The sequence below is a fragment of the Aurantiacibacter gilvus genome (assembly GCF_038289935.1).
In the GTDB taxonomy this organism is placed as follows: domain Bacteria; phylum Pseudomonadota; class Alphaproteobacteria; order Sphingomonadales; family Sphingomonadaceae; genus Alteraurantiacibacter; species Alteraurantiacibacter gilvus.
Map to the genome: position 1 here is coordinate 1624845 of NZ_JBBYHV010000001.1, position 54928 is coordinate 1679772.

At 64.6% G+C, this 54928-nt stretch carries 57 protein-coding genes (2 of these 57 only partly in view); 32 read left to right on the top strand and 25 right to left on the bottom strand.

What is annotated here, in order from left to right; all coding sequences use genetic code 11:
- The 13 genes from alaS to dapA form a co-directional block, all read right to left on the bottom strand.
- Window positions 1-2342, bottom strand: partial view of an alanine--tRNA ligase gene (gene alaS / locus AAEO60_RS08015; RefSeq protein ID WP_341673128.1) — the 5' portion only. Its footprint begins 319 nt before the window's first position; 2342 of the gene's 2661 nt are visible here — the first part of the coding sequence; it begins with the start codon at window positions 2340-2342; its stop codon lies beyond the left edge, outside the window.
- Between the two features lie 50 nt (window positions 2343-2392).
- Window positions 2393-3220 carry a class I SAM-dependent methyltransferase gene (locus AAEO60_RS08020; RefSeq protein ID WP_341673129.1) on the bottom strand — a complete coding sequence of 276 codons (828 nt, stop codon included), beginning with the start codon at window positions 3218-3220 and terminating at the stop codon, window positions 2393-2395.
- A 179-nt stretch (window positions 3221-3399) separates the two neighbouring features.
- Complete coding sequence (recA, locus tag AAEO60_RS08025) at window positions 3400-4467, bottom strand: recombinase RecA (protein WP_341673130.1); 1068 nt, start codon at window positions 4465-4467, stop codon at window positions 3400-3402.
- A 156-nt stretch (window positions 4468-4623) separates the two neighbouring features.
- Window positions 4624-6234 carry a DUF4139 domain-containing protein gene (locus AAEO60_RS08030; RefSeq protein WP_341673131.1) on the bottom strand — a complete coding sequence of 537 codons (1611 nt, stop codon included), beginning with the start codon at window positions 6232-6234 and terminating at the stop codon, window positions 4624-4626.
- Window positions 6235-6244: 10 nt separating this feature from the next.
- Window positions 6245-7720: a DUF4139 domain-containing protein gene (locus AAEO60_RS08035; protein WP_341673132.1), complete on the bottom strand. Its 1476-nt coding sequence runs from the start codon at window positions 7718-7720 to the stop codon at window positions 6245-6247.
- A 94-nt stretch (window positions 7721-7814) separates the two neighbouring features.
- Window positions 7815-10283 (bottom strand): response regulator, encoded by a 2469-nt coding sequence (locus tag AAEO60_RS08040; RefSeq protein WP_341673133.1) that lies wholly within the window; start codon window positions 10281-10283, stop codon window positions 7815-7817.
- A gap of 65 nt (window positions 10284-10348) precedes the next feature.
- On the bottom strand, window positions 10349-10870 hold the full coding sequence (locus AAEO60_RS08045) for a DUF2062 domain-containing protein (protein ID WP_341673134.1): 522 nt from the start codon (window positions 10868-10870) through the stop codon (window positions 10349-10351).
- A 158-nt stretch (window positions 10871-11028) separates the two neighbouring features.
- On the bottom strand, window positions 11029-11511 hold the full coding sequence (gene smpB, locus AAEO60_RS08050; protein WP_341673135.1) for an SsrA-binding protein SmpB: 483 nt from the start codon (window positions 11509-11511) through the stop codon (window positions 11029-11031).
- A gap of 57 nt (window positions 11512-11568) precedes the next feature.
- A complete protein-coding gene (locus AAEO60_RS08055; protein WP_341673136.1) occupies window positions 11569-11988 on the bottom strand; it encodes a plastocyanin/azurin family copper-binding protein in 420 nt (139 codons plus the stop codon).
- Between the two features lie 40 nt (window positions 11989-12028).
- Window positions 12029-12217 carry a hypothetical protein gene (locus AAEO60_RS08060; RefSeq protein WP_341673137.1) on the bottom strand — a complete coding sequence of 63 codons (189 nt, stop codon included), beginning with the start codon at window positions 12215-12217 and terminating at the stop codon, window positions 12029-12031.
- A 155-nt stretch (window positions 12218-12372) separates the two neighbouring features.
- Window positions 12373-13677, bottom strand: a complete 1305-nt coding sequence (locus AAEO60_RS08065; RefSeq protein WP_341673138.1) for a hypothetical protein — start codon at window positions 13675-13677, stop codon at window positions 12373-12375.
- Window positions 13678-13680: 3 nt separating this feature from the next.
- Window positions 13681-14151: a DUF805 domain-containing protein gene (locus tag AAEO60_RS08070; protein WP_341673139.1), complete on the bottom strand. Its 471-nt coding sequence runs from the start codon at window positions 14149-14151 to the stop codon at window positions 13681-13683.
- The gene (gene dapA, locus AAEO60_RS08075; protein ID WP_341673559.1) at window positions 14151-15029 is read right to left on the bottom strand and encodes a 4-hydroxy-tetrahydrodipicolinate synthase; all 879 of its coding nucleotides are present in this window, start codon (window positions 15027-15029) and stop codon (window positions 14151-14153) included. The genes AAEO60_RS08070 and dapA overlap by 1 nt, the downstream gene beginning before the upstream one ends.
- Before the next feature lie 113 nt (window positions 15030-15142).
- Here dapA and AAEO60_RS08080 point away from each other — a divergent pair, with 113 nt between their 5' ends.
- From AAEO60_RS08080 to AAEO60_RS08115, 8 genes are all read left to right on the top strand, one after another.
- Window positions 15143-17065 carry a lytic transglycosylase domain-containing protein gene (locus tag AAEO60_RS08080; RefSeq protein ID WP_341673140.1) on the top strand — a complete coding sequence of 641 codons (1923 nt, stop codon included), beginning with the start codon at window positions 15143-15145 and terminating at the stop codon, window positions 17063-17065.
- A 27-nt stretch (window positions 17066-17092) separates the two neighbouring features.
- Window positions 17093-17524 (top strand): hypothetical protein, encoded by a 432-nt coding sequence (locus tag AAEO60_RS08085; protein ID WP_341673141.1) that lies wholly within the window; start codon window positions 17093-17095, stop codon window positions 17522-17524.
- A 63-nt stretch (window positions 17525-17587) separates the two neighbouring features.
- Window positions 17588-18361, top strand: coding sequence for a class I SAM-dependent methyltransferase (locus tag AAEO60_RS08090; protein WP_341673142.1), 774 nt, complete (start codon window positions 17588-17590; stop codon window positions 18359-18361).
- Between the two features lie 45 nt (window positions 18362-18406).
- Window positions 18407-18895, top strand: a complete 489-nt coding sequence (gene greB, locus AAEO60_RS08095) for a transcription elongation factor GreB (protein WP_341673143.1) — start codon at window positions 18407-18409, stop codon at window positions 18893-18895.
- Complete coding sequence (locus tag AAEO60_RS08100) at window positions 18895-19077, top strand: DUF4169 family protein (RefSeq protein ID WP_341673144.1); 183 nt, start codon at window positions 18895-18897, stop codon at window positions 19075-19077. Before greB ends, AAEO60_RS08100 begins: the two co-directional genes overlap by 1 nt.
- The gene (locus AAEO60_RS08105; RefSeq protein WP_341673145.1) at window positions 19077-19280 is read left to right on the top strand and encodes a hypothetical protein; all 204 of its coding nucleotides are present in this window, start codon (window positions 19077-19079) and stop codon (window positions 19278-19280) included. Before AAEO60_RS08100 ends, AAEO60_RS08105 begins: the two co-directional genes overlap by 1 nt.
- A 71-nt stretch (window positions 19281-19351) precedes the next feature.
- Window positions 19352-19882, top strand: coding sequence for an RNA polymerase sigma factor (locus AAEO60_RS08110; protein ID WP_341673146.1), 531 nt, complete (start codon window positions 19352-19354; stop codon window positions 19880-19882).
- Entirely contained in the window at window positions 19879-20463 is a 585-nt protein-coding gene (locus tag AAEO60_RS08115; protein ID WP_341673147.1) for a hypothetical protein, read from the top strand. The genes AAEO60_RS08110 and AAEO60_RS08115 overlap by 4 nt, the downstream gene beginning before the upstream one ends.
- Before the next feature lie 72 nt (window positions 20464-20535).
- Here the strand turns inward: AAEO60_RS08115 and AAEO60_RS08120 are convergent, their stop codons facing one another.
- Window positions 20536-22251 carry a flotillin family protein gene (locus AAEO60_RS08120; protein WP_341673560.1) on the bottom strand — a complete coding sequence of 572 codons (1716 nt, stop codon included), beginning with the start codon at window positions 22249-22251 and terminating at the stop codon, window positions 20536-20538.
- 101 nt (window positions 22252-22352) lie between these two features.
- A complete protein-coding gene (locus AAEO60_RS08125) occupies window positions 22353-23015 on the bottom strand; it encodes a YqiJ family protein (protein WP_341673148.1) in 663 nt (220 codons plus the stop codon).
- Window positions 23016-23211: 196 nt separating this feature from the next.
- Here AAEO60_RS08125 and AAEO60_RS08130 point away from each other — a divergent pair, with 196 nt between their 5' ends.
- From AAEO60_RS08130 to AAEO60_RS08140, 3 genes are all read left to right on the top strand, one after another.
- The gene (locus tag AAEO60_RS08130) at window positions 23212-23706 is read left to right on the top strand and encodes a hypothetical protein (protein ID WP_341673149.1); all 495 of its coding nucleotides are present in this window, start codon (window positions 23212-23214) and stop codon (window positions 23704-23706) included.
- On the top strand, window positions 23703-24098 hold the full coding sequence (locus AAEO60_RS08135; protein ID WP_341673150.1) for a VOC family protein: 396 nt from the start codon (window positions 23703-23705) through the stop codon (window positions 24096-24098). The genes AAEO60_RS08130 and AAEO60_RS08135 overlap by 4 nt, the downstream gene beginning before the upstream one ends.
- Window positions 24099-24285: 187 nt before the next feature.
- Window positions 24286-25020 carry a 2OG-Fe(II) oxygenase gene (locus AAEO60_RS08140; RefSeq protein ID WP_341673151.1) on the top strand — a complete coding sequence of 245 codons (735 nt, stop codon included), beginning with the start codon at window positions 24286-24288 and terminating at the stop codon, window positions 25018-25020.
- A 56-nt stretch (window positions 25021-25076) separates the two neighbouring features.
- Here AAEO60_RS08140 and AAEO60_RS08145 read toward each other — a convergent pair whose 3' ends face one another.
- Window positions 25077-25742, bottom strand: coding sequence for an outer membrane protein (locus AAEO60_RS08145; RefSeq protein WP_341673152.1), 666 nt, complete (start codon window positions 25740-25742; stop codon window positions 25077-25079).
- A gap of 342 nt (window positions 25743-26084) precedes the next feature.
- Here AAEO60_RS08145 and rlmN point away from each other — a divergent pair, with 342 nt between their 5' ends.
- Window positions 26085-27326 carry a dual-specificity RNA methyltransferase RlmN gene (gene rlmN / locus AAEO60_RS08150; protein ID WP_341673153.1) on the top strand — a complete coding sequence of 414 codons (1242 nt, stop codon included), beginning with the start codon at window positions 26085-26087 and terminating at the stop codon, window positions 27324-27326.
- On the opposite strand, the gene AAEO60_RS08155 is transcribed toward rlmN, so the two are convergent.
- A complete protein-coding gene (locus AAEO60_RS08155; RefSeq protein ID WP_341673154.1) occupies window positions 27314-28546 on the bottom strand; it encodes a DUF418 domain-containing protein in 1233 nt (410 codons plus the stop codon). The genes rlmN and AAEO60_RS08155 overlap by 13 nt on opposite strands.
- Window positions 28547-28620: 74 nt before the next feature.
- Between AAEO60_RS08155 and AAEO60_RS08160 the strand changes: the two genes are divergently transcribed.
- The 3 genes from AAEO60_RS08160 (at window position 28621) to AAEO60_RS08170 (ending at window position 30473) form a co-directional block, all read left to right on the top strand.
- A complete protein-coding gene (locus AAEO60_RS08160) occupies window positions 28621-29214 on the top strand; it encodes a class I SAM-dependent DNA methyltransferase (protein WP_341673155.1) in 594 nt (197 codons plus the stop codon).
- Window positions 29211-29858, top strand: a complete 648-nt coding sequence (locus AAEO60_RS08165) for an MOSC domain-containing protein (RefSeq protein ID WP_341673156.1) — start codon at window positions 29211-29213, stop codon at window positions 29856-29858. Before AAEO60_RS08160 ends, AAEO60_RS08165 begins: the two co-directional genes overlap by 4 nt.
- Window positions 29859-30005: 147 nt before the next feature.
- Window positions 30006-30473 carry a glycine zipper 2TM domain-containing protein gene (locus AAEO60_RS08170; protein ID WP_341673157.1) on the top strand — a complete coding sequence of 156 codons (468 nt, stop codon included), beginning with the start codon at window positions 30006-30008 and terminating at the stop codon, window positions 30471-30473.
- Window positions 30474-30538: 65 nt separating this feature from the next.
- Here AAEO60_RS08170 and AAEO60_RS08175 read toward each other — a convergent pair whose 3' ends face one another.
- On the bottom strand, window positions 30539-31768 hold the full coding sequence (locus AAEO60_RS08175) for an APC family permease (RefSeq protein ID WP_341673158.1): 1230 nt from the start codon (window positions 31766-31768) through the stop codon (window positions 30539-30541).
- Window positions 31769-32130: 362 nt separating this feature from the next.
- Here AAEO60_RS08175 and AAEO60_RS08180 point away from each other — a divergent pair, with 362 nt between their 5' ends.
- From AAEO60_RS08180 to AAEO60_RS08190, 3 genes are all read left to right on the top strand, one after another.
- Window positions 32131-34203 carry an NAD(+) synthase gene (locus AAEO60_RS08180; RefSeq protein ID WP_341673561.1) on the top strand — a complete coding sequence of 691 codons (2073 nt, stop codon included), beginning with the start codon at window positions 32131-32133 and terminating at the stop codon, window positions 34201-34203.
- A 112-nt stretch (window positions 34204-34315) separates the two neighbouring features.
- Window positions 34316-34924 carry a hypothetical protein gene (locus AAEO60_RS08185; protein WP_341673159.1) on the top strand — a complete coding sequence of 203 codons (609 nt, stop codon included), beginning with the start codon at window positions 34316-34318 and terminating at the stop codon, window positions 34922-34924.
- 62 nt (window positions 34925-34986) lie between these two features.
- Window positions 34987-35628, top strand: a complete 642-nt coding sequence (locus AAEO60_RS08190; RefSeq protein ID WP_341673160.1) for a COG3904 family protein — start codon at window positions 34987-34989, stop codon at window positions 35626-35628.
- Window positions 35629-35630: 2 nt separating this feature from the next.
- On the opposite strand, the gene AAEO60_RS08195 is transcribed toward AAEO60_RS08190, so the two are convergent.
- Entirely contained in the window at window positions 35631-36869 is a 1239-nt protein-coding gene (locus tag AAEO60_RS08195; protein WP_341673161.1) for a PQQ-dependent sugar dehydrogenase, read from the bottom strand.
- Window positions 36870-36967: 98 nt separating this feature from the next.
- On the opposite strand from AAEO60_RS08195, the gene AAEO60_RS08200 reads away from it, so the two are divergent.
- Genes AAEO60_RS08200 through AAEO60_RS08210 form a run of 3 tightly spaced genes read left to right on the top strand, consistent with a single transcriptional unit; the run spans window position 36968 to window position 39190 of the window.
- Window positions 36968-37726 (top strand): SDR family oxidoreductase, encoded by a 759-nt coding sequence (locus AAEO60_RS08200; RefSeq protein WP_341673162.1) that lies wholly within the window; start codon window positions 36968-36970, stop codon window positions 37724-37726.
- Window positions 37726-38436, top strand: a complete 711-nt coding sequence (locus AAEO60_RS08205; RefSeq protein ID WP_341673163.1) for a cytochrome b/b6 domain-containing protein — start codon at window positions 37726-37728, stop codon at window positions 38434-38436. Before AAEO60_RS08200 ends, AAEO60_RS08205 begins: the two co-directional genes overlap by 1 nt.
- The gene (locus AAEO60_RS08210; RefSeq protein WP_341673164.1) at window positions 38423-39190 is read left to right on the top strand and encodes a molybdopterin-dependent oxidoreductase; all 768 of its coding nucleotides are present in this window, start codon (window positions 38423-38425) and stop codon (window positions 39188-39190) included. The genes AAEO60_RS08205 and AAEO60_RS08210 overlap by 14 nt, the downstream gene beginning before the upstream one ends.
- A gap of 21 nt (window positions 39191-39211) precedes the next feature.
- On the opposite strand, the gene AAEO60_RS08215 is transcribed toward AAEO60_RS08210, so the two are convergent.
- Window positions 39212-39364, bottom strand: coding sequence for a hypothetical protein (locus AAEO60_RS08215; protein WP_341673165.1), 153 nt, complete (start codon window positions 39362-39364; stop codon window positions 39212-39214).
- 107 nt (window positions 39365-39471) lie between these two features.
- On the opposite strand from AAEO60_RS08215, the gene AAEO60_RS08220 reads away from it, so the two are divergent.
- Genes AAEO60_RS08220 through AAEO60_RS08230 form a run of 3 tightly spaced genes read left to right on the top strand, consistent with a single transcriptional unit; the run spans window position 39472 to window position 43277 of the window.
- Window positions 39472-40779 (top strand): class I SAM-dependent methyltransferase, encoded by a 1308-nt coding sequence (locus AAEO60_RS08220; RefSeq protein WP_341673166.1) that lies wholly within the window; start codon window positions 39472-39474, stop codon window positions 40777-40779.
- Window positions 40780-40785: 6 nt separating this feature from the next.
- Window positions 40786-42033, top strand: coding sequence for a class I SAM-dependent methyltransferase (locus AAEO60_RS08225; RefSeq protein WP_341673167.1), 1248 nt, complete (start codon window positions 40786-40788; stop codon window positions 42031-42033).
- Between the two features lie 20 nt (window positions 42034-42053).
- Window positions 42054-43277, top strand: coding sequence for a PQQ-dependent sugar dehydrogenase (locus AAEO60_RS08230; protein ID WP_341673168.1), 1224 nt, complete (start codon window positions 42054-42056; stop codon window positions 43275-43277).
- A gap of 15 nt (window positions 43278-43292) precedes the next feature.
- Here the strand turns inward: AAEO60_RS08230 and lptB are convergent, their stop codons facing one another.
- Window positions 43293-44069: an LPS export ABC transporter ATP-binding protein gene (lptB, locus tag AAEO60_RS08235; RefSeq protein ID WP_341673169.1), complete on the bottom strand. Its 777-nt coding sequence runs from the start codon at window positions 44067-44069 to the stop codon at window positions 43293-43295.
- A gap of 80 nt (window positions 44070-44149) precedes the next feature.
- On the opposite strand from lptB, the gene AAEO60_RS08240 reads away from it, so the two are divergent.
- The 6 genes from AAEO60_RS08240 to AAEO60_RS08265 all read left to right on the top strand — a co-directional run bounded on the left by AAEO60_RS08240 (window position 44150) and on the right by AAEO60_RS08265 (window position 49468).
- Window positions 44150-45511, top strand: a complete 1362-nt coding sequence (locus tag AAEO60_RS08240) for an MATE family efflux transporter (protein WP_341673170.1) — start codon at window positions 44150-44152, stop codon at window positions 45509-45511.
- 6 nt (window positions 45512-45517) lie between these two features.
- Window positions 45518-46066: a hypothetical protein gene (locus tag AAEO60_RS08245; RefSeq protein WP_341673171.1), complete on the top strand. Its 549-nt coding sequence runs from the start codon at window positions 45518-45520 to the stop codon at window positions 46064-46066.
- A gap of 78 nt (window positions 46067-46144) precedes the next feature.
- On the top strand, window positions 46145-47359 hold the full coding sequence (locus AAEO60_RS08250) for an argininosuccinate synthase (RefSeq protein WP_341673172.1): 1215 nt from the start codon (window positions 46145-46147) through the stop codon (window positions 47357-47359).
- 801 nt (window positions 47360-48160) lie between these two features.
- Window positions 48161-48754 carry a septal ring lytic transglycosylase RlpA family protein gene (locus AAEO60_RS08255; RefSeq protein ID WP_341673173.1) on the top strand — a complete coding sequence of 198 codons (594 nt, stop codon included), beginning with the start codon at window positions 48161-48163 and terminating at the stop codon, window positions 48752-48754.
- Between the two features lie 119 nt (window positions 48755-48873).
- On the top strand, window positions 48874-49107 hold the full coding sequence (locus AAEO60_RS08260; protein ID WP_341673174.1) for a hypothetical protein: 234 nt from the start codon (window positions 48874-48876) through the stop codon (window positions 49105-49107).
- A 79-nt stretch (window positions 49108-49186) separates the two neighbouring features.
- Complete coding sequence (locus AAEO60_RS08265) at window positions 49187-49468, top strand: hypothetical protein (RefSeq protein WP_341673175.1); 282 nt, start codon at window positions 49187-49189, stop codon at window positions 49466-49468.
- Window positions 49469-49476: 8 nt separating this feature from the next.
- Here the strand turns inward: AAEO60_RS08265 and AAEO60_RS08270 are convergent, their stop codons facing one another.
- The 4 genes from AAEO60_RS08270 to AAEO60_RS08285 form a co-directional block, all read right to left on the bottom strand.
- A complete protein-coding gene (locus AAEO60_RS08270) occupies window positions 49477-50133 on the bottom strand; it encodes a putative 2OG-Fe(II) oxygenase (protein WP_341673176.1) in 657 nt (218 codons plus the stop codon).
- Window positions 50134-50239: 106 nt separating this feature from the next.
- Entirely contained in the window at window positions 50240-51037 is a 798-nt protein-coding gene (locus AAEO60_RS08275) for a sulfotransferase (RefSeq protein WP_341673177.1), read from the bottom strand.
- 61 nt (window positions 51038-51098) lie between these two features.
- The gene (locus AAEO60_RS08280; protein ID WP_341673178.1) at window positions 51099-51542 is read right to left on the bottom strand and encodes a CHRD domain-containing protein; all 444 of its coding nucleotides are present in this window, start codon (window positions 51540-51542) and stop codon (window positions 51099-51101) included.
- Window positions 51543-51621: 79 nt separating this feature from the next.
- The gene (locus AAEO60_RS08285) at window positions 51622-52647 is read right to left on the bottom strand and encodes a hypothetical protein (RefSeq protein WP_341673179.1); all 1026 of its coding nucleotides are present in this window, start codon (window positions 52645-52647) and stop codon (window positions 51622-51624) included.
- 133 nt (window positions 52648-52780) lie between these two features.
- Here AAEO60_RS08285 and AAEO60_RS08290 point away from each other — a divergent pair, with 133 nt between their 5' ends.
- The gene (locus AAEO60_RS08290; RefSeq protein WP_341673180.1) at window positions 52781-53446 is read left to right on the top strand and encodes a hypothetical protein; all 666 of its coding nucleotides are present in this window, start codon (window positions 52781-52783) and stop codon (window positions 53444-53446) included.
- Window positions 53439-54928, top strand: partial view of an anti-phage dCTP deaminase gene (locus AAEO60_RS08295; protein ID WP_341673181.1) — the 5' portion only. It continues 67 nt past the right edge of the window; 1490 of the gene's 1557 nt are visible here — the first part of the coding sequence; its start codon is at window positions 53439-53441; its stop codon lies beyond the right edge, outside the window. The genes AAEO60_RS08290 and AAEO60_RS08295 overlap by 8 nt, the downstream gene beginning before the upstream one ends.

Below are 54928 nucleotides of genomic sequence, written 5' to 3' on the forward strand. Positions count from 1 at the left end.
TTGACACCTGCCACCTCTTCGTCGGCCTGCGGCGCAGCGCCGCCACCGCCTCCGAGGGCCAGCGCCTTCTTCGCCTCGGCCAGCTCCCGCTCCAGTGCCTTGCGCTCATCGACCAGCGCCGCGACGCGCGCTTCGACTTCGTCTGGCACGGTCTTGAGCGTGGCAGCAACGGACTTGAGCGCTTCCTCGCGGCCCACCACCCATTCGCGGGCAGCTTCGCCGGTCAGGGCTTCGATACGGCGCACGCCGGACGAGACCGCGCTTTCACTGACAATGCGGAACAGTCCGATGTCGCCGGTCGCCTTGACATGGGTGCCGCCGCACAGCTCGACCGAGTAGTTGCGACCGCCCTCGCCCTTGCGGCCCATCGACAACACGCGCACTTCCTCGCCGTACTTCTCCCCGAACAGCGCCAGGGCACCAGCCTCGACCGCGTCGTCGGGGCTCATAAGGCGCGTGACCGCCGGTTCGTTGGCGCGAATCTCGGCATTCACCTCGGCTTCAACCGCCGCGATTTCGTCAGCCGTCAGCGGCTTGGGATGCGAGAAGTCGAAGCGGAAGCGATCCTCTGCCACCAGCGACCCCTTCTGCGTCACATGCTCGCCCAACTTGCCGCGCAGGGCGGCATGCACGAGGTGCGTGGCAGAGTGGTTGGCCCGGATGCGATCGCGACGCTCGGCGTCGACCGCGAGGTGGACGGTATCGCCGACCGTGATCGTACCGGCCTCGACCTTGCCAGTGTGCGCGTGCAGGCGGCCAAGCGGCTTGGAGGTTTCGCTGACGGTGATTTCGAGGCCCGCGTCGGTACTGATCGACCCGGCGTCGCCAGTCTGACCTCCGCTCTCGCCGTAGAACGGCGTCTGGTTCGTCAGCACGGTCACGTCCTGCCCCGCTGCGGCGGATTGGACTTCCTCGCCATCGACGACCAGCGCCACCACGCGGCCCTCGCCCTCGGTGGACGAATAGCCGGTAAATTCGGTCGCACCCTCGCGCTCGGCGATGTCGAACCAGATTTCGCTGTCCGCCGAAGCGCCAGAGCCCTTCCAGGCAGCGCGCGCAGCAGCCTTCTGCTGCGCCATGGCGGCGTCGAAGCCGTCCTTGTCGACACCGATACCGCGGCCGCGCAGCGCATCTTCGGTAAGGTCGTAAGGGAAGCCGTAGGTGTCATAGAGCTTGAAGGCAGTCTCGCCGGGCAGGCTGTCACCTTCGTTGAGCGATCCGGTTTCCTCGTCGAGCAGCCGCAGGCCCTTTTCCAAGGTCTGGCGGAACCGCGTTTCCTCGCGTTCGAGCACTTCGGTAATCAGCGGCTGGGCACGCCCCAGGTCCGGGTAAGCCTGGCCCATCTCGGTCACCAGCGTCGGCACCAGGCGGTGCATCAGCGGCTGGTCGGCACCCAGCAGGTGCGCATGGCGCATCGCGCGGCGCATGATCCGGCGCAGGACGTAGCCCCGGCCTTCGTTCGACGGCAGCACGCCGTCCGCGATCAGGAAGCTGGTCGAGCGCAGGTGGTCGGCGATGACGCGGTGGCTCGCCAGCGCGTCACCTTCGGCCTTGGCAGAGGCAAGTTCCTCGCTGGCTGCGATGATCGTGCGAAAGGTGTCGGTGTCGAAGACGTTGTGCACGCCCTGCATCACGGTGGAGATACGCTCCAGCCCCATGCCGGTGTCGATCGACGGGCGCGGCAGATCGCCGACGATCTCGTCAGCTGCCTGCACGTGCTGCATGAAAACGAGGTTCCAGATCTCAACGAAACGGTCACCATCCTCGTCCGGCGAACCGGGAGGGCCACCGGCGATCTCGGGGCCATGGTCCCAGAAGATTTCCGAGCACGGACCGCAAGGGCCGTCCGAGCCCATGGCCCAGAAGTTGTCCTTGGTGGCGATGCGGATGATCCGGTCTTCGGGCAGGCCGGCGATCTTCTTCCACAGGTCGAAGGCCTCGTCATCGGTGTGATAGACCGTAACCAACAGTCGATCCTTGTCGAGGCCGAGTTCGCCCGTCACCAGGTTCCAGGCCTGCTCGATCGCGCGTTCCTTGAAATAGTCGCCAAAGCTGAAGTTGCCGAGCATTTCGAAGAAGGTCAGATGGCGCGCGGTATAGCCGACATTGTCGAGATCGTTGTGCTTGCCGCCGGCGCGCACGCACTTCTGGCTGCTCACCGCGCGCGGGGCCGGAGCCGTCTCGACACCGGTGAAGACGTTCTTGAAGGGCACCATGCCCGCGTTGACGAACATCAGCGTCGGATCGTTGTACGGCACCAGCGGCGCAGAAGGCACCACGAGGTGATCGTTGGCCGCGAAGAAATCGAGGAAGGCGCGGCGGATATCGTTGGTCGAAGTCATGGCAGGCGAATTAGGGTGCCTTGGCCTATCCGGCAAGCCGCCTTGCGCGGCTATGCCACCTTGGTGGCAGAAACGATCCAGGCCGCCGCCGGCAGCGAGACTATTCCTTCGCGGCAATTGCGTGATGCAAGCTCGCGAATCCGGTCAAAGAAGCGCCCGCGCGCGGCCTCGTCCATTTCCGCTGCCGCACGGGCTGCCGGCCCGATAACGGAGAAGTAGTTGCGCGCTTCCTCGATCGGATCGTCACCCGCACCCGCGACCATCGGAAAATCGAACTTCTCGAAACTGATGTTCTCCCAGCCACCGGCGCGAAGGATAGGAATGACCCGGTCCCGGTCGGCGAAGGCAAACGGTCCGGGAGCATCGGGGTCCGCAGGAGGTGGGGCGGCAGGCAGCAGGCGCATTATCTCGGTGAAGAAGGGGTTTTCCTGCACTGCCCGGAAACACGAGAACAACAGGCTGGCTGGCGAACCTGCTTGCCTGGCGAGGTTGGCGAATGCCGCCGAAGGATCATCAAAGAACATCACGCCATGCCGCGATACGAGCAAGTCCGCAGACTTGTCGTCGCTTTCTGTCCATTCCGAGGCGTCTGCCAGTTCAAAGGTCAGGTTGGCGAGGTGTGCACCGCGCTCCCGTGCAACTTCGACCAGCTGCGGCGAAACATCGACGCCGGTGACGGTGATGCCCGGACGCCCGCGGGCGAGCGCCAGTGAGAGTTCGCCAGCGCCGCAGCCGACATCAAGGACCTTGCGGAAGGTAAAGTCACGGGTGCGCTGGAGCAGGCGTTCGGTCAGGTACGAAAAGCTGCGGTCCGTCCGGCGCCATTCGGCGGCCCAGGTTTCTCCGCTCTTGCCCTGCCATTCGCTTTTGTCGACCATGCCCCGTTCTCCTTGCGCGGCGCTTATCGCGCATAGGTGCGCTAGACAATTGGTCAAATGCGAAGAAGCCGGCGGTAGTGGCCGATTCTAGGCCACTGTCGCCGGCTCCGGTTTCGCAAGGTGTTACAGGTGTGACAGTGTCCTGGAGGGAATTGTCACGCCCCACACCTTCTTGAGGATCAGTCTTCCGGGTCCGCGTCCGGGCCGGTCATCATCTCCTCGGCGACTTCGTCGGTTTTGCCGCGAATTGCAGCCTCCAACTTGTCGCAAACTTCGGGGTTTTCCTTGAGGAAGGTCTTGGCGTTCTCTCGGCCCTGGCCGATGCGCACAGAGTCGTAGCTGAACCACGAGCCGCTCTTCTCGACCACGCCGGCCTTCACGCCGAGATCGAGAATCTCGCCGATCTTGGAAATGCCCTCGCCGTACATGATGTCGAACTCGACCTGCTTGAACGGCGGGGCGACCTTGTTCTTCACCACCTTGACGCGGGTGGAATTGCCGACGACTTCATCGCGGTCCTTGATCTGGCCGGTGCGGCGGATGTCGAGGCGGACCGAAGCGTAGAACTTGAGCGCGTTGCCGCCCGTGGTCGTTTCGGGATTGCCGTACATCACGCCGATCTTCATGCGCAGCTGGTTGATGAAGATCACCATGCACTTCGAGCGGTTGATCGAGCCGGTCAGCTTGCGCAGCGACTGCGACATGAGGCGCGCCTGCAGGCCGACGTGGCTGTCGCCCATCTCGCCTTCGATCTCGGCGCGCGGCACCAGCGCGGCGACCGAGTCGACCACCAGCACGTCAATCGCGTTCGAGCGTACCAGCGTATCGGTGATCTCGAGCGCCTGCTCACCCGTATCGGGCTGCGAAATGATCAGCTCGTCGATATCGACGCCCAGCTTCTTGGCATAGACCGGATCGAGCGCGTGTTCGGCGTCGATAAAGGCAACCGTACCGCCGGCCTTCTGTGCCTCTGCCAGCACGTGCAGCGCCAGCGTGGTCTTGCCCGAGCTTTCCGGCCCGTAGACCTCGATCACGCGGCCCTTCGGCAGGCCGCCGATGCCCAGCGCGATATCGAGGCCGAGCGAGCCGGTGGAGATCGATTCCACATTCATCGTTTCCTTCGAGCCCAGCTTCATGGCCGAGCCCTTGCCGAATGCGCGATCAATCTGCGCGAGAGCTGCATCGAGCGCCTTCTGACGGTCCACGTTGGATTCCTTTTCAACCAATTTCAGATTTGCACCTGCCATGACATGGCCTCCGTCAGTTCGCTAGGGTTGGCTTCAACTCTTCAACGACTGCGGTTGTACTCACTTTGTTCCGTGAGAACAAGAGTGGAACAAAGTTTTTCCGTGAAATGGCAGATTTCTGCGGGTCAGCGCAGCTTAACTGGCTGTTCCAAAGAGCTATTCGCTGGCCGGACGAATCCGCCAGCTAAGTTCACGAGTGCCGTTCCCCGGCACTTCGACCTCGACGATTCGCTGGCCGTCCTTCAGCCGCTCACGCACGCCGCGCAGGCGCCACTGGGCGGGATTACCGAGGTTTAGCCGCACGATGACCGGGACAGGATTGGCATTGGTGAGCTCCGCCGTCATTTCCCGCCAGCGTTCACCGGGCGTATCGTCCAGTCGATTGCCTTCGTAACGGCAGCTCAAGGATACCTGCCTGCTTTCGCCAAGCTCCAGTTCGACATCCTGGCCATCGGCATAGTCGCGCAGGTTCTCCTCCGCGATGAGCAGCTCGCCAGCAGGGCTGCGCTCGAAGACCGAAATGGTCCCCGAAGGCAAGGCGACACCAAGCCCGTGGTCTTCGTCGTTGACCGTTTCAAGGCGCATGCGCGCGGGATGGAAGCCGGTATCGCTGGTCCAGGGCGTGCAGTCCCCCTGGTACATCAGCACGCCTTCGACACCTTCTTCGCGCAGGAAAGCCACCTGCTTCAGGCCTTGCGCGTTGACGTCCACCGGCACGGGCACGCGGTAGAGCTTGAGATCACCCAGCTGCTCCTCGCCTGCCATTACAGCCATGGGAGAGTTCATCTCCATGTCGGCCATGCCCGCACGGGCAGCGGTTACGACGATCCGTTCTTCGTTCGCATAGCCCGGAGCCGGTGGCGGCGGCGGTGGAGGCGGCACATTGCGCGGCACCGGCGATCCGCGCGCGGTGCTGCCAATGGGATAGCAGGTGAGCCGCAAGGGCCGCGCTTCGGGCGGGTCGGACAGGCCTTCGAAATCGCTCTCGATATTGAGCGTGCCCGCCACGGCCAACAGCTCGGCATTCTCGAAGCTCTGGCCGTTGTCGTTGAGGATCGTCAGCCAGCTGGTGAGGTCGAAGCGCACATCGTCGCTGTCGCGCCCTTCGTGCAGGGTGGCGACATAGCTCGCCTCCCAGTCGAAGCCCCAGGCAAGATAGGTGAGCGTGACAGTATAGGTGCCGCCGCTCTCGTCGCGGGTGTCGATGGAGAACACCGGCTCGGACGAGAGGCCGTCAGGGATCGAATCGAAACTTAGCCCCTCGGGCAAGCCCGAACAGCGTACCGCCTCGTATCCGGCCGCGGTCTGCAGCACGAGCCCGCCGTCGGCGCGGGTGCGGACAATGGCGCTTTCGCTGGTCGCTTCGCCACTGGCGGGATTGGTGCGGGTGATGCGCACGCGGTTGCCCAGCGAACCGTCCACCAATGCGGCGGGGCTGAGCAGGTCGGCATTGCGGTTCTTCTCGATTGTCCCGCCGGGCAGGCCGGTGACGATGGCAGAGACCGCCACCATGCCTTCGGCCACGCCCTCAAAGCGAATGCGCGATTCCCCTGGCGGCAGGGTAACGCTGCGCGTCTCGCTGATCATGGCAAAACCCTGCGGCCAATCCGGATTGAGCCGCTGCCACTCGCGGCGAGAGGGATCGCGGTAGACCGTCACCGCCAGGTCGCTGGGCTCGGAAGCCTCGACCACGGCGCGGTCCTGCGCGGCGGCGGGGGCTGCCATGGCCAGCAGGGGCAGAGCGAGGAGGAAGGCCGGACGGGCCATTGTCCGCCCCTTAGAACCGCGTCTCGTAAGTCACGCGCACCACGCGCTCGCCATTGGCAGGCACGGTCACGCGGTAGAGGCGGTTGTCGGCATTCAGCTGTTCGCCTTCGACGTCTTCCGAGATCACGCGGAAGTCGCGGCCCCACCAGTAGCGGTCGAGGCCGGACTGGGTGAGCTCGACCACCACGGCTTCCGGCTTCGCATTGGTGAAGGTGTAGCGCATGGTGGTGCGGTAGTAGTCGACCGCGCGGTCCACCTCGACTTCGCGGACGACCTGCCCATCCTCGATCACGCGGTAGCGCGCGCTGCGTTCGTATTCGGCCGCCGTGATGCGTTCGCGGTTCTCGACTTCGGCCTGCATGTAGACGTCGAAGGCGTCGCCGGTGCGCAGGGACAGGGTGGAGCCCATCGGCGTGTGGCCGATGCCGTTCTCGCCGATGAACTGCGGATTGCCCTGCTGGTCGCGCTGGTAGAAGCGCACAGTGCCAGCGGGCAGCGCATCACCCAGCCCGCCTTCCCTGCTGGAACTGAAGCTGATCGCGGTCGAGGCCGCACGGAAGTCGCTGTCCGATGCCAGCCAGCCCGCGCCGATCGAATAGACCCGCCGGGCAGGTACGCCCTGCACGTCGAGGAAACTCACCTGCTTGGTCTGGGCATTGGCAATCGTGGTGCGTTCATCCAGCGGGTAGAGATAGAAATCGCCCAGCCGTTCACGGTCTGCCGTCTCTGTACCGGGACGGACCAGGTCACCGCGCGGCGGAGAATAGCCACCACGCGAAGGGTTGCCTGCCACCAGCAGCGTGTCCGCCGCGTGGAAGGTGGTGCCGGTGGTGTTGGTCAGCGTGACCCAGCCCTGCATGTCCACCGTGCCGCGCGCCTCGTCGAACAGCGCGACGTAGTCGGCATTCCAGCCCAGGCCGGGCGTGAGGTAACGGATCGAGGCCGGACGCATGCCGCCACGCGCGCTGTTTAGCGTGACCGACAGGGTCGGGCGCGCGCGCAGGTTGGGCGGCACCTCGTCGAAGACCACGCGCACGGGCAGGCCGTCATCGCGCAGCACCTCGATGCGGTCGCCGATGCGCACCACCACGCCGCCCACGGTCGAAAGCACTTCGGCCCGCTCGCGCGTTTCCACACCGGTGGCGGGATTGGTGCGGATCAGGGTGACGGTCTGGCCGACGGCCTTTTCCATCAGCTTCTGCGGGGTCAGCAGGTCGAAGTCGAAGTTCTGTTCGACGATGGCCGTGTCGGCGGCGTTGAAGCTGAGCGTCTGCGGGCGGATCTGCGCCGAGACATCGGGAAACTCGATACGCGTGGTGCCGCGCGGGATGTCGAGCTGGCGAATGTCCTGCACCAGCGACTGGCCGTTCTGGTAGATCGTCACCGAGACGTCGCCCTGGGCCGTTTCGTCGGTTTCCTGCGCGGAAGCGGGCAGGGCCAGCGCGCTGGCGGCAAGCAGTACGGTGGCGGTCTTGCGGAACGTCATGGTGGCAGTCCTTCCCCAGTGGAACGCAGGATATAAGGTATCGCGGGCTTTATCGGCCCTGAACGCCATATGTCCGGCACTTGCGGCCGGCATGCTATCCGCGCTTGCGGGTTCCCGCCAGCACTTCGGCAACCTTGTCAGCGATTTGCCGCACGCTGAAAGGCTTGGCGATGAAATGCATGGCCTCGATATCGATCTCGTCGCGCAGCTGGCCCTCGGCGTAGCCCGACATGAACAGCACCGGCAGCTGCGGGGCGAGCTTGCGGATCTCGCGGGCCATGGCGGGGCCGTCCATCGTGGGCATGACCACGTCGCTGACGACGAGGTCGAATTCGTGCTTGCCCGACTTGACGATATCCAGCCCCTCGTCGCCGTCGCTGGCGGTGACCACGGTATAGCCTTGCCGCGCCAGCGCGCGTTCCGCGACCGCGCGGACCATGTCCTCGTCCTCGACCAGCAGGATCGTGCCTCCGCCCGACCATTCGCGCGCGCGCTCCTCGATAACGGCCTTGGCCTGCTCTTCCTCGGTTACTTCGTGCACCGGCAGGTAGATGGTGAAGCGTGCGCCTTTCACCTTGCCGTCGGGTGATTTGGCATTGCTGGCAAAGATGAAACCACCCGACTGCTTGATAATGCCGTAGACCGTGGAGAGGCCCAGGCCGGTACCCTTGCCTTGCTCCTTGGTGGTGAAGAACGGCTCGAATATCTTGGTCAGCACCTCTGGCGGGATGCCTCCGCCGGTGTCCTCGGCCAGCAGCACGGTATAGTCGCCCGCCGGGATGATCTCGCTGCCCATGCGGCGAATGTCCTTGGCCTCCACCCGGCGGGTGACGAACATCAGGGTGCCAGAGGCGCCCTCTCCGCCGCCATGCGACTGGATCGCGTCGCGGGCGTTGACGGCGAGGTTGATGATCACCTGCTCCAGCTGGCGCGGGTCAGCGCGCACGGGGCCGAGGTTGCGGTCATGCCGCACGGTCAGGTTGATCTTGGCGCCCAGCAGCCGCTTGAGCAGGTGGCTGACCTCGCTGAGCACGTCGGGCAATTGCAACACTTCGGGCTGCAAGGTCTGCTGGCGGCTGAAGGCGAGCAATTGCCGCGTCAGGCTGGCCGCGCGGTTGGAGTTGGCCTTGATCTGCTGGATATCGTCGTAGTCGCTGTCACCGGGCGTGTGGCGCAGCAGCATGAGGTCGCAATAGCCGATGATCGCGGTGAGCACGTTGTTGAAATCGTGCGCCACACCGCCCGCCAGCTGGCCCACGGCCTGCATCTTGGTCGCCTGTGCCACCTGCCGCTTGAGCCGTGCTTCTTCGGTCGTGTCGGCAAGGCTCAGCAGCACCGCCGCCTCGCCCAGTCCGCGCACCCCGGCAAGGCCCATGCTCACCGGCTCGTCCGGATCGCCGCGCAGCCGCACGGCAATGTCGCCGCTGCTCGCAGGACCTTGCCCGTAACGCCGCACGGCGTCGGACATGGCGGTCTTGTCGCGCGGGACGACGAGATCGGAGGGGAACGGCGGCAGGTCCGGCGTCGCGATCCCGGCAGCCCGGCGGAAAGCGGGATTGGCAAACAGGAACTTGCCGTCGCGGTTGGTGGTGGCGAGGCCGAGCGGCAGCCGTTCGATCAAGCTTTCAAGCTGCGCGGCCTGCCCCTTGCTCTCGCCGCTCCAGCCGCCAAGGCCGATCCCGCTATCGATCAGCAGCATCAGCGAGGGCGCTTCGGCAGCAGCCTTGCCGGGCACTGCCTCGCTCGCCGCCGCATCCGGATCGGCCAGCGGCACCTGCACCAGCGTCTGCGGGCTGCCCTTGCGGCCTTCGCGCGCGAAATAGATCCGTTCGCGGTCGTCGGAGCGCAACAGGCCGACGAATTCCTGTCCGGCCAGGCTGGCCCGTTCATCGCCCAGGGCGCGCCGGGCCAGTGCCGGGTTGGCCGCCTTGACCATGCCATCGGGCGAAACCAGTGCCACCGCAATCCCCGCCGCGCCGAGCACGCGCCCGAACAGGCCGGTGATATGGGCGCCGACACCCACCAGCGGATTGCTGCGGGTAACCGGGGCGAAGCGCCAGACGAGGTATTCGTCACCCTGCCCTGCCCGCACCGCCTCGGCCGTCCACGAGCCGTCCTCGTCCGCAATGGTGACCGCCTCGTCGCCCTTGCCATCACGCCAGGCGGCACGGGCCAGTCGCGTCAGTTTCTCGGCGCTGGTGCCGTCGACCGGCAAGCGCGGCGGACCGTTGCTGGACCCGAACCACAGCTCGAAAGCGGCATTCGCGCAGACCAGCCGGTTGGCCCGGTCAGTAATGGCCACGGCAAGGTCCGCCCGCTCGATGGCGGTAACGGTGACGGACCAGTCGGGCATGTCCTGCACCACGGTCTGCTCCGTCCGCGCGCGCGCGCGACCGGCGGTAAAGGCAACGAAGCCGAACACGGTCAGCCCGCCGGCATAGGCCAGCGTCACGGTGGAATTGGCGGTGGCGTACTGGATCAGCGCGATGGAGGCGAGCACGGCCGCTGCCACGGCGATGACATCCACCAGTCGGCGCGATTCCTGTACCTGACGAAAACTCATTCGCGGTGCATTAGCAGCAGCTTGCCGCGCGCCCTAGCTGGTATGTCGGGGAAACCCCAAAAAGATCACTCGGCAGGATGCAGCGTCTTGCCCTTGGCCGGGCGGCGCACCCACTTGCGGGCGACCACGAAGCGCCAAGCAAACCCGGCCAGCAGGTAACCCAGCGCCGCACCGACAACAGCCAGCACGACAAAGCCGAAGGCGGTAACGCCAGCCAGCTCTGCCCATTGCGCCAGTCCCTGCATCCAGCCGCTGCGCACGGACTCGCTGGCAGCGCCGGTGGTAGCGGCGTCGATCTTCAGCGTGACGTGGCCAACCTTGTTGGCGATCACCGCCCAGAAGGCGATGGTGAAGGGGTTGGTCACCAGCGTGGTGACGGCTGCCAGCGGCAGGTTGGCGCGCGACGGCAGGGCCAGCACGACGGCGAGCAAGGTCTGCCCCAGCGGGATGATGAAAGCGGCGAAAATGCCCAAGGCAATTCCACGCGGAACGCTGCGCCGGGTGAAGCGCCAGAGTTCCGAGCGCCTGATGGTGCCAGAAACAGGCGAGAGCCAGCGGTTCTCCGCCATCTCGTCACGCTTGGGCATCCGCGGAATCCGCGCCCAAAGCCATTCTGTTACCTTGTTGAACATGGGCAGGCCCATACACCTTTCGTCGCCGTATCACAGATAGGATTAGACGATGCGTTGACAACCGACGCTTAACGGCAACAGCAAAAATACCCTGCGGCGAACTTTTTTGCGGATCAGCTCTTTTCCCGCATGAGACGGGCCTTGTCGCGCTTCCAGTCGCGGTCCTTGATGGTCGCGCGCTTGTCGTGCGCCTGCTTGCCCTTGGCCAGCGCCAGTTCCACCTTCGCCCGCCCGCGACCGTTGAAGTAGATCGACAGCGGTACCAGGGTCATGCCCTTGCGCTCCACCGCCCCGACGAACTTGGCGATCTCGCGGCTGTGCAGCAGCAACTTGCGCGGCCGCTTGGGTTCGTGGTTGTGGCGGTTGCCGTGGCTGAACTCGGGAATCGTGGCATTGATCAGCCAGACCTGCCCGTCGCGCACTTCGGCATAGCTCTCGGCAATCGAGCCCTCGCCCGCACGCAGCGCTTTTACCTCGGTCCCCTGCAGGGCCAGCCCTGCCTCGAACGTTTCCTCGATAAAATAGTTGTGCCGCGCCTTGCGGTTCTCGGCGACGACCTTCTGCTTGTCGAACGTGGCGTGTTTGGGGCGAGCCATAAGGTGGCGGCATGTAGGCGCTTCGGGCCGCAGTGCAAACCCCTGCGCCTGTACCCATTAGCGAACGACGATCGAACCCGACATACCCAGCACCGAGTGACCGAGATGGGTGCAGTCGACATCGTAGCCACCTGCGGCGGGGATCAGGCGCAGTTCGACGTTGGTACCGCCGTGAACCTCGACATAGCCGCCCGCGATCCGCGCCGCGTCCTCCGCCGCGACCTGTGCGTCACCGAAGAAGGCCGGAGCTGAGAAATTGTGCCCGCCCTCCGCGTCGTTGATGAGCACCAGCACCACCGGGCGTCCTGCAGCGAGGCTGATCGAGCGCGGCTCGAAGCTGAAGTTGTCGAGATGCACCTCGACCCGCTGGGCAGTGGCGAAATCGGTGCTGGCAGGAGCGACCTGCGGGGTGATCGCATAGGTGGTGGCGCAAGATGCCAGCAGCAAGGCGAGCGGCACGGCGAGGAAACGGGCCATGGAATGGCACCTCCGATAAAGAGTTTTGCCCCCGGGCGGCCTAATAGACCTGCGCCGAGGAAGGCGAAAGCAATTCCTGCAAGGCGGTACACGCCGCCTGGTCGGGCAGGACGGCCCGCGGAATTTCGATCTCGCGGCCAAGCTCTCTGGCCCGCTGCGACCAAGAGAGGATCTCTCCATCGACATCCTGGAACTCGGTCGGAGACGGGCCGATTTCGAGGAGGATCACGTTCGTAACGCCGAAAGCGGTGGCTGGAATGTCAGGGGCGGCCTAGGCTTCGAGCACCTCCCGCAGGTACCGGCAATCGGAGCGCGCGAGTCGGAGGCTGACGAAACGTGGCGGATCGGCGTCCCCGAGCCATCGTCTGGCAGCCGCCACCAAGGTCACCGCAGATCCTCCGGTAGCGTCGGGGAATTCAGGATCGCGGTGAAACGGTCCCAGCGGGCGTCCATGTCGGCACCCGCCGCCTCGACATGCGCGGCCACTAGGTCCTCACCCATCCCGTAATTGATAACGTAGCTTCGATAGGTGTCGAAGAAGCGCAGCGACTGTTCGGCGCGTTCGCGGTTGAGCAGGCGGTAGCGCATCGACAAGTCGATGGTTTCCTCACGCGACATGTCGCCATCGAGGTAACCTGCGGCGATGGTGTAGTAAGCGGGCTGCAGCTCGCCGAGCAGCGCGTTCAGCGCCACGTAGTCGGCCAATTCGCCGGTATCGATGCCCGCCATGGGCGCGAGCACGTCGCGTTCGAACACCATCTTCTCGTCGCCCGGGAAGACCATGGTCTTGGCGTAGCGCGCCGAACCCTCCGAGATAATCGCGCGCGGCGAATAGAGCGGCAGCAGCGAGTTCTCGATCCAGCCGCGACCGCGCGTCAGGTCGCGCTCGATCAGCGTCGAATAGACGTGGTGACCGGGATAGGCCTCGTGGCACCCCACATCCACCGCGCGGTCGAGCCGCGTGGGCAGGTCGGTGTTGATCTCGATCACCGAGCGATAATTGCCCTGGTAATAGTTGAATCCGCCCCACGGCTTGTCGGTGACGAGCGACAGCACGAAGCTCTCGCTGGCGGGCAGGTCGACGTGTTCCAGCGTGCGGCGGCGGCATTCGGCAACGGCGGTGTCGATCACTTCGCGCAGGCGGTCTTCGGGAATGATGAAGCGGTCCTGGAAGGCGTTGATCCGCTGGTAGAGCGGGCCGTCGCCGGCATCGCCCGGCACCACGGCCTCGATCCGTTCGAGCACGGCGTCGAGCGTCGAGAGGTCGACCAGCTCGGGACGCACGCCGAACAGGCCCTCGGCCTCGTCCTGGAAGGGAATGTCCTCGCCGCGCAGCACCCGCAGGCGGACCTTGGCCGAATTGAGCATGGCGCGCAGGTAGCGCACGCGGGCGGCATCGGGCGTTCCCGGCGCGGGGTTGACCAGCCGCAGCGTGCCTTCCAGCGCGACGACGCGGGCCTGCAGCATCGGTAGCGTGGTTTGCGCGTCGTTGGCGGCGGCCTGCTCGGCCAGTTCGGGCGGCCCGTAATAGGCGTCGACATAGCCGGGGTCTTTCTCGCCAATGGCCAGCTGCAAGGCGAGATACTGCCGCGCGATCACGTCGAGCGACGGCGGGGAGACGCCGGGCATGGTGGTGCAGGATGCCAAAGCCGTGAGGCTGGCGAAGGCGAGAATGGTCTTGCGGAACATGGGCTATCCTTGAGCGGTGGCGGTCTGCGCCTGATCGGCCAGCCTCGGGTTCGGGCCAAAACGGTTCGCGCCCGGCGTGGGCGGGATCAGCACGATCGCCCAAAGTGCGATGATGATAAAGAAGACGATGACGGTTTCGACCAGGTCGGGAAAGGTGCCCTTCGGGACGAACAGGAAAGGCAGGATCGGCAAGGCCCGCCAGCCGCTGCAATCGAAATCGTGCAGGCGGCGTACGATCCAGCTCACCAGCGGGATCGAGAGCAGCAGCTTGGCGACATCTCCGTTCCCCATGGTCCGATAGTCAATATCGCCCAGCGGCGTAAGTTCGTTGAGCAGCGCGGCCAGGAGGGGCAGCATGAAAATGCCGTAGAGCCCACCGTAGGTCCGCGGTGACCGCCCCCGGAAGTCGAAAATATGCAGGAACACGTCCCGGAAGATCTCGACGATCCAGAGGGGGCGGTTCCGATAGGCCATCACGCGATCCCGGCAATCTCCATCGCCGCGTCGACCTGCGCCTTGGCGGCATCGGAGCACGGCACGATCGGCAGCCGCACTTCGTCGGAGAACCAGTCGAACAGCTTGTTCAGTGCGTACTTGGCCGGAGCCGGCGAGGCGTCGGCGAACATGGCCCGGTGCAGCGGGTAGAGCCGCTCGTTCAGCTCGCGCGCGGTGGCGTAGTCGCCCGCCGCAGCCGCCGCGTGGAAGTCGGCGCAGAGCTTGGGCGCGACATTGGCGGTCACCGAGATGCAGCCCACCTGCCCAAGCGCATAGCCCGCCAGTACAAGCGGATCGTCACCCGACAGCTGGCACAGGTCCGGCGCGCCCATGCGCTGCGTTACAACGCGCGTCAGGTCGCCGCTGGCATCCTTCAACGCCACGATCTTGTCCGGGAAACGGCGGTGCAGTTCGATCACCGTCTCGGGCAGGATATCGGTCACCGTGCGACCGGGCACGTTGTAGAGCACGATGGGCAGGTCCGCCCGCTCGGCAAGGTAGCTGAAATGCGCCAGCAACCCGGCTTGCGAGGGGCGGTTGTAGTAGGGCGCGACCAGCAGCAGGGCATCGGCCCCTGCCGCCTGCGCTTCCTTGATGTGCCACAGCGCGGTCTGCGTATCGTTGCTGCCCGCACCGGCGATCACCGGCACGCGGCCAGCGGCTTCCTCGGCGCAGACGGCGATCACCTTGTGGTGCTCGTCATTGTCCAGCGTGGCACTTTCGCCGGTCGTGCCGCAGGGCACCAGCGCGTTGGTGCCGTTGTCGATCTGCCAGCTGATAAAGCGGCGATAGGCCGATTCGTCGAAGTCGCCGTCGCGCATGGGTGTCGCGAGTGCGGGTATCGAGCCTGAAAACATCACAATTACTCCCGAATTCGGTTTGGCTGCCAAAGGTTTGGGGATAGCCTTGCCCGTTTGGAGGGATTATCCATTCAGGGCCTGATAAGGATACCCGTGTGAAGATGTCCAGCATGGTTCGACTGCCCCTGATCGCTCTCGCCGCGGCTTTGCCCGCTTCTTCCATGGTTTCCGCACAGGATGCGGGCGAATGGGATCGCAACCGCGCGCAGCTGGTGGCGCAGCAGCCGGGGCCGATGGCGGACGAGATTTCCCGCTGGGAACGCCTCTATGCGGACCGGCAGGCCGCGCTGCCATTCACCGAATATGCCCGATTCCTGCTCGCCAATCCCGGCTTCCCCGACGAGGAAACCCTGCGCGCGCGCGCCGAACAGCGGCTGCGCAGCGAGTTCACCGACCCGCAACTGCTGCTGGATTTCTTCGCTGACCACGATCCGGTCACCAACTATGCCAAGGCGCACTACGCGCTGGCCATGGCCGGGCAGGACCGCGCCGTAGCCGAACGCTGGGCGCTGGAGGCCTGGCGCGGCGGTGAGATGAGCCCGACCGCCGAAGCCACGCTCTCCGCCATGTTCGGCAACCACTTCACCCAGGCTGACCAGGACCGGCGCATGGACGCCCTGCTGTGGCAGCGCGATGCAGAGGCCGCCGCACGGCAGCTGGACCGCGTTTCGCCCAACAGCCGCCGGATCTTCGCCGCGCGCCTTGCCATATTGCAAGGCGGCGATGGCGCGACCGATGCTCCGGGCGCGACGGCAGACCCGGGCTATCTTTACAACCGCAGCCGCGAGCTGCGGCAGGAAGGCCGCACGTTCCAGGCGGTCCGCATGATTGTCGACGGGCCGGAACTGTCCTCCCTCCCCTTCGACCAGACTGCCTGGATCGGCGAACTGCTGACGCTCGCCCGCAATGCCAGCCGCGCCGATTCGGTACGCATCGCAGCCCGCGCGATCGAGGCCTTCCCCGAAGGCTACGACATCTCCACCGGCGAATACCGGCTGCGTGACGACTACACCTCGCTGATGTGGCTGGGCGGCACCAATGCCCTGTGGCACCAGGGCGATGCCGCTGCCGCCGCGCCGCTGTTCTACCAGTACGGCGCCGCCGCGCGCTCGTCGCAGACCCGGTCCAAGGGCTTCTTCTGGGCGGGCGAGGCCTATCGCCGCGCGGGCAATACCGCACAGGCTGAACGCCATTACGACATGGCTGCCGCCTATGCCGACAGGTTCTACGGCCTGCTGGCGCTGGACCGGCTTGGACGCGAGATCCCTGCGCTCGACGGCGCACCCTCGGCCCAGCCGACGCCCGAACAGCGCGCAGCCTTCAACGCCCAGCCGATCACCCGCGCCGTGACCGAAGTGGCGCGCGATGCCCCGTGGTCGACCGGCATCCGCTTCTACCGCGCCATTGCCGACCAGGCCGAGACCGCTGCCGACCACGTGCTGGTGGCAGACCTCGCCCGCGAGATCGGCCGCCGCGACCTGGCCGTGAACCTTGCCGATGCCGCCATGGCGGACGGCCATTCCGGCTTCACCCAGATTGGCTATCCCACGCTGCAAACACCCCCAGGCACCAACTGGACGATGATCCACGCGCTGGCGCGGCAGGAAAGCCAGTTTGCCGAGAACGCCATCAGCCACGCTGGCGCGCGCGGCCTGATGCAATTCATGCCCGCCACCGCGCGCGAGGAATCGCGCCGCGCAAACATGTCCTACTCGGCGCAGCGGCTGATCGACGATCCGACCTATTCGATGCAGCTCGGCTCCAACCACATCGAGCGGCTGATCGCCTATTATGACGGCAGCTACCCGCTTGCCATCGCCGCCTACAACGCCGGCCCCGGCAACGTGAACCGCTGGCTGCGCGAGAACGGTGACCCGCGGCAGACCGGCGACTGGCTGCGCTGGATCGAGGAAATCGGTTTCTTCGAGACCAAGAACTACGTCCAGCGCGTGATCGAGAACGCCGTGGTCTACGAGAGGCTCTATCCGGAAAGGGCAGGCCGCAGCCGCGATGTCGAGGATTTCCTGCGATAGGAGGCTGACCTGCGCACAATCGGCCTGGTGATTGCGCTGACCGCTGTCAATCCGATCTGCGCTGCGGCGCAGGACATTGATCCTATCGAGCTACCGTCGGAGGCCGAGGTTCGTGCTTACCTTGAAGCAAAGGCAAGCGAATGGGAGCCGATATATCAACCTGAACTTGGCTTGCAGGGCCAGACCGGCCAACTGATCCTGATCGATAATATTCATTGCTATCAGTGGCTTGACTTGGTGGAATGCAGTGCATCAATGGGTTATCGTTTCGACAACGAACGCGTCGTGTTGAGGGAGCGTCAATTTACCTTCCGCCGCAATGAGGTCGGCGAATTGCAGTCGGTCATCGTCTTGGTTCACGAGCGGAGACGCGCCGTAAGGGACCTGACACCCGTCGTCACCATTCCCGAGGCAACTGTTCCGCCGGACTTCGGATTGCAACTGCCCGACGAACGGTGAAGCGCCCATCAAGCGCTCGACCGCTAACCGCGAATTAACCATTCCTGTTCACATCCGGGTGCCATGAAAGCACTCGGCACCGCCTATCGCTATGGCACCCACGCCCTGCGCGCCGTTACCGGCCGCAGCGACCCCATGCTGCCGCCGCCGCACCTGCACACCATCGGCACCGGCAACTTCCGCGCGATCGGCGAGGAATTCCTCGGCCATTTCCGCGATGCGGGGCTGAAGCCGGAACACCGCGTGCTGGACGTTGGTGCAGGCACGGGCCGCATGGCCCTGCCGCTGACGGACTTCCTGACAACGGGCAGCTATGACGGGCTGGAAATCATCAAGCCCAGCGTCGACTGGTGCAACCAGGCCTATGCCCCGTGGCCCAATTTCCGCTTCCACCACGCCGACGTCTTCAACCTGCGCTACAACGAGGGCGGATCGTCCAGGGCGGCGGAGTACCGCTTCCCTTTCGACGACGACACCTTCGACTTCGCCTTCCTCACTTCGGTCTTCACCCACATGCAGGCCGCCGAGGTGGACCGCTATTTCAGTGAACTCGCCCGCGTGCTGAAGCCCGGCGGGATCGCCTTCATCACCGCCTTCGTGCTGGACGAGGAGGCCAAGGCCGCCATCGCCGCCGGGCGGGCGCGTTACGGGTTCAAGGTGGTGCTGGAAGACTGTTTTGCCGACGATGCCAAGGTGCCCGAAAAGGCCACGGCCTATGCGCCCGACGTCTACGCCCGCCTTGCCGCACCATTGGCGCAGACCGGGATCCATCCTGGCACCTGGCGCGGCAGCGAGGGCAAGTCGTTCCAGGACATTACCCTGTTCACCGCCAGCTGAGCGGCACCCCTTCCCAGTGTCGCCGCCGCGCGGTATCGCGCCGGAATGTCCGACAACACCAGTCCCATCACGCCCGCAGGGCTGACCGCGCTCAAGGCGCGCTACGACCACCTGCTGGGCACCGAACGCCCGGAGATCGTCGAGATCGTCAGCTGGGCGGCGGGCAATGGCGACCGCAGCGAGAACGGCGACTACCTCTACGGCCGCAAGCGCATGCGCGAAATCGACCGCGAGCTGGCCTACCTCGCCAAGGTGATGAAGCACGCCAAGGTGGTCGATCCCGCGCAGCAGCCGGACAAGAGCCGCGTGTTCTTCGGCGCGACCGTCACCATTGCTGACGAGGACGACGAGGAGCGCGTGGTTACCGTGGTCGGCGACAAGGAACAGGACGCCAGCGCAGGCCGGATTGGCTGGTCCAGCCCCATCGCGCGGGCCTTGCGCGGGGCTCAGGTGGGCGACCTGCGCACCGTGCGGCTGCCTGCGGGCGAGAAGGAATGGGAAGTGATGAGCATTTCCTATCCGGAGCCGAACTGATGGCCGAAGTGGTCAACCTGCGCATGGCGCGCAAACGCCGCAGCCGTGCCGACAAGGCCAAGGCCGCATCCGCCGCGCGCGCCAGGCACGGTACAGGCAAGGCAGAGAAGCTTTCGCACGAGGTGGACGAAGCGCGCGCCCGAAGCATTGTCGACGGCGCCCGGCTGGAGAAGGACGACTGATGCGCACGACCTACGACAGCGCCACCGTGCGGCTCTATTTCCTCGATCGCGACAGCGAAGGCGGGGCGGCAGAAACCCTGCTCTACGGCCCCTTGCACGACGCCCTGGCGCTCGCCGCGCAGCAGCCCGAAGACGTGCAGGCGGGCCTGTTCATCGCGACCGACAACGACGTGGTCGCCTACCTCGACCTGATCGGCGAATAAAAATTTCGGCCAATCTGTAAGACTTCCGGCCATGGGCCGACTACCCTCACATGGCACGAGGGAATCACAGCTTGGAACCGACCGCACTTTCGCAGGACGAGGCCTATAGCGCGGCCGCCGAACAGTTCGGCGGTGCGATCGAACGCCTTGCCCGCGGATACGAGGCGGACCCCGACCTTGCCCGCGACCTGGTCCAGGATATCCACGCCGCGCTGTGGCGCAGCTTCGAATATTTCGAAGGCCAGTGCTCGGTGCGCTCGTGGGTCTACCGGATCGGGCACAATGTCGCCGTCAGTCACATCCAGGCCAGCCGCCGGGCGAAGCCGCCAGCGCTGGTCGGGTTGGAGGCGATTGCCGAACTTCCCTCCGCCGACAACCAGGCCGCTGAGACGGAGGAAGCGCAATTGCGCAACCGCCTGCTGGCCATGATCCACCGCCTCAAACCCGCCGACCGGCAGGTGATGCTGCTTTACCTCGAGGAACTGACCGCCGAGGAAATCGGCGAGGTAACCGGCCTTTCCGCCGGAGCCGTCGCCACCCGCATTCATCGCCTGAAAGCCCTTCTCGCAGAGGCCATACATCCCGAAGGAAGAAACCAATGAACCCCGAAGAATTCGCCCGTGGCAGTTGGCAGGACAGCGGTTCGGCCGCCGCCCTGCCCCCGCTCGAGGACCTGCGCGCCCGTGCCGACCGCTTCCGCCGCAGGATCGTGCGTCGCAACTGGATCGAATATGCCGCGGGCATCGTGGTCGTCGTGCTGTTCGCCGCCGTCGCCCTGTTCGTGCCGCTGCCTGCCTTGCGGATCGGTGCTGCGCTGGTGATCGGCGGCACCTGCGTGGTCCTGTGGCAGCTACGCCGGCGCGGCAGCCCGTTGTCGCCGATGGAGCATGGCGGACAGCTGTCGGTGCTCGACTACCAGCGGCGCGAACTGGTCCGCCAGCGCGATGCGCTCGACAGTATCTTCACCTGGTACCTGCTGCCGCTCGTACCCGGTATGCTGGTGATCCTGGCCTCGCCCCTGCTGTCGCTGCCGCTGGCGCAGTGGGAGTGGCCGCCGGTCGATGCCCAGATGGCCATGGCCTTCCCTGTATTCGTCTTTGTCTTGATCTACCTGCTCAACAAGCGCGCCGCGCGGCAGTTGCAGCAGCAGATCGACGAGATCGACGCCCTGCGCGCAGCCTGACCCGGGAAGCAGGCAAGACAAAAGGGGCGCAGCGTGGTGCTGCGCCCCTTCGTGTTTCTGCCGGAGGCGGGACTACTCGGCGGCTTCCGCCGAGTCCTCCTTGCCAGCGTCCTTGCCCGCATCCTTGTCGAACAGCGAGGGCGTACCCTCTTCGTCCGTCAGGTCAGGCATGACGTCCGAGGTCGCCTGGGCCGCGCCCTCGACCAGCTTCCCGAGCGAGGACCCGTCGAGGCCGAGCTCCTTCATCAGCCCGTCGAGCACCGGCGCCTGGGCGCGGTAAGCGAGGGCTGCGGCCACGGCATCGTTGGCAAGGTTGCCCGAGCCACCGCCAGCGCCGCCCGTCGAACCGGCCGGGCCGGTCTTCTGGGTGAGGCCGTCGACCTGCACGATCTTGATCGAGTCGATCGCTTCCATCGGCTTGGCGCTTTCGCGGATCACGTCCGGCAGGACCTTGAGCAGGGCCAGCTTGGTCTGCAGGCTGATCTGGTCCATCGACAGGATGTTCGCAGCCTCGTTGACGGCGCGCTGGCCGGCAGCTTCGACTTCGAACTTCACGCGGTCGGCTTCGGCGCGCAGCTTGGTGGCGTCGGCTTCACCCTCGGCTTCGCGGCGAGCGGCTTCTGCACGGTTGGTCGCGGCATCGCGGTCTGCCTCGGCATCGACACGGATCTTGATCGCGTCACGTTCGGCCTGCTTGGCCGCTTCGATCAGCTCGATCTTCTTCTGACGCTCGGCGATCTCGCTCTCGCGGCTGGTGACCACGCGTTCCTCTGCCTCGACCGCCTTGGCACGGGCCTCATCGGCTTCGGCCTTGGCCTGGCTTTCCTCGCGGCTCTTGTTCTGCACCGCGATCTGCTGCTCCTGGCGGGCAATTTCGAGCGCGCGCACCTGGTCGATGCGGGCCTCTTCCACCAGCCTGTCGGCCTCGATCTGCTGCGCATCGACCAGCTTCTTGGCCTCGATCCGCGCCGCATCGGCCTCGCGCTGGCGCTCGGCCTGCTGGCTGGCGATTTCGGACATCTGCGCAGCGCGCCGCACTTCGACTTCGCGTTCCTGCTCCAGCCGCGCATATTCCTGGTCACGCTTGATCTGGAAGCTCTTCTGGTCGGCCTCGAGGTTCTTCGTCTCCATCTGCACACGCGTGTCCTGCTCGATATCGTTGCGCAGCTTCTTGCGCGCCTCGATCTGCTCGGTCAGCTTCGTGAGACCTTCGGCGTCGAAGGCGTTGTTGGCGTTGAAGTGCTCGATGCTCGTCTGGTCGAGTCCGGTCAGCGAGACCGATTCCAGTTCCAGGCCGTTCATGGCGAGGTCGTTCGACGACACCTGCTGCACCTTCTGGACGAAGTCGGCACGCTGCTCGTGCAGCTCGTTCATGGTCATGCCCGCCGCGACAGAGCGCAGCGCGTCGACGAACTTGCCTTCGACAAGGTCCTTCAGCATTTCCGGCTGCATGGTGCGGTGGCCCAGCGTCTGCGCGGCCATGCCGATTGCCTCGGAATCCGGCTTAACGCGAACATAGAACTCCGCTTTCACGTCGATCCGCAGCCGGTCGAGCGTGATCAACGCTTCGGCGTCGCGGCGGATAACCGAGAGCACCAGCGTGTTCATGTTGACCGGCATGGTCTCGTGGAACACCGGCAGCACCAGCGCGCCGCCGTTCATCACGACCTTCTCGCCGCCCACACCGGTACGTACGAAGGCGGTTTCCTTCGAGGCGCGGTGATACAGCTTGGTCAGGAAGATGAGGAAGGCGAGGAAGGCGATGATCGCGCCGCCTCCCAGCACCATGGGGGTTGAGGTAATGGTTTCCAACATAACGTCTCTCTCTTTCGTAATTTGCGGGGCGCCCGACTGGCCTCAGCCAGGCGCCGGGATCGGTTGAGCCCAGATCAATTCAGCGGGGCGAGCTTGCGCTCTGCCAGCGGCACGCCAAAGAAGGTCTGGCCTTCACGGCGCACCAGCAGCACCTCGTCACCTTCGTGGAATTCGCTTCCGGCCTCGTGCGGCTCGACCATGACGTGATGCGTCTGGCCATGCCGGTCACGGACCCTGGCGCGGGCGGGATAGCCCTGGCGGGCCTGCCCGGTGGTGATCGCTGCACGCCTGCCGACAAGGCTGTCGATCCCGACCGCGCTGGTCTCGTCCTGCGGCATGATCCGCCCCAGCGGCCTGACCAGGGTGGCCGTAACCGGCAGCGTCACCCCGAAGGTGGCCACTGCCGCCAACAGCGCATCCAGCGGCGCGCCGAGCAGGTTGCCTGCCAGGGACTGGATACCCACCCCGATGCTGGCGAACAGGAACAGGAAGGTCATCAACCAGATCAGGAATGGCACGCGGCCAAGCCCGAGCAGGGTCGTGATCCCGCCCATGATCGAAGCACTGCCGTCAAAGTCGGCCCCAGAACCATTTGGGGAATCAAGATCGGCATCAATGTCGAGATCGGCGTCGAGATCGAACAAGTCGCCCACTCCGATGATTTGTATCAAGGCGAGTAGCAGCATCGCCCCGAAGGCGATCGCAAAGGGCAAATTGTAATCGGCTAACAGGCTCATCGCAGCAATCGCCGCTAGGGGAAATCCGGGCGGCGCCTTCCATGTTGAGGCGCGACCTTCGCGCCCTTCAGGCCAGGTTACCCGGTGCCTCTTCCCGCCCGATCCATTTGCCATAAACCGCGCTATTTGACCAGAAAAACCGGACTCGGCGCGTACGATTTTGACCCGCAGCCGCCATCGACTATGGGTGGCACATATGCGCCGCACCCTGCCCACATTGCTGCCCCTGATCCTGCTGCTGCTTGCCGCGCCCCTGGCCGCGCGTGACAGCCTTGGCGTTTTCGGCATGTGGGGCGCCTTCCGCGACCCCGAGGTGCCGCGCTGCTATGCCATTGCCGCTGCCGACAGCAGCCGCAACCGGCGCGATTTCGAACCCTATGCCAGCGTCGGCACCTGGCCCGAACGGCGCGTGCGCGGGCAAGTGCACTTCCGCCTCAGCCGCGAGCTTTCCTCCACCCCGCGCGTGCGCCTGTCCATCGGCGGCCAGCGGTTCGACCTGACCGGCGGCGGCAACGATGCCTGGGCGGCCAATGCGGGCGCGGATGCCACAATCGTCGCAGCGATGCGCGGCGGCAGATCGATGAGCGTGAGCGCCACCGACAACCGCGGCAACCGCTTTACCGATCGCTATACGCTGTCAGGCGCGGCCACGGCGCTGGATGCCGCCGCCGTGGGCTGTGCCGGGCGATGAGCCAGCGCCCCGCGATCACCGCGCTCAGCTTCGTGCTTGCTGTGCCGGACGCGATGACCACGGCGCGCTGGTGGATCGAGGTCATGAAGTTCGATCACCTGCGCGACCTGGGCGGCTGGGTCTTCGTCATGCGCGGGCGCTGCACGATCATGCTGGGGTCCTGTCCCGACGCCATTCCCGTGTCCGAGCTGGGGGAGCACCAGTACTTCGGCTATGTCGAGTTCGACGATATCGACGCCTACTGGGCCGAGATCGATCGCGCCAAGGTAGACGTCCTGAAGGAACCGCGCGACGAGGAATGGGGCATGCGCGAATTCGCCGTGCGCACGCCGGACGGCCACCGGGTGATGTTCGGGCAGGACCTCGATAACCCCGTCCCGCTGCAAAGCTGAGCCTGCCGGCTCAACCTGTTCTGCAGATTACAGAAAATCGTCGACGAGCGACAACGCGGCGCGCGGCCCATGTGCTATTGCTACGCACGCAAATCGACCGCCAAGGTCCGTTGGCATTTGCAGGAGGGGCTGCCTGCGCTGCCGACAACGGGACGGCGGTCTGCGTGGGAAGGATTGCAGCCCCGAAATGGCTACGGACGACTTTGGACCCGCCGTGGGCAGGACCCGGCTCAAGCAAGCCGCAGCAGACTTTGCGACCAGGGGATTTGTCCGGCTGGAAAACGTCCTTCCGAAACGCACGGCCCAGCGCCTGCACGAATGGCTGCGCGACGAAGCGGAATGGTGGCGCGTGCTGAACCAGGGCGACAAGGTCTGGGACCTTGGCCCGGAATCGATCGCCGCGCTCGATGCCGATCCGGCCAAGGCCGGGCAGCTCCGCGAAGCCATCAATGCCGGAGCACGCGACGGTTTCCAGTTTGCCTATGACGCGGTGCGCGTGGCGGACGTGCAAGCGGAGCGGAAACAGCGGCAGTGGCCGGTCGACCAGTTCCTGGACGCGATCAATTCCGAGCCATGGCTGGAGCTGTTCCGCAGGGTGACAGGCAACGAGGCCATTGCCCTCGCCGATGGCCAGGCGACCCGCTACCTGCCCGAACACTTCCTGACCGCACACGATGACGATGTGGCTGGCAAGCACCGCCACGCCGCCTATGTGCTGGGCCTGACACCTGGCTGGCGGACCCATTGGGGCGGTTTGCTGATGTTCCACGCCGAAAACGGCGATGTGGAACAGGCGCTGATGCCGCGGTTCAACGCGATGAACCTGTTTCGCGTGCCGCGCCTGCACAGCGTGTCGCCTGTGGCCCCCTATGCTGGCGGGGCCCGCTTCTCGGTCACTGGCTGGCTGCGCGGCAAAGGCTGACAAAAAACGGGCCGGGAAATTACTCCCCCGGCCCGCCCTTGGTCTAAACAGTCGCGTCAGAATCGGTAACCCAACCCGACCAAGACCTGGTGGCGATCGACGTCGACATCGAAGCGGTCACTCTCGAGGCCGCTGGGGGCTTCGACTTCGCCTTCCTCATAGTTGGAATAGCGATATTCACCGCGCACGAAGACGTTGTCGCTCAACTGCTGTTCGAGTCCCCCACCGATGCGCCAGCCATCAAGATCGACGTCGGTCTCGACATCGGTCGTGTTGTCGGTTGCCAGCAGGTCGAACCGGGCGTTGGTATAGCCGCCCATGGCATAGAGCAGGGTGCTGTCGGTCACCGGCGTGCCGACACGCGCACCGACGTAAAGGTCACGGCCAGCGGAGATGTTGCCAACGCCGAAGTTGCCGAAACCGGTCGTGTCAAAATCGGTGCTGGCCTCGGATTCCAGCCATTCGCCTTCGAGGCCAAGGACAAGGCTCTGGCCAACCTGCATGTCGTAGCCGACCCGCGCACCGTAGGTAACGTCGTCGATCGACTGATCGATGTCGTCGGCGTTGTCGATATCCTCGGAACTGCCGGGTCGCGTGATATCGTAACCCACCAGCGCTTCTGCCCGCGGGCCGGTAAAGTCGCCGGCGTCCTGCGCAGCAGCCGGCACGGCGACGCCGGCGAGGGTAGCAGTGCCAAGGAGGAGTGCGATTGCGTTCTTCATGTGTATTCTCCATTCATGTTGCCGGCACGACCGCAGCCGTGCCCGGACCGTCCCAATGCGCAGCCTTGGCGCGGGTTTCATGAACGCGAGACAACGTCTAAAATGTTGTATTTGTGTAACATAATTTGCTCGACCAAGCGTGCTCGGCAATCGACGAAAAGCGGGAACGGGCGGACCCTCCAGACGTGATCCGGCGCCCGCCAGGCAGGTCGTCGCGCAGGGTGAACGGCTCGCCACGCGTTTAACCGGATAGCCCGGAAACGCTGCGCTCTGGCGCGAAATCCGGTAGTTTCCCGCGCTCACTTCCATTGCGGCCCGCTTGCGCCTATATGCGCGCCTCCCATGGCCGATACGCAGCTCATGACCATTCCCGGGCAGGTCGACCCGGTTCCCGTCGCGCGTGACATCACGCCGCGCGCGGACGGGCGCGTGGACCTGATCGGTCTGCCCAAGAAAGACATCGCCGCCCTGTTCGAAGGTGCCGGCCTCGACAAGAAGCAAGCCAAGCTGCGCGCCAAGCAGGTGTTCCACTGGCTCTACCACCGCGGCGTCACCGATTTCGAGGCGATGACCGATATCGCCAAGACCATGCGCCCGTGGCTGGCCGAACGCTTCGTGATCGGCCGCCCCGAAGTGGTCGAAGCACAGCACAGCACCGACGGCACCCGCAAGTGGCTGCTGCGCACGGCGGACGGCCACGACTTCGAGATGGTCTTCATCCCCGATGCCGATCGCGGGACACTGTGCGTGTCATCGCAGGTGGGTTGCACGCTCAACTGCACCTTCTGCCATACCGGCACCATGCGGCTGGTGCGCAACCTCACCCCCGGCGAGATCGTCGGGCAGGTGATGCTGGCGCGCGATGCGCTGGGCGAATGGCCCAAGGGAAAAATGGATTTCGCCGAGGAAGAGAGCGAAGCCGAATATACCTCTGACGGCCGGCTGCTCACCAACATCGTGATGATGGGCATGGGCGAGCCGCTGTACAATTTCGACAACGTGAAGGGCGCGTTGCAGCTGGTGATGGACGGTGAGGGCCTTGCCCTGTCCAAGCGCCGCATTACCCTTTCGACCAGCGGCGTGGTGCCCGCCATGGAGCGCTGCGGCGAGGAGATCGGCGTGAACCTTGCCGTCTCGCTCCATGCAGTGACCAAGGAAGTGCGCGACGAGATCGTTCCGATCAACAGGAAGTACGGCCTCGAGGACCTCTTGCAGGCCTGTGCCAACTATCCCGGCGCCAGCAATGCACGGCGGATCACCTTCGAATACGTCATGCTGAAGGACAAGAACGACAGCGACGAACACGCGCGCGAACTTGTCCGGCTGCTGAAGCAGTACAAGCTGCCGGCGAAGGTCAACCTGATCCCGTTCAACCCCTGGCCCGGCGCGGCTTACGAATGCTCGACGCCGGAGCGGATCAAGGCCTTCTCCAACATCGTCTTCGAAGGCGGCATTTCAGCCCCCGTGCGCACCCCGCGCGGCCGCGATATCGACGCCGCCTGCGGCCAGCTCAAGACCACTGCCGAAAGGAAGAGCCGCGCCCAGCTCGACCGCGAAGCGGCAGAGGCTGCTCAGGCAGACTGAGCGCGCATGGTCGGGCGCTCGCCGTAGGTCAGCGTCCGCCACAGCCATTCCATCGGACCGAAGCGGTAGCGACCCAGCCACCAGTGGCTGAACACGGTTTGCAGCGCGTAGAAGCCGAAGCACAGCCCCAGCACCACCTTGGGCTCGATCATGCCCGCCAGCGCCAGCCCGCCATGGAAGCCATAGAGCACCAGGCCGATGAAGACGCCCTGCACCAGGTAATTTGTCAGCGCCATGCGGCCGACGGGGCCGAACACGCGCGCGAGCACGCCGAAGCGGGACGAGTGGAACAGCAGGATCAGGCCGGCAGCATAGCCAAGGTCGAGAATCGGTACGCCGACCACGTGCAACCATTTCGACAACCACGCCGGGGCATCGATCAGCTCGGCTTCGCCCATGAGCACGCGCACCACCTCGATGGCCACGCCCAGCGGGAATGCCACGAGGAAGATCTTGCGGATCTGCGGCAGCAGTTCGCCCGCACGCTGCAGCCAGCCCTGCCGCGCAACGTAGGCACCGACGAGGAAACGCCCCAGGGCATAGAGTATCCAGGCGACGATCAGTCCGTTGGCGATCCAGTCGAACCAGACGAGGTTGGCTGTCGCCTCGACCCATTCGAAATAGCTGCCGTTGACGTAGGCGTCCTGACGGGTCGCAATCGCCACCTCGCCGAAAGCCATTTCATTTGCCGGTTCGGCCCAGCCGAGCTGGTCCGTCGCCCATCGCACGAGGGGCATGCCGAGCAGCGCCAAGGTCAGGCCCGTCCACAGCATGGCGCGGGCCGACATGCCGCGCAGGGCAAACAGCAGGAAGCCGGTGATGGCGTAAAGGTTGAGGATGTCCCACGGCCAGATCAGGAACAGGTTGATCAGGCCGAACACCAGCAGCACGAACAGCCGCCGTGTGTAGATCGCCCCGAACTCCGCCCCGCGTTCCTCAAGGCGCTGCATCTGCACCCAGAAGCCGACGCCGAAGAGGAAGGCGAACAGGGTGTTGGCCTTGTCGGACACGAAGACGTCGGTGAAGAAGATCGCGGCAAGGTTGCCGGGATCCTGCGCAAAGGCCTCGGTCTGCGCGGGAAGCGCGGTATTCTCGCCGAATGACCACCAGACGAAATTGGCAATCAGCACGCCGAGCAGCGCAAAACCGCGCAGGACGTCCAGTTCGCCAACGCGTTCGCTGGATGTAACGGGGGCTGCCCCGCTTGGCTGTTCTGTCATCGTAATTCCCCCCGAAAGCCAAGTGCTAACCCTGCGCGCTTGCCTTGCATAGCCCCTCGCCGCAAAGGTGCGGCATGAGCGATCCCGACACCCTCGCCTTCTACGACCGCGAAGCTGGCGACTATGTGAAGAAGTTCGTGAACGGCAGCGCGCGGTTTCTTGGCGACTTCGCCGAGCGGCTCGAGCCCGGAGCGCACATCCTTGAGCTCGGCTGCGGCGGCAGGCGCGATGCGCAGCAGTTCATCGAACGCGGCTTCAGCGTCGACATGACCGACGGCTCGGCCGGCATGGCGGAGGAGACGCGCAAGAGGACCGGACAGGAGGTTCGCCTGCTGCGTTTCGACGAGCTGAAGGCGGTCGAGGCCTATGACGCGGTCTGGGCCCATGCCTCGCTGCATCACCAGCCGCTGGCGGGCCTTGGCGAGGTGCTGGTGCGCGTGCACCGCGCCTTGCGCCCCGGCGCCTGGTTCTTCGCCAATTACAAGCTGGGCGGCGGCGACGCGCGCGACGCCTTCGGCCGCCTCTACAACTTCGCCCCGCGGCAAGTGCTGCTCGACCTCTATGCCGATGCCGGCTGGCAGCTGGAGGAGGTGCAGGACTACCGCGATGGCGGACTGGACAAGGTGCTGCGCGACTGGATCGCCATCACGGCAAGGAAAGCTGCATGACCATTACTGTCGTCGCCATTTGCACGGCCGCCGCCGTCCCCTTCCGTGGTGACGAGCAGAGCGCCATCGCCAAGCAGCCGGTATCGGGCAAGGTGGCGATCACATCGCTGGGCCTCGCTGGCGACGAACAGGCGGACCTGGTCCACCACGGCGGCCCGGACATGGCGCTGCACCACTATCCGCGCGACCATCACGAATACTGGCGCGGCGAGCTTGGCAACCATCGCTTGCTGGCCGAACCCGGCGCCTTCGGCTCCAACCTGTCGACGCTCGGCCTGACCGAGGACCAAGTCCTGCTGGGCGACCGCTTCCGCTTCGGCACGGCCCTGCTGGAGGCTTGCCAGCCGCGCCAGCCGTGCTGGAAGATCGAGCACCGCTTTGGCGAGAAAGCCATGGTGAAGCGGATCATGGCCACGGGTCGCTGCGGCTGGTTCTACCGGGTGATCAAGGAAGGCGAGGCCGAAGCCGGTGACGAACTGGTGAAAGTCTCCGAAGGCCTGCCCGAATGGTCCATGGCGCGGCTGTTTGGCGGCATCTGGGGCACTAGCACACCAGTCGATACCGACCTCCTGCACGAGATCAGCCGGCTGCCGCTGCTGGCCGGAAAGCTGCGTAACAAACTGATTGCCAAGCTCGACGTCTGAAGCGCTTTCCGGTCGATCTGCCGCTCTCCTGAAACGGCTCGTCCACAAAATCGCAATCCAACGAGCCGTTCATCTTACGTTGGGGAAACATGAACGATCTACGGCATTACCGACAACACATGAAGTCGAGTCGAAAGGTATAACGCGATGAAACAGACCCTGATTGCCCTCGCCGCCGCCACCTCGCTGGCGCTCCCCGCCGTTCCCGCGATGGCGCAGCATGGCCCGCCCTCCTGGGCGCCTGCGCATGGCTATCGTGACCAGCATCGCGGTGACCGGTACGATACCCGTTACGATCGCCGCGACGAACGGCGTTATGACCGCCGGGGCGATCGCCGCGAAGAGCGCCGTTACAGGGTCTATGATGACGACGGCCGCTACTACGAACCGCGCCGCGTACGCCGTGATGACCGCGTGTGGCAGGGCCGCGATGGCCGCTATTACTGCGAGCGCGAGAACGGCACCACCGGCCTGATCATCGGTGCCGCCGGCGGTGCGCTGGTGGGCCGTGCCATCGACACCCGCGGTGACCGCACCGTCGGCACCCTGCTTGGCGCCGTCGTTGGTGGCCTGCTGGGCCGCGAGATCGACCGCGGCGAGGCCCGCTGCCGCTAACCGCACCTGACAAGTCGTCCCCTGGCGCCGTCGCTCTTCCCCTCGGAGCGGCGGCGTCTTTGCGTTCAGTGACCACCGCTGCCACCGATCCCCAGCAGCCAGAGCACAACCTGGCCGACGATGGTGAACAGGCAAAAGACGAAGCCAAGGGCGGGAACCACCCTCCACACGTCCGGAACCTGGTCCGGCTGGCTACGCTGCTTGAGCCGCCAGAGCGCGGCATTGGTGACGGCGAAGACCACCAGGATGGCCAGACTCGTGCCGCTGGCCAGACTCCTGAGCGGAATGAACAGGGCTAGCACCAGCACTATCGCCCCGCACACCAGCGTGGCGATCCACGGCGTGCCGCGGTCCTTGCTCACAGCCTGCAGGCGCGCCGGCATCGACTCTTTGCCGTCGCGCGCCATGTCCATCATCAGCCGGCTCGCCGCGACGATCTGCGCCAGCGCGCCGTTGACGATGACGAACAGGCTGGCGATGGCGACAGGCATCCCGGGCCAGCCTTTCGCCGCAACCGCCGCTACCAGCGGGGCCTCGGCCGCAGTGACCTCGTCGAGTGAAGTGCCGCCCACCAGCGCCATCGAAACCGCCAGGTAGAAGGCGAAGACGATCGCAAGCGAGATCATGACTGCACGTGGCAGGTTGCGTCTTACGTCCTTCACTTCCTCGGCTGTCTCGGCCATGTCGCCGAAGCCGATGAAGGAGTAGAGTGCGAGAAAGGCACCGGCGAGGATCCCGGTTGCCGCATCAGCCCCCAGCCCCTCGCCGGTCACGATCCTGGCCGGAGCCGCAAACAGGTCCTCGCGCAGCACGAACAGGATGAAGAGAAGAGTCGCGATGCCAACCAGCGTGGTGGCGGTCATGAACCAGGCGCTGTGCTTGATGCCGATCAGGGCCACCGCGACCATCAGCACCACCAGGGCGCTGGTAGCCGGCGCGATCGGTACCGTGACAAAGCTGGAAAGATAGGCAACGAAGCCGGTGACAATAGTGGCTGCGGAGACGATATTTGCCACGATCAGCAGCCACCCCGTCCCTTCCTCGACCAGGGCATTGCCGAATGCCTCCTCGGCATAGGCGACGGGGCCACCTGCATCGGGGATGCGCGCGCCCAGCTCGGCGAAGGACAAGGCGGTCGTCAGCGCGACGAGCCCGGCAGCGAGATAGGCCAGCGGTGCCAGTACGCCGGCCGAACCGACAACCTCGCCGATCACCACGAATATTCCTGCACCAAGGATCGTGCCGGTCCCGAAGAATGTCAGGCCGGCAAGACCCATCGAGCGTTTCAGCGCCATCTAGTCTGCCCCCAAGTCCGTCGATGCAAAACCAATGGCCGCGAAGGGAACGGGTTCCGAAACGCCGGATGCGGCATCCCTTGCTATTGGTATCCCTTTAGGATACTTGCACAGCCATGCATCTGGCCGGGCAGAAAATCCGCGCGTGGCGCGAGGCGCACGATCCGCCGCTGAGCGCGGAGGAGTTCGGCCTGCAATACGGCGCTCCGGAGCCGTGGCCAAGCCGAACCGTTTATGGCTGGGAGGCGAAAGGCAAGGTGCCGCGCCCTGCCACCCAGAAACGGCTGGCTGACCTTGGCATCTGCCAGCCCGCCGACTTCCTCGAACCTCCCCAAACCGAACTGGCCGAAAGCGAACCCGCAATGAGCGAGACCCACCCCTTTTTCGACATGCACACGCATGGCTTCGTGCGGCTCGCCACCAGCACGCCCAAGGTGCGCACGGCGGACGTGCCCTACAATGCGGCAGGAATCATCGAGCAGGCGGAAAAGGCCCATGCCCGGCACGTCGACCTGCTGCTTTACCCGGAGATGTGCCTGTCCAGCTACGCGCTCGACGACCTGCATATCCAGGCCGCCCTGCTCGACAGCGTGGAGAGCCATATCGAGACGATCCGCAAGGCCAGCGAAGACCTGACGCCGGTGCTGGTGATCGGCGCTCCGCTGCGTCGCGGTGGCCGCATCTACAACTGCGCGCTGGTGATCGCTCACGGCGAGGTGCTGGGCGCGGTCCCCAAGAGCTACCTGCCCAACTACCGCGAATTCTACGAAAAGCGCTGGTTCGCCCGCGGTAACAATTGCCGCGACCTGTGGATCGGCGTGAACGGGGAGGAAGTGCCCTTCGGCGTCGACCTGATCTTCTCCGCGTCCAACCTCAAGGGTTTCACCTTCGGGATCGAGATCTGCGAGGATTTCTGGAGCCCCAACCCGCCCGGCACCATGGCCGCGCTGGCCGGGGCGACGATCCTGCTCAACCTCTCGGCCAGCAACATCACCATCGGCAAGTCGGACGAGCGCCACATGCTCTGCGCCGCCAGTTCGGCCCGCTCGGTCTGCGCCTATGCCTATTCCGCCAGCGGCTTTGGCGAGAGCACCACCGACCTCAGCTGGGATGGCCAGGGCATGGTCTACGAACTGGGCGAACTGATGGTGGAGAGCGTGCGCTTCGAGCTGGAGCCGGAGCTCTGCGTCACCGACATCGACACCCGCCGCGTGCTCAACGAACGCATGCGCATGGGCACCTTCAATGATGCTGCCGAGGATGCGGGCCGTCCCGAGGACAGCTTCCGCAACATCACTTTCGAACATGCCACGGAGGTCGGCGATATCGGCCTGCAGCGCCCGATCCGCCGCTTCCCCTTCGTGCCCAACCGGCAGGACAAGCTGGACCACGACGCCTACGAGGCGTTCAACATCCAGGTCGATGCCCTCATGCGGCGCATCCAGGCGACCAGTCCCAAGAGCCTCGTCATCGGTATCTCGGGCGGGCTCGATTCCACCCATGCGCTGATCGTGGCGGCCAAGGCCTGCGACATGCTGGGCCTGCCGCGTTCGACAATCCGCGCCTACACCATGCCTGGCTTCGCCACCTCGGACGAGACCAAGTCGAACGCGTGGAAGCTGATGGAAGCCTTCCACGTCACCGCCGAGGAAATCGACATCAAGCCCGCTGCGCGGCAGATGCTGCAGGACATGGGCCACCCCTTCGCTGACGGGGAGCCGCAATACGACACCACTTTCGAGAACGTGCAGGCGGGTCTGCGCACCGACTACCTGTTCCGTCTCGCCGGCCATCACGGCGGCTGGGTGATCGGCACGGGTGACCTTTCCGAGCTGGCGCTGGGCTGGTGCACCTACGGGGTGGGCGACCACATGAGCCACTACGGCGTCAATTCGGGCGTGCCGAAGACGCTGATCCAGTACCTGATCCGCTGGGCCGTCAGCAGCGAGCAGTTCGACAAGCATGTCGACGAAGTGCTGCTGGAAGTGCTCGCCACGGAGATCAGTCCCGAACTCGTGCCCGCCGATTCAGATGGCAATATCCAGAGCACCGAGTCCATCATCGGGCCTTACGAGCTCAACGACTTCTTCCTCCACCATACCATCCGCTGGGGGCAGAAGCCGAGCCACACGGCCTTCCTCTGCTGGCACGCCTGGCGCGACAAGGCAGAGGGCCTGTGGCCGCACGAATTCCCCGAAGCCAAGAAGAACCAGTACGACCTCGACACCATCCACGGCTGGCTGGAGAAGTTCGTCAAACGCTTCTTCGCCTTCAGCCAGTTCAAGCGTTCCGCCCTGCCCAACGGCCCCAAGGTCAGCGCGGGCGGCGCGCTTTCGCCGCGCGGCGACTGGCGCGCGCCGAGCGATGCCGTGGCCGAGGTCTGGCTGGCGGACCTGCGCGACAACATGCCCCAGGCGGTTTCCCTTTCCGGTTGAACGGCTTGGCGGCCGAATTGACGCTGGCAGGCGGCACTTGTAGTCTTGTGCACATTGACGGGCGTCTCCGCGTTAAGGGAGCGGAGTCTAAGCCCCGGCCAGGATGGACCGCATGAACAAGCTAATTCGCACCTCCGGTGCTGCCGCGACCTTTGTCGCGCTGCTCGCGCTCGCCATGCCTGCGCAGGCGCAGTTCGGCGGGCTCGGCCGCATCGTCAACGATGCGCGCCGCGCTGCCGAGAACCAGCCGCAGGAGGATGAGACCCCGCAAACACCCGAGGAATGCCGGCAAAACGGCTCCGAAAGCGTGGGCGGCGCGATCCTTGGCGGGATTATCGAACGTACGGCGCGCGATGCCGCCTATGACGCAGGACTTGGCTCCTTCGTGCCCGTTAGCGAGTTTTCCGACCAGATCAGCAGCGCCATCGCCTGCAAGCTCGATCCCGACGAGCAGCGCCAGATGGCCGATGCCACGATCGAGGCGACGCGCAGCGACACCTCCGACGGTGAAGCCGAGGTCGGCTCGACCTCGGCCTGGGTATCCGAAACGCGTCCGGGCGTCTCTGGCCGTTCGACCGTCACGGGCCGCGAAGAGGCCTCCGCTAACGGCATGGAATGCGTTCTGGTAGCGGACGTTATCATCGTCGAAGGCGAGGAAACCCGCGCTGACAAGCGCATGTGCCGCCGTCCGCCATCACGCCGCTACGCCCGCATGGCATGAGGCGGCTCGGCAAGTCTCTATTGGCCCTGGGAGCCTTTGCCGCGCTGTCAGCGCAAAGTGCGATGGATCCCGCTAACCCCACCTGCCCGGCAGAACCCGACTGGGGACCCGCCGAACGCATGAACCTGTCCACCCGCGACGTGGACGGCGTGCGCGTGCTGGTGCTGGAAGGCATTGTCGACCGCACCCTGCCCGAACGCCTGGAGGCTGCCATCGAAGCCGATGAGCTGATCGGTGAAATCTGGATCCGCTCGCGCGGGGGCGATGCACGGGCCGGCAACGCCGCTGGCCGCATTATCCGCGACTACGGCCTGGTCACCCGTATCCCCAGCGGCTGGACCTGCTTTTCCGCCTGTAACTTCGTCTTCATGGGCGGCGTCGGCCGCTATGTGGAGCCGGGCGGGATATTCATGGTGCACATGTTCACGCACACGGGTGACCGGTCGCTGATCGCCGAAACGCGCATGGACGGCACCCAGGCCACGGCTGAACTGATCGGCGAGATCGAACAGGCCAGCGCCATGCTGGCGACCGAGGACAACGACTTCCTCATCCGCATGGGCATCAGCCGCCTGCTGCTGAGCGAAGTCATGTACCAGCAGCAGGCCGTCAGCAACGATGAAAACCCAAGCACCCGTTACTGCCTGACGCAGGACGAAGTGCTGCGCTACAACGTCCGCGCGGACTTGCGCCCGGCTGGTTAGGGCTATTCGCCCGCCGTCAGCCGCAGTACTGCACCTTCCACCTGGTCAGTCAGCAGGTAGACCGATCCGTCGGGTGCCACCTGCACATCGCGCCAACGCTGGCCGAGATCGCGCAACAGCCGCTCGGGCTCGCCAATGGGCACCCCGGTATTGTCGGTATCGTAGCGCAGCAAGCCCTGGGTGAAGCTGCCCAGCAACATGTCACGTTCCCAACCAGGCAGTCGGTCGCCGGTGTAGAAGGTCAGGTTGCCCGGATTGAAGCTGGGTGGGCCGAAGACGAGCACCGGGTCGATCATGCCCGGGACATTCCGGACATGCTCCATCTGCGTACCGTCGTAATGCAGACCCTGTGTCACCTCGATCCAGCCGTAGTTGCCGCCGCGCAGGATGCGGTTGACTTCGTCCCCGCCGCGCGGGCCGAATTCGCTCTCCCACAGCTCGCCGGTGTAGGGATTGTAGGCGAGGCCCAGCGGGTTGCGGTGTCCTGTCGACCAGACCAGCGGCTCGTGCCCTTCCCAGCCGATCCACGGGTTGCCTGGCACCGGTTCGCCCTCGTCGGTCATTCGGAAGATCTTGCCGTAATGGCTGGCCGGGTCCTGCACGTTCTCGCCGTAGTTGCGGTCCCCGCTGGTGACGAACAGGTTGCCGTCCGGATCGAACAGCAAGCGCCCGCCGTAGGAGCCGAAAGCCGGGCCCTGGCCGCAGCACCGTTCGGGCAACGGCATGGCACCGTACCAGGCGTCCGCCACGAAGATGTCCTCGACATCGGTCAACTCGTGCGATCCTGCCTCCCAGCGCCCGCGCATTACCGCGAGGGTGGAAACGTTCTCGTCGGACGGACTGACCTTGGAATAGGCCATGTAGACCAGCCGGTTATCGGCAAAATCCGGATGCAGCGCGATGCCTTTCAGTCCGGCAATACCGAATGTGTACATGGCCGGCAGGCCGCCAATCGGTGTCGGATCGAGATTGCCTGCTGCGTCGATATGGCGCAGCCTCCCGACGCGCTCGGTCACCAGCATGCCGCCCTCCGGCAGGAAGACGATACCCCACGGCCGCTCGGCACGGGCGACAACCTCGACGTGGATCGGGCCGTGCTCGGTGTGGAAGTCCCACGGGCCTTCGCCGAGTGCCGTTCCGCCGAATGGTGGCGGGGCTGGAGGATCGTCCTGCGCCTGTGCGGGGATGTTGGTCAAAGCCAGCGCTGCCGTGCAGGCAGCCAGTGCCAGGCGAAACTTCATTCGTTACTCTCCTCCCAAAAGCCAGGTTGTGTCCCCGGCCCACGTCTCTATCGTGATTACATGAGACGTCCTGCACAATTGACTTTGTCCATTTTTACGTGAGGCGCAAGGCTGTCCTTGTCACCGGCGGTGCGAAACGTCTGGGTGCGGCCATCTGCCGGCGCTTTGCCGAAGCGGGCTGGCACGTGGTGATCCACTGCCACAACTCGGTCGATGCGGCGCAAGACCTGGCCGGAGAATTGCCAAGTGCTCAGATAGTTCGCTGCGATCTTGCGGACAGCGAAGCGGCTGCCGGCATGGTGCGCGCGCTGGCAGTGGAGCTGGAAGACTGGCGTTGCCTGGTAAATTCCGCCTCGGTTTTTTCCCCAGACAATGTAACCGCGCTCGATCCGGAAACGAACCGAACGGCAATGCGAGTCAATGCCGCTACCCCTGCCCTGATGGCCCAGATCTTCCTTGCCAAATCCCGCAGCAAGGCTGGTCGCCGCGTAGTGCAGGTGACCGACCAGAAGCTCGCCAACCTCAATCCCGACTTCTTCAGCTATTCGATGAGCAAGGCCGCTGCTGACTGCGCCGCGCGCATGCTCGCCATGGCTACCGAGGGGCTGGACCGGGTTTACACCCTCGCTCCCGGCGCGATCCTGGCCAGCCACGACCAGAGCGCCGAGGAAGCCGAACGCTCGCACAAGCTCAACCTGCTGCGCCGCCGCACTGCGGCAAGCGAGGTGGCCGAGGCCGCACTGTTCCTGGCCGAAGGCCCCTTGGCGAGCGGCGAAACGCTTTACGTCGATTCCGGCCAGCACCTCTTGTCGCAGCCGCGCGACGTCATCTATCTGGAACGCGAAGGAGAGGATTGATGGCCCGAACCGCCAAGCGCCCGGCCAAGCGCCACGCTTTGTCCACGCGCCTGTGGCACTGGATCAATGCCCTCAGCCTGATCATCCTGTTCATGAGCGGGCTGAACATCTCCAACGGCCATCGCCGCCTTTACTGGGGCGAATGGGGCTTCGCGCCGGAGCAAGCCTGGCTGGAAGTGCCGCGCTTCCCCGGCTGGGCAACCATCCCCGACTACTACAGCCTCTCCGCCGCGCGCGACTGGCACGTGCTGTTCGCGCTGGTCTTCGGCTTCTCGCTGCTGGCCTTCATGATTGCGGCGCTCATCAACCGTCACATGCAGCGCGACATCTTCGCCTCCGCACGGGAATGGAAGCCGTCGAACGTGTGGCGCGATATCCGTGAGCACCTGAAATTCAACTTCCATCACGGCGAAGGCAAGTACAACATCCTGCAGAAGATCGCCTATTCCGCAGTCATCCTGATCCTGCTGCCGCTGATGATCTTCACCGGCATCGTGATGAGCCCCGGCGGTGAGGCCGCCCTGCCCTTCCTGACCGACGTGTTCGGCGGTCGGCAGAGCGCGCGCTCGCTGCATTTCATTGCCGCATGGGGCCTGTTCGCCTTCTTCGTGCTGCACATCGCGCTGGTACTGGTGTCCGGGCCGATGCGGCAGCTGCGCGACATGATAACCGGCGGCAAGCTTGACGGAGATGACCATGCAGCGTCGTAACTTCATCGTTGCCGCAGGCGCGGCCTTCCTCGCTGGCTGCAACAAGATCAGCGACAGCAAGTGGTTCGAGAAACTGGTCGACGGTGCCGAGAGCTGGCACCGGGGCCTGCACCGCGGTCTGGGCATGGGACGCATCACCATGGCGCCCGAATTCGAGCGTGCGGACATCTCGCCCTTCTTCCGCGGCAACGGCAACCAGGACATCGAGACCGATGAATACCGGGCCGCGCAGGCAGATGGCTTTGCCAACTGGCGGCTGGAGGTCACCGGGCTGGTCGACAACCCGCTGTCGCTGTCGATAGACGACATCCGCGCCCTTCCCCAGCGCACGCAGATCACCCGCCACGACTGCGTCGAGGGCTGGAGTGCGATCGGCGAATGGACCGGTCCGCAGCTCTCGCACCTGCTCGAGGCCGCCGGCGTGCAGGCCGAGGCGAACTTCGTCGTGTTCCACTGCGCCGACTTCTTCACGCGCGGCAGCGGCGACAACCGCCGCCGGGTCGACTATTACGAAAGCTGCGATCTCGACGACGCCATGCATCCGCAGACCATCGTCGCACACCTGCTCAACGGCGAACCGCTGCCCGTGCGTAACGGTGCGCCCCTGCGCATGCGGCTGGAACGGCAGCTGGGCTACAAGCACGCCAAGTACCTGACCGGCATCGAGCTGGTCGCCAGCCTCGACGATATCGAAGGTGGCAAGGGCGGCTACTGGGAGGACGTTGCCGGCTACCAGTGGTACGCCGGGATCTGATCGACCGGAACTGACGCCGCATCAGGCGGGCGGATAGATTCGGTTCTTGGCGTCCCGGTCCACCCGCAGCAGTTCCTCAAGCACGCTGGCATCCTTGCGTTTGTCCGCGTTGTCGACGCGGTCGATGAAGCCTTCGACACTCGCCGGTGTCGGCCCCGTCCTGTCGTCGCCCATGGAAAGCAGCCTACCCGACAATTGACAGTCGGCCAAACCCCCCGCAAACCCCCCGGCAAGCCAAATCATAACGAGGGGACGCGCCGCATATGTGGTTGCTCGACAAGATGCTGAATAAACTGATCCGGGCAGGCAAGCTCGTGATCACCGATTACGATGGCAAGGTTTACGAATACGGCCCCGGCGGCGCGGTGCCCGATGGCACCGGCGGCGAATATGTCGAACCCATGCATGTGCGCCTCACCAACAAGAAGGCCAGCAGCCATATCGCGCGCTACCCACAGGTCGGCGCTGGCGAGGCTTACATGTGGGGCTGGCTGGAAGTGCTGCCGCCTTACGACATCCGCGACATGGTGCTCTATGTCACCGGGCAGGCCAAGGTTCACGGCGACCGCGCGCTGCAGCCGCAAGGCCCGCTCAAGCGTTTCGCCCAGAAGACCGCGGCGAAGATCGACTCCATCAACCTGCGCTCCAAGGCGCGCAAGAATGCCGAGCACACCTACAACCTGACGCGCCGCCTCTACGAGCTGTTCCTCGACGAGGACCGGCAGTACACCATGGGCTATCACCGCACGCCCGATGTCAGCCTGGAGAAGGCCCAGCTCGACAAGAAGGCGCACATCGCTGCCAAGATGTACATGCAGGAAGCGCGCGAGATGGATCGCCCGCTGCGCGTGCTCGACATCGGCTGCGGCTGGGGTGGCCTGGCGCTCTATCTCAACAAGCATTACGGCGCGGAAGTGCTGGGCGTGGCGCTGGCGCCGGACCAGATCGCCTTCTGCAAGGAACGCGCCGAGGCGGCGGGCGTGGCCGACAAGGTCAAGTTCAAGCTGATGGACTACCGCGATGTCGAAGGCGAGTTCGACCGCATCAGTTCGGTCGGCCTGCTGGAGCACGTCGGCACCCCGCACTACCCGCAGTTCATGAAGAAGACGCACGAGCTGCTGGCGCCCAAGGGCGTCATGTTCAGCCACTGCTGCGGCCGCGCGGGCCCTCCCGGTTTCACCGATGCCTGGACCCGCAAGTACATCTTCCCCGGCGGCTATATCCCCGCGCTGAGCGAGCTCGTCACCCAGAGCGAGCGCGCCGGCTGGCAGGTGATGGACGTGGAAGCCATGCGCTTCCACTACAGCCACACGCTGGAGGAATGGTACAACCGCACCACCATGCACAAGGAAGAGCTGGAGGAACTCTACGATCCCGAATTCTTCCGCATGTGGCAGTTCTATCTCGCCGGTGCAGAGCAGAGTTTCCGCCACGGATCGCTGGTCAACTGGCAGCTGATCTACGTGAAGGAACGCGACGCGATCCCGATGACGGGCGACTTCGTCTACGAGGAAAGCGCCCGCCTGCGCGCACTGGAAGAGCCGCCAAAGTGGCACCTCGACCCGGCGCTGAAGGAGGCGGCGGAGTAACGTGAGGTGAGCAAGGGACTGGTCGACCGCCTGATTGGCAAGGCAATCAAGCACGGCACGTTGCAGCTCACCTACCATGACGGGCGAACGGAGACTTTCGGCGCGCCGCACCCCGATTATCCCGATGTCGCCATTCGACTGGCAGACAGCAAGGTTGTGCGCGATATCGCGCTCGACACGAAGCTGGGTGTGGCCGAGGCCTATATGGACGGCCGCATAATCCTTGAGCGCGGCGGCATCCTCGAGCTTATCGAGCTCGTGCGCCGCAACTCGCCGTGGGAAAGCAAGGGCAGTTTCGGGCAGCAATCGCTCCCGAAGCGGCTGTTCAAGAGGCTCTCCTACTTGAAGGACCGGGTCAACAATCCCTTCAGCGCGAAAGACAATGTCGCGCACCACTACGACATCGGCAACGAGCTGTACCGGCTGATGCTCGATGCCGAGCACATGCAGTATTCCTGCGCCTACTGGTCGCGCGACGACATGACCCTGGGCGAGGCGCAGGAGGCGAAGCTGGCGCATATCGCAGCCAAGCTGCGGCTCGAACCGGGCATGCATGTACTCGATATCGGCTGCGGCTGGGGCGGCATGGCGATTTTTCTCGCCGAGCGCGCCGGTGTGCGGGTTACCGGCATCACGTTGAGCAAAGAACAGCTGGCTTTGGCACGGGAACGTGCAGAAGCTGCGGGGGTCGCAGACAAGATAGCCTTCGAGCTGGTCGATTACCGCGATCTTGCCTCGCGAGGGGAGACTTTCGACCGCATCGTCTCGGTCGGCATGTTCGAGCATGTGGGCGTGCCGCAGTACGAGACCTTCTTCAACAATTGCGCCCGTATGCTGACGCCCGAAGGGGTTATGCTGTTGCATACCATCGGGCGTTTCGGGTCTCCGGCGAGCGCCGATGCCTTCACGGCCAAGTACATCTTCCCCGGCGGCTATGTGCCGGCACTCAGCGAGATGATGGAGCCGAGCCAGAAAGTGCGCCTGCTCGCCACCGATGTTGAAATACTGCGCGTGCATTACGGCAAGACTTTGCGCGCCTGGTATCATCGCTGCATGGAGCATCGCGAGGCCATCGTCGGCATGTTTGACGAGCGCTTTTTCCGCATGTGGACCTTCTATCTCGCGGGGGCGGCATCGACTTTCGAGTGGGGCGGCCTGTGCAACTTCCAGGTACAATACAGCCGCAACCGATATAACCTCCCGCTGACGCGGGGATACATCGAGGAAGCCGAGTCAACGCTTCTGTCAGGCTAGGCAGCGGGGAGAGGGGAACAATGAAGAAGGCGATCATGCTGGCAGCAGCCGCGTTGCTCGGAAGCCCTGCGGCGGCCCAGCAAGCCCCGCCTCCCGGCATTGCCACACCCGTCCTGCCGGATACGCCGCAGGTCTATGACACGGCAGAGCAGCACGGGATCGAAGTGACCGTGCTGGCGCAGGGCTTTGCCCGGCCTTTTGCCATGGAGTTCCTGCCGAACGGCGACATGCTGATAACCGAACGCGGCGTCGGACTACGCATGCTGCGCGGGGCGACGGGCGACAATCCGGTGCTAGAACCCGTCGCGATTGCCGGGGTGCCGGAGGCCAGTCCCGACGTCGCGCAGTTCGGCGTGCAGGACATTGCCCTGCATCCTGACTTTGCCGAGAACGGGTGGATCTATTTCACCTTCAACGCCCCCGCCGCGGCAACGGGCGAGGAGCAGCCACAGCGCCCGCAGGGCATGTTCCGGCTTCTGCGCGGGCGCTGGGACGGCGGGCAGGTCACGGACGTGGAGACGCTGCTCGAAGCCGACAGTGCTTCTTACGCGGGCGGCAGCCGGGTGCACGTGGACGCGACCGGAATGGTCTGGGTCTCGACCGGTGCGCCCTTCGGCCCGGAGGCACAGGACTTGTCGAACGTCTACGGCAAGGTGCTGCGGCTCAATGCCGATGGTTCGATACCTGCAGATAATCCCTTCGTCGGGCAGGTTGGAGCAAACCCGGCGATCTACACTTATGGCCACCGCGACCAGCACGGGCTGACCGTGCACCCGGAAACGGGGCAGGCATGGAGCGTCGAACACGGTCCCAACGGCGGCGACGAGGCCAACCTGATCGAGCCGGGCGGCAACTATGGCTGGCCAGTCTACTCCTTCGGCCGCGAATACGACGGCAGCGATGCGGCCGCCCTGCCTTTCGGTCCGGATACGGTGGAGCCGCGCGTGGTCTGGCTTCCCTCGATCGCGCCATCGGGCCTGCTGTTCTACACCGGCGACCAGTTCCCCGCATGGCAGGGCAACCTGTTCATCGGCTCCGCGCGCTGGGGCGAGATCAACCACACCGGCAGCCTGCAACGCGTGGTCTTTAACGAAGACTTCGGCGAATTGCGCCGCGAGGCCCTGCTCCAACCGCTTCACCACCGCGTGCGCGACGTCGTACAAGGACCGGACGGCAACATCTACGTGCTCAGCGACGGACCGACCCACGCGGTGCTGCGGATTTCGCCCGCGGAACTGGACTAGCGCCCGGACCACCGATCAGCCGGGGGCGGGATAGTTTTCCTCCTCGCCCAGGTATCGTTCGATCACCATCGGATCGTGCAGCATGGCGCGCGGCGAGCCTTCGAACACCTTCACGCCCTGGTCGATGACATAGGTCCGGTCGACCACGCTGATGGCCTCGGGCACGTTCTGGTCGGTGAGCAGGATGCCGATCCCGCGTCGCCGCATCTCGCCGATCATCTCCTTGATGCTGGCAATGGTGAGCGGATCGATGCCCGCAAAGGGCTCGTCCAGCACCATGATCTGCGGTTCGAGCGCCAGTGCCCGCGCCACTTCGCAGCGCCGCCGTTCACCTCCCGAAAGCGACATGGCCGAAGCAGAGCGCAGGTGCCGGAGGTCGAGCGCTTCGAGCAATTCCTCCATCCGCGCCCGGCGGATCTCGGCATCGGGCTCGCCCAGTTCCAGCATGGCGGAAATGTTCTGTTCCACCGTCAGCCCGCGAAAGATCGACGTCTGTTCGGGCAAGTAACCAAGGCCAAGGATGGCGCGCCGGTAGAAGGGCAAGCGGGTAATGTCCGTTCCACCCAGCTCGATCCGGCCGCTGTCGGGCTTCAACAAGCCGAGGATGCAGTAGAAGCAGGTCGACTTGCCGGCCCCGTCACTCCCGAACAGGCCGACAACCTCGCCCTTGCCGACGGTCAGCGACAGGCAATCGAGCACGGGTCGGTGGCCGAACGACTTGGAAATCTCGACCACTTCCAGGAACGGCGGCGGGGCGCTGGAGCCTGGCAGGGGATTCGCGCGTTCGGACATCTGCTTGCATTCTAAGGCCTTGGTAAGCGCAACTCTAGGCAAGAACTTGCTTTTGCCGCCTTTCCGCATCACAGCGCGGCGTGACCAAGGCTCCCCCGACCGCCCTTCCCCTCACCCGCCGCTCGATCTTCGCGCAGGCGTGGCCGATCATGCTTGGGCAGGCCTCGATCCCGCTTGTCGGCATTGTCGATACCGCCGTGATCGGGCGGACGGGCGACGCCGTGGCGCTGGCGGGCGTTGCGCTCGGGGCGACGATCATCTCCCTCGTGTTCTGGACCTTCGGCTTCCTGCGCATGGGGATGACCGGGCTGACCGCACAGGCGCACGGGTCTGGCCAGCGCTCCGAGGTCGAGGCGCTGCTGCTGCGCGCGCTGGCGCTGGGGTTCGCCCTCGGCCTCGTCCTGCTGGCGATCAGCTGGCCGATCCGGGAAGCAGCCTTGGCGGTCCTGTCCGGCACGCCCGCCGTCGACGCGGAGGCGAGCGGCTACATGCAAGGCCGCTTCATCGGCGCGCCTGCCGCACTGGCAGTCTATGCTGTCAACGGCTGGCTGCTTGGCCTTGGCCGCACACGCGAGGCGCTGGCGCTGCAGATCGTGATGAATGTGGCGAACATCGCGCTCGACGTGTGGTTCGTCTGGGGCCTCGGCTTCGGCGCCTTCGGTGTCGGCCTGGGCACGGCCTGCGCGGAGATCACCGCGCTGGTGCTGGGCCTGCTGCTGGTCGGCCGCGTCGCCGGAGCCAGTGTCCTCGCCATGTTTGCCCGCACCCCGCGCGACCTGCTGGCCAACCGCGCCCGCCTCGCCAAGCTGTTCGCGGTCAACCGCGACATCATGATCCGCACCATTGCCCTGCTGATCCTGTTCACCTGGTTTGCCAATGCCGGCGCGCGGCAAGGGGCAACGGCGCTCGCCGCCAACCACGTACTGCTGCAATTCGTCAGTTTTGCCGCCTTCATCCTCGATGCCTTCGCCTTCACCGCGGAGGAGCGCGTGGGCAGCGCCGTGGGCCAGCGCGACCGCGCCCGCTTCCTGCGCGCGATCCGGATGACCGGCGAGTTCTCTCTCGCCAGCGGCGCGCTGCTGGCGCTCGCCTTCCTGCTGGCAGGCGGCCCGCTGATCGACCTGCTCACCACCGATGCGGAGGTGCGCGGGATTGCCCGCACATTCCTGCCCTTCGCCGCGCTGATCCCGCTGCTGGGCATGCCCAGCTGGATGCTCGACGGCGTCTTCATCGGGGCAACGCGCGGCAAGGCACTGCGCAATGCGGGCGTCATGGCCACCGTGCTCTACATCCTGCTCGATCTCGCCCTGCGGCCCTACGACAATTGGGGCGTCTGGATCGCCATGAGCGCCAGCTACCTGTTGCGCGCAGGCGGCCTTGCAGTTTATTTTCCGGGCTTGCTCAAAGAGCTGGAACTACATGCGAACCAAGACGAGAGCTGACCGTACATGATTGCCTCCCGCCTGCTGACCCGCCTTGTCACCGCCCTCCTGCTCGCCCTCGCCAGCCTTGGCGTGGCGACCTCGGCACAGGCCGCCGTGCAGGTACACTTCCATTCATTCAACGGATCGGTGCTCTGGGGGCGCTATCCGCACACCTTCGTGGTGTTCGACGGCACGCTGGCGGACGGCACCCGCGTAAACCAGAACTACGGCTTCTCGGCCCGCAATTCCGCCGAAGCGATCACTTCCGGCGATGCCGCGCACATGATCCTGACAGAGACCCAGCGCACCATTGGCGAGTCCAACCGGCACTTCTCTGTCACGGTCAGCGACAGGCAGTACCGCCGCCTGCTCGCCGAGGTGATCGCCTGGCGTGACTATCCGGGGCCCTACTACAATCTCGACAGCAACAACTGCATCCACTTCGTCGCGCGCATCGCCGAACTGGTGGGGCTGCAGGCCGAAGTGCCGGAAGACTTCATCCGCCGCCCCAAGGCCTGGCTCAACTATGTCACGCGCAACAATCCGCGCCTTGGTGCCAGCGAAATCCCCTGAACCAATATTCCCAGGGCGATTGCGGTAAGGCCGCCGCGCTGCTAACCGCCGCGCCGCAACTGCCAACGGGAACATTCGATGTCGGAAATGAAGCGTGTCGTCCTCGCCTATTCGGGCGGCCTCGATACCAGCGTGATCGCCAAGTGGCTGATGAAGGAACGCGGCCTTGAAGTCGTGACCTTCACTGCCGACCTCGGCCAGGGCGAGGAAATCGAACCCGCCCGCGCCAAGGCGCAGGCCATGGGCATTCCCGACAAGCACATCTTCATCGAAGACCTGCGCGAGGAATTCGTGCGCGATTTCGTCTTCCCGATGATGCGCGCCAACGCCCGTTACGAAGGCGACTACCTGCTCGGCACCTCCATCGCCCGCCCGCTGATCTCCAAGCGCCTTGTCGAGATCGCCCGCGAGACCGGCGCCGATGCCATTGCCCATGGCGCCACCGGCAAGGGCAACGACCAGGTGCGTTTCGAACTGTCGGCCTATGCCCTCGCGCCGGACATCAAGGTAATCGCTCCGTGGCGTGAGTGGGACCTCACCAGCCGCACCGCGCTGATCGACTGGGCCGAGAAGCACCAGATCCAGGTCCCCAAGGACAAGCGCGGGGAGAGCCCCTTTTCCACCGACGCCAACCTCCTGCACACCTCGTCCGAGGGCAAGGTGCTGGAAGACCCGTGGGAAGAGACCCCTGACTACGTCTATTCGCGCACCGACCATCCGGAAGACGCGCCCGACACGCCCGAATACATCACCGTCGACTTCGACAAGGGCGACGGCGTTGCCCTGAACGGCGAGGCGATGAGCCCGGCCACCTTGCTGACCGCGCTCAATGACCTGGGCCGCAAGCACGGCATCGGCCGTCTCGACCTGGTCGAGAACCGCTTTGTCGGCATGAAGAGCCGCGGCATGTACGAGACGCCCGGCGGCGAGATCTACGCCCGCGCGCACCGCGGCATCGAACAGATCACGCTCGATCGCGGCGCGGCCCACCTCAAGGACGAGCTGATGCCGAAGTATGCGGAACTCATCTACAACGGCTTCTGGTTCGCGCCCGAGCGCGAGATGCTGCAGGCGGCGATCGACCACAGCCAGGAGAAGGTCAGCGGCACCGTGCGGCTGAAGCTGTACAAGGGTCAGGCAAGCGTGGTCGGCCGCAAGTCGCCCAACTCGCTCTATTCGGAAGCCCACGTTACCTTCGAGGACGACGCCGGCGCCTACGACCAGGCCGATGCGGCAGGCTTCATCAAGCTCAACGCCCTGCGCCTTCGCCTGCTGGCCCAACGCGACAAGTAGCAAGAACACCCGAAAATATGTGATTTTCGTGCTGCACCTGCGAGGAATCGCGGGATAATTTCGCACGTTACGACGAGACGTTGACTTATCCACCCTTGTCCACTGGCAATTGCGCCAAAAGTGGATAAGTGCACGCTTGCGCCCTTGCCCGACTCGGTCGTTCCGCGCATTCTCTAGACATCGAGAGCGAAGACGGATCGCAACGCTGGATCGCCTGCCGAGACAGCGAAACGGAAACCGAAGCGAGCTCGACGCGGTGACAGGACGTCACGGTGGAGGAAAGCGAAGTCGGAACCTTCGGGGAAAGACGGAACGGACCGATGAAACCGGGAAAGAATGTGATCGGTGGCCGGAGTGTTGCAGCCCGGTGTCGATGGTAAAGCGTGCAGCTTGCTGCAGGTGGAGCCGCTTGAGACGCCAGGAAGACAGCTTCGACCAGCGGACAGGCCGCCAGGTCCAGCAGGACTGGTCTTCGGACCCCCCTGATGACCAAGGCACCAGTCCGGCACCGGCGCGAGCGCCGGGCGACATATCCGGATGAAACCGGGCCTTCGGGCAACGGACAACCGGAGACACGCCAGGCGATAAGCGTTCTTTCGAGAGCCCACCGCCGGTGAGAGTGGGGTCGGCAGCAATGCCGGCCCCATTTCTCTTTGGGACGCGCCAAGGTTCCCCAATCCGCCTTCCTGCCGTAGCATTTCGTCGCGGATTCCGCCCGTTTCGCGCCAATTAGCCCTGCGCCTGCGCCCGTTTCCACAGCCGAAAATGGATTCTTGCGCCCCTCCGGCGTATGTGTTTCGCATGATCAGCAATGATCTTCCGCGCGCCTTGCGGCGCTGGCTGGCTCCGGTTGCAGCCCTCGTCCTGTTCGGGACGACCGGTTCGGGCCATGCACAACAGGACGATGCTGCGAACCTTTCTTCGTCGCTGGAAACCAGTGCGAACCCTGACCAGCCGGCTTCTGACCAGCCGACCTTCGTCCCCAGCGAGGAAGTCACCTTCGAGGAGGCATTCGCCCACATCGACGAACCGGCGGAGCCGGAACTGCCCGGCCACGCGGTCGACATTACAACCATCGAGCCGGCACCGCCCACGGCCACGCCGCTCGGAAGTGGTGTCGCCAGCTACTATGGCCGCCGTTTCCACGGTCGCCGCACGGCCAACGGCGAGAGCTTCGACATGCACGAACTCACCGCCGCGCATCGCACCCTGCCCTTCGGTAGCCTCGTCCGCGTTACCAATCCCCGCAACGGCCGCTCGGTCGTGGTACGCATCAACGATCGGGGTCCCTTCGTGCGTGGCCGCGCGATCGACCTTTCGCGCGCTGCCGCCGAAGAGATCGACATCGTCCGCTCCGGCCACGGCAGGGTAGAGCTCGAACTGCTTGCAAGCTGAGGACCGCGGGCCTCCCGCCGCCCCCTCACGAACATGCCTGTGTAGCGCTGCAAACACGCTTGCGCAGACGTTCCGTGCGGCTAAGACCAAAGTGGGGTGCACAAATCGGGGGCGCGCCGATGGCAACGGCAAATCTCTATGACGTACTGGGCGTGCCGCGCGATGCGAGCGCCGAACAGATCGAGGATGTCTACGAGATCCTCCCCGATCCGGAGACCTTCCGCGAGCAATACGTCAACGACGAGCGCGGTGAAGGCTACATCTACGAGGTGCTGACCTTCACGCTCTACTCGGTTCCCGGCGGCAATGTCCGGCCGCAGGGTATCGCCGACGACGCCTTCCTCGCCGAGTGACAGCCACGGCACCCACCCTCCCTTCCACCGACGCGATGGTGTAGGACAGCCCCAACGCGCCTGATCAATGGGAGAGACCATGTTCGTACCCCTATGGTTGCTCGTCGGCATGGTCGCCGTCATCGTGCTGCTGGCCGGCGCGCTGATCCGCAAGGGCAGCGCGGACGACATGATCTCGCGGCAACGCCGTGATGCTCCACCGGCCCGCACGGTCGACGAGGCGGCGCTGTTGGCCTTGCCCGAGGTCGCCGAGGCGCTGGAACGCGGCAACAGGATCGAGGCCATCCGCCACATCCGGCTCGCCAGCGGACTTGGCCTCAAGGCATCGAAAGACCTGGTCGAACGGCACACACGCCGCTGAGCCCTTGCCTACAACTTCAGTTCGCTGACATCGCGGAAGGATCCGATCTTCCCGCGAACGAAGGAATTGAAGGCAATCGAGTGGCGATCCTGGCTGGAATTGTTGGTCTCCACGTAGTGCTGGAGCGCGCTCGAGAAGAGCACCAGATCCCCTTCCTTCGGAATGACGGCATTGCGCGGGGCGTTGTAGATGTTGGTCTTGCCCTGATCGACAGCCAGTTCCAGCTGGCGGTATTCATTGTAACGCTCGAAGATCATGTTGCCAGGCGGATCGGGCAGCGGTGCGTAGTAGAGCGAGCCGGACACCAGCGAGTTCGAATGGCTGTGACCGTGCATGCCCACTCCCGGTGGGTTCTTGAGCGACCAGCTCTGGGTCACTTCCAGCCGCTGGTGGATGCCCATCACTTCCAGCGCGAAGGTCTGCAGCGCGGCGTCGACCGCCTCGGCGATGGAACGCATCTCGGGGCGCTCAAACAGGTAGAGGTCTTCGGAAATCTGGTTCACCTGGTTGGCGTTCATCTTGAGCGCCTTGATGAACTTCACCTGCTTCGGACTGATCGCGTCCTTGATGTTGGTGACGAAGTAGGGCTCGGCGAACAGCGGCTTTACGGTGAAGTCGCGCGCGGCGGCGGCGCCCTGACGGGCGGCGGTGGAGGCAGTGGCCATTGGCAGGAAGTCCCGGTCCTGTTGCTGGTTATGTCACAAGCTAGACACGACAGCCGGCTGTAGGCAAGACCTTACATTAGCTTTCCCGCAACTGCTCCCGAACCGCTCAGTACCCGAACCGCTCGCGGAACTCGGCCACCCGCATGTCGTCCGCCAGCAGCGCCTGTTCGGTCTCGCCCAGCTCGTCGTCGCGCACCTCGGCCTTGGCGGGATCGAACTGGCGGCGCACGCCGCTTTCCCAGTCGATCGCGGTCTTCCACAGGAAGCGGCGCGGGAAGAGCCGTTCGAAGCCCTCCATGAACCGTTCCGAGTACTCCAGCCCGCAGTGGGCATAGAGCGCGCGCATGGCGGCCTCGGGCGTGCGCACGAGGTCCTCGTAGCGCGAGACGAGCAGGTTCGGCGCATCCCAATAGGGCTGCCACGAGGTGATGTTGCGCTTGAAGGCGCGCCAGCGACCGAGCTTCTGGTCGGCGGTCTGGTCGTCGCGCCAGATCGAGCGCAGCACGGCGCGCGGATCGCGCACGGTGTAGATGAGGCGGTACCGCCCGGCGATCGGCGCCACGGTGGCGGGCGCGAAGTCGAGATCGGGGCTCTTGTCGGCAAGCACCAGCGGATCGGGCTTGCCCAGCCGCCCCTTCAGGATCGGCAGCGCGTCGTCGTACCAGCGCAGCAGGTCCTCCACCGACTCCTGCCGCTTGCCGTCAAGCAGGCCGACGATCTCGCGCGGGCCGAGGCCGTGGGCCTGCATCCGGTCGAAGTGCAGCCGCACCTTGTAGGGGCGGAACAGCGCGTGGCTGATCTCGCTTTCGCACAGGCAGATCGCGCGCGGATGGTCGTCGAGGCAGCGCGCCGTCAGCGAGGAGCCGGTGCGCAGCGGCCCGACGATGAACACCTTGTCTGTCACGCACTATCCCCTGCCGTCACCCGGCAAGGCTAGCCGCCCGCGCCGCGCAATGCCAGCCGTGTCAGTGCGACAGCTGCGCGCGGATCGCCCCCTCGGGGAAGTCCGGCGTGCGCACCATCACGTAGTAGTCCTCGCGCCGGTCGGACATGCGCCGCAGCAGGCTGGCGTCGACCGCCAGGCAGACCTCGTCGTCGGGCGGATCGGGCAGCGGCAGGGCCACCATCTCCGCCCCGGTGCCGTCCTCGCGCCCGCGGTGGATCGCCGCGCCGTCGGCGTCGGGCAGGCCGTTGATCTCCAGGTAGTAGCAGACCTGCCCCTCGACGAAGTCGAACTCGGCGTTGAAGTCCGCGTCCGCCCCCTCGGCGCCGCCGCCGGGCACCAGGTCGTCGAACAGGCTGAGCCCGATGATGGCATAGTCCTGCGCCAGTGCCGGGGTGGCGGGCGCAAGGCCCGTCACGGCGGCCATGGCGAGGGCAAACGGCACGAATGCCGGTACTCGCTGCATGACACCTCTCCCACTGTTGCGGGATGCCGCGCCGTATGCCCGGCCCTGGCAGACCGCAATGGGCCGAGGATAGCGCGAATCACCACGCAGGTGAAGCGGCACCCCCTGTCGCTGCGCGCGCCGCGTCCTCCCGGCGCGCGTACGCGGGCTCCTCCGCGTCGTGGGGGAGCGTCACCTCCCACCAGTGTTCGATGCCGTCCTCGAAGGCCCGTAGCTGGACCATCTCCAGCGCGCCGTCGGGATCGCCGCCGGGCAGCTGGTGCGGTTCGGGGGCGCCGGGCGGGCGCGCGGCGTCCATGCGGTCGAGCCGGTTGCCCAGCCACATGCAGTCCTCCTCGCCCAGCGCGACCGCCGGATCGGCAGCCGCGTCGAGGCAGAAGCCATCGCAGTCGGGGCAGGGATTGGCGGGGCAAGGTGTGACAGGTGTGACAGTGTCCTGGGGGGAATTGTCGACCACCGGCGCGGCAGAGGCAGGGACAGGGGCAGCGCGCTCCGCCTGCCGCTCCGCAAATGCCGCCGGATCGCGCACCAGGTCGCGCTCGTCCTGCGCCTGACGCAGGGCGGGAGCGTCGACCTTGGCCGGCAGCGCGTCCTCCCCTTCCCCCGCAGCCTCGCCCAGAGCACGCAGGGCATCGATCTGGTCGTCGAGCATATGCAGCGTGGCCGCGACGTCGAGCCGCTCGGCCGCCTTGTCGAGCCGTGCGAGGTGCGCCAGCAGCAGGCGGGAATCGTAGCGCCGCCGCCGCGCGACCTCCTCGCCGTGATAGAAGACCGCCTCCTCCACCCCGTTGAGCGCCCGCTCGGCCAGCTCCGCCTCGGCGACCGTCCGCGCCGCGACCAGCGCCGCATCCCATGCCCGCGCAAACCCCGCCGAGCGCCGCCGCGCCCGGTAAGCCGTCTGCCGCGCCACGCCCGCGCGCCGACAGGCGATGGAGACATTGCCAAGCACCTGCAGGCTTTCAAGGAAGTCCGCCATCCGCGCGGGCGTCAGCGCCACCTGCCGCCGCGCGGCGGAGCGGTAGGTGCCGGGATCGTCAGGATCGGGAAAGTCGCCGGGATCGAGCTGGGCTGCCTGGAGTGGCGAGAGCGTGGAGATGGAGGTCATGCCGAGGGTGTGCCTGTGTGATTGCGAGAACCGCGCAGGGAGGCATAGATTGGGGGGTGTAGGGAAGATCCTCAAGCATCGAGAGTTCATGAAATGTTTCATTTCTCTTAATCTGTGCTAAAGTGCCAACAGCATGTCGATCTACAAGATAAACCTACGGAAACTCATCCGAATGTTCTTCGCTCCGGAGAATTTGAAGGTTTCACTCCTCCGAGGTGACATTCGAAGTGAGATAGCGAAAGCCGCCGGGTATGAGACAGGCGGTGGAGACTTTTACGTCCCTTTCTGGCGGGACGCGAAAGATCATACTGCCAATCACACCGACCTATTTAGATCCGTCGATAGTAGGATAGAATCTAACGAACGCCGGGAGAACCTTTATCCGAGGCTACGAGACGGCTTTCTGCTCTGGTGGAACGAGCGTCGAAGATGGACAAATGAGCCATTTGAAGAAATTCCATCGCCGAAAGGTGCTTTGTACTTCGAAGAACTCGGTGCGGCAGTCAAGATTGAGAACTTCTTGGCGTTGCGTGGATCGGAGGGCGACCTTCACTTTGTCTATCCGTATTTTTCACCAAACCCGGAACTGTCGGAAGAAGGGGCGCGACTTGCCCTTTGGGCAATAAAGGAGGCGAATCTTGGAATTGATGACGAGTGCATTCGCGTACTGGATGTGATGCGCGGCAGAAGCTTTTCATTCGCGGGTCTTGAATTCACAGGCAACGAACGGCATGAATTCATTGAAAAGTATCAATTCCTAATAAGCGATTGGGAGAGTTTGTGGAGCGAGTATGAGTGAAGACAAACCACCACGGCCTGACATTTATATCGGTTTAGTCGGCGCAGCCGGTACAGACCTCAAAGCTGTCATTCGCGAACTCCGCTCGCAACTTCTGGTTGTTGGTTACAGCGTTGTCCACGTGAAGTTGAGCGACCTTATTAAGGCTGCCATCGATATTCCCGATCTCGTGGATGAGCACGAGCGTATCAAACACCACATGAAAGCTGGGGATACGATTCGAGAAAACTCCCAAGATGGTAGCGGTGTGGCAGCTCTCGCAATGCAAGCAATAATAAGCGAGAGAGGAAAACAAAAGACGGGTCAGTCCCGAGCCTTCATAATTGACTCATTCAAGCATCCAGATGAAATAGACTTGTTTGATAAAGTATATGTTAGAAATTACTATACTGTTTCAGTACACCTTCCTAAGAAAACTCGCCAGAACAACATTGAAATCAAGATTGCTCGCGACCAGCATCAACCACCCAATCCAATGATTGCGACGAAGGCGGTCGACATCATTAGGGATGATGAAAAGAGCCAAGGTGAGAAATCTCAAAATGTAAGGGACGCATTTCCCAAAGCCGACTTCTTCGTGAACGGAAAAAGAGATTTAACCACCCAAATAAAGCGATTGGTCGAAATAATTTTTGCCGAACCTTTCGTCACACCTACGCTAGACGAATATGCAATGTTCGTAGCTAAAGGTGCCGCCTACCGATCTGCTGATCTTTCAAGGCAGGTTGGAGCCACAATTATAGACGAGAATGGTTCCGTCTTGAGTACCGGATGTAATGAAGCTCCTTATCCAGGTGGAGGATTCTTTGTCCAAGGTTCGTCGGATGGCATCGACGACAATCGTGACTTCGTTAAACAGATTGACCCAAACTCCGCAGAAATTCAAAATACTTTCATAGAGATAGTAGAAATCCTTCGCGGGGCCGGGCACATCGGTGACACCAAAAAGGACCCTAAGGGAGACGCGAAGCTCGTCGACGACTTGCTGCAGGGGGATTTAAAACACCTCGCAAGAGACGCTCGTATTAGAAGCCTAATTGAATTTGGTCGTGTGGTGCATGCCGAAATGCATGCGATTTGCGATGCAGCGGCAACCGGAAAAGCAATACGGGGCTCGTCGCTATACTGTACAACTTTTCCATGCCATCTATGCGCCAAGCATATCATTGCTGCTGGAATACATGAAGTCGTTTATATTGAGCCGTACCCCAAAAGCCTTACTGCAAAACTTTATGGTGACGAAATTGAGTTTGTAGACGAAAAGGCCTCTACTCCTACCACCGCCCAACCTAAGCGCGTGCGATTCCGACCTTTCCACGGGGTAAGCCCTGTACTCTTTCAGCGAGCGTTTCGGCACAAAAAGCGAAAGGACAATCGCGGTATCCTAACCGTGTGGGAGCCACAAAGCGCGGTACCGACAGATGCATCTCTGACTGTGGAAAGACCCCGCCTAGAGACTACAGCAGTGAAGGCACTTGTGGG

What these genes read in the sequence shown, in the direction of transcription:
- AAEO60_RS08260 (WP_341673174.1), top strand. Translation starts at nt 48,874, where the DNA reads ATGGCAACGGCAAATCTCTATGACGTACTGGGCGTGCCGCGCGATGCG.
- AAEO60_RS08190 (WP_341673160.1), top strand. Translation starts at nt 34,987, where the DNA reads ATGGATCCCGCTAACCCCACCTGCCCGGCAGAACCCGACTGGGGACCC.
- AAEO60_RS08175 (WP_341673158.1), bottom strand. Translation starts at nt 31,768, where the DNA reads ATGGCGCTGAAACGCTCGATGGGTCTTGCCGGCCTGACATTCTTCGGG.
- AAEO60_RS08165 (WP_341673156.1), top strand. Translation starts at nt 29,211, where the DNA reads ATGACCATTACTGTCGTCGCCATTTGCACGGCCGCCGCCGTCCCCTTC.
- AAEO60_RS08155 (WP_341673154.1), bottom strand. Translation starts at nt 28,546, where the DNA reads ATGACAGAACAGCCAAGCGGGGCAGCCCCCGTTACATCCAGCGAACGC.
- AAEO60_RS08100 (WP_341673144.1), top strand. Translation starts at nt 18,895, where the DNA reads ATGGCCGAAGTGGTCAACCTGCGCATGGCGCGCAAACGCCGCAGCCGT.
- AAEO60_RS08205 (WP_341673163.1), top strand. Translation starts at nt 37,726, where the DNA reads ATGGCCCGAACCGCCAAGCGCCCGGCCAAGCGCCACGCTTTGTCCACG.
- AAEO60_RS08160 (WP_341673155.1), top strand. Translation starts at nt 28,621, where the DNA reads ATGAGCGATCCCGACACCCTCGCCTTCTACGACCGCGAAGCTGGCGAC.
- AAEO60_RS08035 (WP_341673132.1), bottom strand. Translation starts at nt 7,720, where the DNA reads ATGACGTTCCGCAAGACCGCCACCGTACTGCTTGCCGCCAGCGCGCTG.
- AAEO60_RS08040 (WP_341673133.1), bottom strand. Translation starts at nt 10,283, where the DNA reads ATGAGTTTTCGTCAGGTACAGGAATCGCGCCGACTGGTGGATGTCATC.
- AAEO60_RS08185 (WP_341673159.1), top strand. Translation starts at nt 34,316, where the DNA reads ATGAACAAGCTAATTCGCACCTCCGGTGCTGCCGCGACCTTTGTCGCG.
- AAEO60_RS08245 (WP_341673171.1), top strand. Translation starts at nt 45,518, where the DNA reads ATGATTGCCTCCCGCCTGCTGACCCGCCTTGTCACCGCCCTCCTGCTC.
- AAEO60_RS08250 (WP_341673172.1), top strand. Translation starts at nt 46,145, where the DNA reads ATGTCGGAAATGAAGCGTGTCGTCCTCGCCTATTCGGGCGGCCTCGAT.
- AAEO60_RS08045 (WP_341673134.1), bottom strand. Translation starts at nt 10,870, where the DNA reads ATGCCCAAGCGTGACGAGATGGCGGAGAACCGCTGGCTCTCGCCTGTT.
- AAEO60_RS08140 (WP_341673151.1), top strand. Translation starts at nt 24,286, where the DNA reads ATGGCTACGGACGACTTTGGACCCGCCGTGGGCAGGACCCGGCTCAAG.
- AAEO60_RS08090 (WP_341673142.1), top strand. Translation starts at nt 17,588, where the DNA reads ATGAAAGCACTCGGCACCGCCTATCGCTATGGCACCCACGCCCTGCGC.
- AAEO60_RS08020 (WP_341673129.1), bottom strand. Translation starts at nt 3,220, where the DNA reads ATGGTCGACAAAAGCGAATGGCAGGGCAAGAGCGGAGAAACCTGGGCC.
- AAEO60_RS08290 (WP_341673180.1), top strand. Translation starts at nt 52,781, where the DNA reads ATGTCGATCTACAAGATAAACCTACGGAAACTCATCCGAATGTTCTTC.
- AAEO60_RS08285 (WP_341673179.1), bottom strand. Translation starts at nt 52,647, where the DNA reads ATGACCTCCATCTCCACGCTCTCGCCACTCCAGGCAGCCCAGCTCGAT.
- AAEO60_RS08145 (WP_341673152.1), bottom strand. Translation starts at nt 25,742, where the DNA reads ATGAAGAACGCAATCGCACTCCTCCTTGGCACTGCTACCCTCGCCGGC.
- AAEO60_RS08135 (WP_341673150.1), top strand. Translation starts at nt 23,703, where the DNA reads ATGAGCCAGCGCCCCGCGATCACCGCGCTCAGCTTCGTGCTTGCTGTG.
- AAEO60_RS08265 (WP_341673175.1), top strand. Translation starts at nt 49,187, where the DNA reads ATGTTCGTACCCCTATGGTTGCTCGTCGGCATGGTCGCCGTCATCGTG.
- AAEO60_RS08280 (WP_341673178.1), bottom strand. Translation starts at nt 51,542, where the DNA reads ATGCAGCGAGTACCGGCATTCGTGCCGTTTGCCCTCGCCATGGCCGCC.
- AAEO60_RS08220 (WP_341673166.1), top strand. Translation starts at nt 39,472, where the DNA reads ATGCTGAATAAACTGATCCGGGCAGGCAAGCTCGTGATCACCGATTAC.
- lptB (WP_341673169.1), bottom strand. Translation starts at nt 44,069, where the DNA reads ATGTCCGAACGCGCGAATCCCCTGCCAGGCTCCAGCGCCCCGCCGCCG.
- AAEO60_RS08230 (WP_341673168.1), top strand. Translation starts at nt 42,054, where the DNA reads ATGAAGAAGGCGATCATGCTGGCAGCAGCCGCGTTGCTCGGAAGCCCT.
- AAEO60_RS08120 (WP_341673560.1), bottom strand. Translation starts at nt 22,251, where the DNA reads ATGGTGCTGGGAGGCGGCGCGATCATCGCCTTCCTCGCCTTCCTCATC.
- AAEO60_RS08170 (WP_341673157.1), top strand. Translation starts at nt 30,006, where the DNA reads ATGAAACAGACCCTGATTGCCCTCGCCGCCGCCACCTCGCTGGCGCTC.
- AAEO60_RS08180 (WP_341673561.1), top strand. Translation starts at nt 32,131, where the DNA reads ATGAGCGAGACCCACCCCTTTTTCGACATGCACACGCATGGCTTCGTG.
- AAEO60_RS08255 (WP_341673173.1), top strand. Translation starts at nt 48,161, where the DNA reads ATGATCAGCAATGATCTTCCGCGCGCCTTGCGGCGCTGGCTGGCTCCG.
- AAEO60_RS08130 (WP_341673149.1), top strand. Translation starts at nt 23,212, where the DNA reads ATGCGCCGCACCCTGCCCACATTGCTGCCCCTGATCCTGCTGCTGCTT.
- AAEO60_RS08105 (WP_341673145.1), top strand. Translation starts at nt 19,077, where the DNA reads ATGCGCACGACCTACGACAGCGCCACCGTGCGGCTCTATTTCCTCGAT.
- AAEO60_RS08030 (WP_341673131.1), bottom strand. Translation starts at nt 6,234, where the DNA reads ATGGCCCGTCCGGCCTTCCTCCTCGCTCTGCCCCTGCTGGCCATGGCA.
- AAEO60_RS08210 (WP_341673164.1), top strand. Translation starts at nt 38,423, where the DNA reads ATGCAGCGTCGTAACTTCATCGTTGCCGCAGGCGCGGCCTTCCTCGCT.
- AAEO60_RS08115 (WP_341673147.1), top strand. Translation starts at nt 19,879, where the DNA reads ATGAACCCCGAAGAATTCGCCCGTGGCAGTTGGCAGGACAGCGGTTCG.
- AAEO60_RS08270 (WP_341673176.1), bottom strand. Translation starts at nt 50,133, where the DNA reads ATGGCCACTGCCTCCACCGCCGCCCGTCAGGGCGCCGCCGCCGCGCGC.
- AAEO60_RS08195 (WP_341673161.1), bottom strand. Translation starts at nt 36,869, where the DNA reads ATGAAGTTTCGCCTGGCACTGGCTGCCTGCACGGCAGCGCTGGCTTTG.
- AAEO60_RS08080 (WP_341673140.1), top strand. Translation starts at nt 15,143, where the DNA reads ATGGTTCGACTGCCCCTGATCGCTCTCGCCGCGGCTTTGCCCGCTTCT.
- AAEO60_RS08070 (WP_341673139.1), bottom strand. Translation starts at nt 14,151, where the DNA reads ATGGCCTATCGGAACCGCCCCCTCTGGATCGTCGAGATCTTCCGGGAC.
- dapA (WP_341673559.1), bottom strand. Translation starts at nt 15,029, where the DNA reads ATGTTTTCAGGCTCGATACCCGCACTCGCGACACCCATGCGCGACGGC.
- AAEO60_RS08215 (WP_341673165.1), bottom strand. Translation starts at nt 39,364, where the DNA reads ATGGGCGACGACAGGACGGGGCCGACACCGGCGAGTGTCGAAGGCTTC.
- AAEO60_RS08125 (WP_341673148.1), bottom strand. Translation starts at nt 23,015, where the DNA reads ATGAGCCTGTTAGCCGATTACAATTTGCCCTTTGCGATCGCCTTCGGG.
- AAEO60_RS08065 (WP_341673138.1), bottom strand. Translation starts at nt 13,677, where the DNA reads ATGTTCCGCAAGACCATTCTCGCCTTCGCCAGCCTCACGGCTTTGGCA.
- smpB (WP_341673135.1), bottom strand. Translation starts at nt 11,511, where the DNA reads ATGGCTCGCCCCAAACACGCCACGTTCGACAAGCAGAAGGTCGTCGCC.
- recA (WP_341673130.1), bottom strand. Translation starts at nt 4,467, where the DNA reads ATGGCAGGTGCAAATCTGAAATTGGTTGAAAAGGAATCCAACGTGGAC.
- greB (WP_341673143.1), top strand. Translation starts at nt 18,407, where the DNA reads ATGTCCGACAACACCAGTCCCATCACGCCCGCAGGGCTGACCGCGCTC.
- AAEO60_RS08055 (WP_341673136.1), bottom strand. Translation starts at nt 11,988, where the DNA reads ATGGCCCGTTTCCTCGCCGTGCCGCTCGCCTTGCTGCTGGCATCTTGC.
- rlmN (WP_341673153.1), top strand. Translation starts at nt 26,085, where the DNA reads ATGGCCGATACGCAGCTCATGACCATTCCCGGGCAGGTCGACCCGGTT.